At 64.0% G+C, this 54,220-nt stretch carries 46 protein-coding genes, 3 tRNA genes, 2 rRNA genes and 3 riboswitches; of the genes, 30 read left to right on the top strand and 21 right to left on the bottom strand.

What is annotated here, in order from left to right; all coding sequences use genetic code 11:
- Positions 1 to 111 (top strand): 5S ribosomal RNA (gene rrf, locus RF641_RS16600); the annotation flags it as partial.
- 722 nt (positions 112 to 833) lie between these two features.
- Positions 834 to 950, top strand: a 5S ribosomal RNA gene (gene rrf, locus RF641_RS16595).
- Positions 951 to 1,112: 162 nt separating this feature from the next.
- Here the strand turns inward: rrf (RF641_RS16595) and RF641_RS16590 are convergent.
- The 3 genes from RF641_RS16590 to RF641_RS16580 form a co-directional block, all read right to left on the bottom strand.
- Positions 1,113 to 2,174, bottom strand: coding sequence for an ABC transporter ATP-binding protein (locus RF641_RS16590; protein WP_120990185.1), 1,062 nt, complete (start codon positions 2,172 to 2,174; stop codon positions 1,113 to 1,115).
- A gap of 66 nt (positions 2,175 to 2,240) precedes the next feature.
- The gene (otsB, locus tag RF641_RS16585) at positions 2,241 to 3,020 is read right to left on the bottom strand and encodes a trehalose-phosphatase (protein ID WP_424573654.1); all 780 of its coding nucleotides are present in this window, start codon (positions 3,018 to 3,020) and stop codon (positions 2,241 to 2,243) included.
- Positions 3,021 to 3,069: 49 nt separating this feature from the next.
- Positions 3,070 to 4,515 carry an alpha,alpha-trehalose-phosphate synthase (UDP-forming) gene (locus RF641_RS16580; protein WP_047118268.1) on the bottom strand — a complete coding sequence of 482 codons (1,446 nt, stop codon included), beginning with the start codon at positions 4,513 to 4,515 and terminating at the stop codon, positions 3,070 to 3,072.
- A 420-nt stretch (positions 4,516 to 4,935) separates the two neighbouring features.
- Between RF641_RS16580 and RF641_RS16575 the strand changes: the two genes are divergently transcribed.
- The 5 genes from RF641_RS16575 to RF641_RS16555 all read left to right on the top strand — a co-directional run bounded on the left by RF641_RS16575 (position 4,936) and on the right by RF641_RS16555 (position 9,918).
- Positions 4,936 to 5,805 (top strand): DsbA family protein, encoded by an 870-nt coding sequence (locus tag RF641_RS16575; RefSeq protein ID WP_047118269.1) that lies wholly within the window; start codon positions 4,936 to 4,938, stop codon positions 5,803 to 5,805.
- Between the two features lie 171 nt (positions 5,806 to 5,976).
- Positions 5,977 to 6,050 (top strand) — tRNA-Thr (locus RF641_RS16570).
- Between the two features lie 234 nt (positions 6,051 to 6,284).
- Entirely contained in the window at positions 6,285 to 7,235 is a 951-nt protein-coding gene (locus tag RF641_RS16565) for a DUF808 domain-containing protein (protein ID WP_424573653.1), read from the top strand.
- A gap of 101 nt (positions 7,236 to 7,336) precedes the next feature.
- Complete coding sequence (locus RF641_RS16560; protein WP_424573652.1) at positions 7,337 to 8,989, top strand: HsdM family class I SAM-dependent methyltransferase; 1,653 nt, start codon at positions 7,337 to 7,339, stop codon at positions 8,987 to 8,989.
- Positions 8,990 to 8,991: 2 nt separating this feature from the next.
- Positions 8,992 to 9,918: a hypothetical protein gene (locus RF641_RS16555; RefSeq protein ID WP_052772240.1), complete on the top strand. Its 927-nt coding sequence runs from the start codon at positions 8,992 to 8,994 to the stop codon at positions 9,916 to 9,918.
- Here the strand turns inward: RF641_RS16555 and RF641_RS16550 are convergent.
- Positions 9,915 to 10,610, bottom strand: coding sequence for a GNAT family N-acetyltransferase (locus RF641_RS16550; RefSeq protein WP_424573651.1), 696 nt, complete (start codon positions 10,608 to 10,610; stop codon positions 9,915 to 9,917). The genes RF641_RS16555 and RF641_RS16550 overlap by 4 nt on opposite strands.
- 471 nt (positions 10,611 to 11,081) lie before the next feature.
- Here RF641_RS16550 and RF641_RS16545 point away from each other — a divergent pair.
- Positions 11,082 to 11,155 (top strand) — tRNA-Val (locus RF641_RS16545).
- A 55-nt stretch (positions 11,156 to 11,210) separates the two neighbouring features.
- Here RF641_RS16545 and RF641_RS16540 read toward each other — a convergent pair.
- Positions 11,211 to 12,269 carry an LLM class flavin-dependent oxidoreductase gene (locus RF641_RS16540; RefSeq protein WP_047118273.1) on the bottom strand — a complete coding sequence of 353 codons (1,059 nt, stop codon included), beginning with the start codon at positions 12,267 to 12,269 and terminating at the stop codon, positions 11,211 to 11,213.
- A gap of 211 nt (positions 12,270 to 12,480) precedes the next feature.
- On the opposite strand from RF641_RS16540, the gene RF641_RS16535 reads away from it, so the two are divergent.
- Positions 12,481 to 14,151 (top strand): threonine/serine ThrE exporter family protein, encoded by a 1,671-nt coding sequence (locus RF641_RS16535; RefSeq protein ID WP_047118274.1) that lies wholly within the window; start codon positions 12,481 to 12,483, stop codon positions 14,149 to 14,151.
- A gap of 6 nt (positions 14,152 to 14,157) precedes the next feature.
- Here the strand turns inward: RF641_RS16535 and RF641_RS16530 are convergent, their stop codons facing one another.
- The gene (locus RF641_RS16530; RefSeq protein WP_306462527.1) at positions 14,158 to 14,931 is read right to left on the bottom strand and encodes a uracil-DNA glycosylase; all 774 of its coding nucleotides are present in this window, start codon (positions 14,929 to 14,931) and stop codon (positions 14,158 to 14,160) included.
- Positions 14,932 to 15,088: 157 nt separating this feature from the next.
- Between RF641_RS16530 and RF641_RS16525 the strand changes: the two genes are divergently transcribed.
- The 3 genes from RF641_RS16525 to groL all read left to right on the top strand — a co-directional run bounded on the left by RF641_RS16525 (position 15,089) and on the right by groL (position 17,969).
- Complete coding sequence (locus tag RF641_RS16525) at positions 15,089 to 15,379, top strand: DUF3263 domain-containing protein (protein ID WP_047118275.1); 291 nt, start codon at positions 15,089 to 15,091, stop codon at positions 15,377 to 15,379.
- Between the two features lie 46 nt (positions 15,380 to 15,425).
- On the top strand, positions 15,426 to 16,037 hold the full coding sequence (locus RF641_RS16520; protein ID WP_047118276.1) for a LytR C-terminal domain-containing protein: 612 nt from the start codon (positions 15,426 to 15,428) through the stop codon (positions 16,035 to 16,037).
- Between the two features lie 297 nt (positions 16,038 to 16,334).
- The gene (groL, locus tag RF641_RS16515) at positions 16,335 to 17,969 is read left to right on the top strand and encodes a chaperonin GroEL (RefSeq protein ID WP_047118277.1); all 1,635 of its coding nucleotides are present in this window, start codon (positions 16,335 to 16,337) and stop codon (positions 17,967 to 17,969) included.
- A gap of 96 nt (positions 17,970 to 18,065) precedes the next feature.
- Here groL and RF641_RS16510 read toward each other — a convergent pair whose 3' ends face one another.
- Positions 18,066 to 18,962, bottom strand: coding sequence for a DUF4031 domain-containing protein (locus RF641_RS16510; RefSeq protein WP_053797379.1), 897 nt, complete (start codon positions 18,960 to 18,962; stop codon positions 18,066 to 18,068).
- Positions 18,963 to 19,196: 234 nt separating this feature from the next.
- Here RF641_RS16510 and RF641_RS16505 point away from each other — a divergent pair, with 234 nt between their 5' ends.
- Positions 19,197 to 20,411 carry an LPXTG cell wall anchor domain-containing protein gene (locus tag RF641_RS16505; RefSeq protein WP_424573650.1) on the top strand — a complete coding sequence of 405 codons (1,215 nt, stop codon included), beginning with the start codon at positions 19,197 to 19,199 and terminating at the stop codon, positions 20,409 to 20,411.
- A 108-nt stretch (positions 20,412 to 20,519) separates the two neighbouring features.
- On the opposite strand, the gene RF641_RS16500 is transcribed toward RF641_RS16505, so the two are convergent.
- The 4 genes from RF641_RS16500 to RF641_RS16485 form a co-directional block, all read right to left on the bottom strand.
- Positions 20,520 to 20,810: a WXG100 family type VII secretion target gene (locus tag RF641_RS16500; RefSeq protein ID WP_053797380.1), complete on the bottom strand. Its 291-nt coding sequence runs from the start codon at positions 20,808 to 20,810 to the stop codon at positions 20,520 to 20,522.
- A gap of 96 nt (positions 20,811 to 20,906) precedes the next feature.
- The gene (locus RF641_RS16495) at positions 20,907 to 22,457 is read right to left on the bottom strand and encodes a sensor histidine kinase (protein WP_424573649.1); all 1,551 of its coding nucleotides are present in this window, start codon (positions 22,455 to 22,457) and stop codon (positions 20,907 to 20,909) included.
- Between the two features lie 40 nt (positions 22,458 to 22,497).
- On the bottom strand, positions 22,498 to 23,205 hold the full coding sequence (locus RF641_RS16490; protein WP_047118282.1) for a response regulator transcription factor: 708 nt from the start codon (positions 23,203 to 23,205) through the stop codon (positions 22,498 to 22,500).
- A 58-nt stretch (positions 23,206 to 23,263) separates the two neighbouring features.
- Positions 23,264 to 23,482 (bottom strand): hypothetical protein, encoded by a 219-nt coding sequence (locus RF641_RS16485; protein WP_047118283.1) that lies wholly within the window; start codon positions 23,480 to 23,482, stop codon positions 23,264 to 23,266.
- Positions 23,483 to 23,733: 251 nt separating this feature from the next.
- Between RF641_RS16485 and RF641_RS16480 the strand changes: the two genes are divergently transcribed.
- Both RF641_RS16480 and RF641_RS16475 read left to right on the top strand, forming a co-directional pair.
- Positions 23,734 to 24,117, top strand: a complete 384-nt coding sequence (locus RF641_RS16480) for a cold-shock protein (RefSeq protein WP_047118284.1) — start codon at positions 23,734 to 23,736, stop codon at positions 24,115 to 24,117.
- A 3-nt stretch (positions 24,118 to 24,120) separates the two neighbouring features.
- Positions 24,121 to 24,735 carry a DUF3027 domain-containing protein gene (locus tag RF641_RS16475; RefSeq protein WP_047118285.1) on the top strand — a complete coding sequence of 205 codons (615 nt, stop codon included), beginning with the start codon at positions 24,121 to 24,123 and terminating at the stop codon, positions 24,733 to 24,735.
- Positions 24,736 to 24,815: 80 nt separating this feature from the next.
- On the opposite strand, the gene serC is transcribed toward RF641_RS16475, so the two are convergent.
- Positions 24,816 to 25,937, bottom strand: a complete 1,122-nt coding sequence (serC, locus tag RF641_RS16470; RefSeq protein ID WP_047118286.1) for a phosphoserine transaminase — start codon at positions 25,935 to 25,937, stop codon at positions 24,816 to 24,818.
- A 255-nt stretch (positions 25,938 to 26,192) separates the two neighbouring features.
- Here serC and RF641_RS16465 point away from each other — a divergent pair, with 255 nt between their 5' ends.
- From RF641_RS16465 to RF641_RS16450, 4 genes are all read left to right on the top strand, one after another.
- The gene (locus RF641_RS16465) at positions 26,193 to 26,891 is read left to right on the top strand and encodes a metal-dependent transcriptional regulator (RefSeq protein WP_047118287.1); all 699 of its coding nucleotides are present in this window, start codon (positions 26,193 to 26,195) and stop codon (positions 26,889 to 26,891) included.
- Between the two features lie 76 nt (positions 26,892 to 26,967).
- Positions 26,968 to 27,145: riboswitch (cyclic di-AMP (ydaO/yuaA leader) on the top strand.
- A 2-nt stretch (positions 27,146 to 27,147) separates the two neighbouring features.
- Positions 27,148 to 28,173 carry a M23 family metallopeptidase gene (locus RF641_RS16460; RefSeq protein WP_424573648.1) on the top strand — a complete coding sequence of 342 codons (1,026 nt, stop codon included), beginning with the start codon at positions 27,148 to 27,150 and terminating at the stop codon, positions 28,171 to 28,173.
- Positions 28,174 to 28,303: 130 nt separating this feature from the next.
- Positions 28,304 to 28,468, top strand: a riboswitch (cyclic di-AMP (ydaO/yuaA leader).
- Positions 28,469 to 28,473: 5 nt separating this feature from the next.
- Positions 28,474 to 29,340 carry a C40 family peptidase gene (locus RF641_RS16455; RefSeq protein WP_120990170.1) on the top strand — a complete coding sequence of 289 codons (867 nt, stop codon included), beginning with the start codon at positions 28,474 to 28,476 and terminating at the stop codon, positions 29,338 to 29,340.
- A gap of 230 nt (positions 29,341 to 29,570) precedes the next feature.
- Positions 29,571 to 30,065 (top strand): HNH endonuclease, encoded by a 495-nt coding sequence (locus RF641_RS16450; protein WP_120990168.1) that lies wholly within the window; start codon positions 29,571 to 29,573, stop codon positions 30,063 to 30,065.
- A gap of 30 nt (positions 30,066 to 30,095) precedes the next feature.
- Here RF641_RS16450 and RF641_RS16445 read toward each other — a convergent pair whose 3' ends face one another.
- A complete protein-coding gene (locus tag RF641_RS16445) occupies positions 30,096 to 30,506 on the bottom strand; it encodes an NUDIX hydrolase (RefSeq protein ID WP_424573647.1) in 411 nt (136 codons plus the stop codon).
- Positions 30,507 to 30,693: 187 nt separating this feature from the next.
- Here RF641_RS16445 and RF641_RS16440 point away from each other — a divergent pair, with 187 nt between their 5' ends.
- On the top strand, positions 30,694 to 31,923 hold the full coding sequence (locus tag RF641_RS16440; RefSeq protein ID WP_424573646.1) for an ROK family transcriptional regulator: 1,230 nt from the start codon (positions 30,694 to 30,696) through the stop codon (positions 31,921 to 31,923).
- A gap of 143 nt (positions 31,924 to 32,066) precedes the next feature.
- Here the strand turns inward: RF641_RS16440 and RF641_RS16435 are convergent.
- Together RF641_RS16435 and RF641_RS16430 are read right to left on the bottom strand one after the other, a co-directional pair.
- Positions 32,067 to 32,143, bottom strand: a tRNA-Arg gene (locus tag RF641_RS16435).
- A gap of 65 nt (positions 32,144 to 32,208) precedes the next feature.
- Positions 32,209 to 32,874: a hypothetical protein gene (locus RF641_RS16430; RefSeq protein ID WP_424573645.1), complete on the bottom strand. Its 666-nt coding sequence runs from the start codon at positions 32,872 to 32,874 to the stop codon at positions 32,209 to 32,211.
- A gap of 88 nt (positions 32,875 to 32,962) precedes the next feature.
- Between RF641_RS16430 and pcrA the strand changes: the two genes are divergently transcribed.
- The 3 genes from pcrA (at position 32,963) to sucD (ending at position 37,678) form a co-directional block, all read left to right on the top strand.
- Positions 32,963 to 35,344 carry a DNA helicase PcrA gene (gene pcrA / locus RF641_RS16425; RefSeq protein ID WP_424573644.1) on the top strand — a complete coding sequence of 794 codons (2,382 nt, stop codon included), beginning with the start codon at positions 32,963 to 32,965 and terminating at the stop codon, positions 35,342 to 35,344.
- A 242-nt stretch (positions 35,345 to 35,586) separates the two neighbouring features.
- Positions 35,587 to 36,759: an ADP-forming succinate--CoA ligase subunit beta gene (gene sucC, locus RF641_RS16420; protein WP_047118294.1), complete on the top strand. Its 1,173-nt coding sequence runs from the start codon at positions 35,587 to 35,589 to the stop codon at positions 36,757 to 36,759.
- 16 nt (positions 36,760 to 36,775) lie between these two features.
- Positions 36,776 to 37,678: a succinate--CoA ligase subunit alpha gene (gene sucD, locus RF641_RS16415; RefSeq protein ID WP_047118295.1), complete on the top strand. Its 903-nt coding sequence runs from the start codon at positions 36,776 to 36,778 to the stop codon at positions 37,676 to 37,678.
- A 184-nt stretch (positions 37,679 to 37,862) separates the two neighbouring features.
- Here the strand turns inward: sucD and RF641_RS16410 are convergent, their stop codons facing one another.
- Complete coding sequence (locus RF641_RS16410) at positions 37,863 to 38,195, bottom strand: hypothetical protein (protein ID WP_047118296.1); 333 nt, start codon at positions 38,193 to 38,195, stop codon at positions 37,863 to 37,865.
- Positions 38,196 to 38,308: 113 nt separating this feature from the next.
- The gene (locus RF641_RS16405) at positions 38,309 to 41,659 is read right to left on the bottom strand and encodes a DEAD/DEAH box helicase (protein ID WP_053797387.1); all 3,351 of its coding nucleotides are present in this window, start codon (positions 41,657 to 41,659) and stop codon (positions 38,309 to 38,311) included.
- A gap of 87 nt (positions 41,660 to 41,746) precedes the next feature.
- Here RF641_RS16405 and RF641_RS16400 point away from each other — a divergent pair, with 87 nt between their 5' ends.
- Positions 41,747 to 42,925: an LOG family protein gene (locus RF641_RS16400; RefSeq protein ID WP_120990155.1), complete on the top strand. Its 1,179-nt coding sequence runs from the start codon at positions 41,747 to 41,749 to the stop codon at positions 42,923 to 42,925.
- Between the two features lie 69 nt (positions 42,926 to 42,994).
- On the opposite strand, the gene RF641_RS16395 is transcribed toward RF641_RS16400, so the two are convergent.
- The 3 genes from RF641_RS16395 to RF641_RS16385 form a co-directional block, all read right to left on the bottom strand.
- Positions 42,995 to 44,098, bottom strand: a complete 1,104-nt coding sequence (locus tag RF641_RS16395) for a VIT1/CCC1 transporter family protein (RefSeq protein ID WP_047118298.1) — start codon at positions 44,096 to 44,098, stop codon at positions 42,995 to 42,997.
- Between the two features lie 55 nt (positions 44,099 to 44,153).
- Positions 44,154 to 44,420 (bottom strand): hypothetical protein, encoded by a 267-nt coding sequence (locus RF641_RS16390; RefSeq protein WP_053797389.1) that lies wholly within the window; start codon positions 44,418 to 44,420, stop codon positions 44,154 to 44,156.
- Positions 44,421 to 44,435: 15 nt separating this feature from the next.
- A riboswitch (SAM riboswitch) is annotated at positions 44,436 to 44,549 on the bottom strand.
- Positions 44,550 to 44,623: 74 nt separating this feature from the next.
- Entirely contained in the window at positions 44,624 to 45,223 is a 600-nt protein-coding gene (locus RF641_RS16385; protein ID WP_424573643.1) for a DinB family protein, read from the bottom strand.
- 201 nt (positions 45,224 to 45,424) lie between these two features.
- Between RF641_RS16385 and RF641_RS16380 the strand changes: the two genes are divergently transcribed.
- From RF641_RS16380 to RF641_RS16370, 3 genes are all read left to right on the top strand, one after another.
- Positions 45,425 to 45,988: a helix-turn-helix domain-containing protein gene (locus RF641_RS16380; RefSeq protein ID WP_053797390.1), complete on the top strand. Its 564-nt coding sequence runs from the start codon at positions 45,425 to 45,427 to the stop codon at positions 45,986 to 45,988.
- 148 nt (positions 45,989 to 46,136) lie between these two features.
- The gene (locus tag RF641_RS16375) at positions 46,137 to 46,562 is read left to right on the top strand and encodes a hypothetical protein (protein WP_424573642.1); all 426 of its coding nucleotides are present in this window, start codon (positions 46,137 to 46,139) and stop codon (positions 46,560 to 46,562) included.
- Positions 46,563 to 46,696: 134 nt separating this feature from the next.
- Positions 46,697 to 48,226, top strand: coding sequence for an APC family permease (locus RF641_RS16370; RefSeq protein ID WP_424573641.1), 1,530 nt, complete (start codon positions 46,697 to 46,699; stop codon positions 48,224 to 48,226).
- A 66-nt stretch (positions 48,227 to 48,292) separates the two neighbouring features.
- On the opposite strand, the gene RF641_RS16365 is transcribed toward RF641_RS16370, so the two are convergent.
- On the bottom strand, positions 48,293 to 49,801 hold the full coding sequence (locus RF641_RS16365; RefSeq protein ID WP_424573640.1) for a PucR family transcriptional regulator ligand-binding domain-containing protein: 1,509 nt from the start codon (positions 49,799 to 49,801) through the stop codon (positions 48,293 to 48,295).
- Between the two features lie 81 nt (positions 49,802 to 49,882).
- Between RF641_RS16365 and RF641_RS16360 the strand changes: the two genes are divergently transcribed.
- The 3 genes from RF641_RS16360 to RF641_RS16350 all read left to right on the top strand — a co-directional run bounded on the left by RF641_RS16360 (position 49,883) and on the right by RF641_RS16350 (position 54,105).
- Positions 49,883 to 51,238 carry an aminotransferase class III-fold pyridoxal phosphate-dependent enzyme gene (locus RF641_RS16360; protein WP_047118303.1) on the top strand — a complete coding sequence of 452 codons (1,356 nt, stop codon included), beginning with the start codon at positions 49,883 to 49,885 and terminating at the stop codon, positions 51,236 to 51,238.
- A gap of 216 nt (positions 51,239 to 51,454) precedes the next feature.
- Positions 51,455 to 52,444 (top strand): agmatinase, encoded by a 990-nt coding sequence (speB, locus tag RF641_RS16355; protein ID WP_424573639.1) that lies wholly within the window; start codon positions 51,455 to 51,457, stop codon positions 52,442 to 52,444.
- Positions 52,441 to 54,105, top strand: coding sequence for a thiamine pyrophosphate-binding protein (locus RF641_RS16350; RefSeq protein WP_047118305.1), 1,665 nt, complete (start codon positions 52,441 to 52,443; stop codon positions 54,103 to 54,105). The genes speB and RF641_RS16350 overlap by 4 nt, the downstream gene beginning before the upstream one ends.
- Positions 54,106 to 54,220: the final 115 nt, after the last annotated feature.

The raw sequence follows: 54,220 nt of genomic DNA, 5'->3' as shown, positions 1-54,220 counted from the left end.
GGTCATAGCGTGGGGGAAACGCCCGGTCCCATACCGAACCCGGAAGCTAAGGCCCATTGCGCCGATGGTACTGCACTCGTGAGGGTGTGGGAGAGTAGGTCACCGCCGGACTTAACTTGAGAAGTGGAAGGCTCCAACAGTGTTGGGGCCTTCTGCTGTTTAACCGGTGGATCCACCTGGCCGGGACGGCCTGGCTGGATGGCTGGTGCGGTGGGGGAGCGGTGGCTCCCCGTTTTTCTGTTTAAGCGGGGGTTTTCGTTGGTGGCGCGGTGCCCTCTGGGCGGTCTGGGGTGCTGTCCTGCGGCCGGCCCCGTGGGGATGGCGTGGGACAAGGGAAGCGCTGCCGGGGCCGCGGCGCGGTGCGGTTGGCTGCGGAGCGGGGAAGAGCCCGGACCACAACAAAACCGCTGATTTCGAATCGCTAGTCCTTTCACGGCCTTCGTGCTTGCCGCCATTGGGATGAATGGCTCGCAGCGGCAGTGGTGGTAGCAGACTTCACCCATCCTTGCTTCACTGCGTAGTTGTGCTGGCTTTGCCGTTCCTGGGTACATGGCAAACCATCTGCGCTGCCGCTGGCGCGCACCCACGCCGCTCTCAAGCTCCAATCCAGAGCCGGACCGGCATGGATTGCCAGGCGCTGTATCGTGGCCGGAGACTGGCGTCTGAGGCCTTCTGGAAGCTTAGATCGCCAGAAAGCATCTATGGCGAAGGCCACGTTGCCGAAAGAGTTCCTCGATTGGCGCGGAGGGCGGAGATCCTGCTATAGTTATGGAGTTGTCGCAATCGCGAATGACACCGTAGTTTTCCCACGGCCAAGCTGTGTGGGTTAGAGTTACGGCGATCATAGCGTGGGGGAAACGCCCGGTCCCATACCGAACCCGGAAGCTAAGACCCACTGCGCCGATGGTACTGCACTCGGGAGGGTGTGGGAGAGTAGGTCATCGCCGGGCACAATGTGCCGAAGGCCCCGAGATATCTCGGGGCCTTCGATGTTTAACAAGTCGATAAGGGTAGTGAGGCGGCGTCAGCAGCCGCCGGAGATGCCGACGATGACCAAGGGCTCGGATCCTCATGGATCCGAGCCCTTGGTCATGCGTCAGAGTCTTTGTGGACTAGCCAAGTCGTAGACCGGTTTCCGTATCGAACAGGTGCACATGCTGCAGCTTCGGTGCGATGTTCAGCCGCTGGCCACGGGCCGGTGGGGTGCGGCCATCAACGCGGACAACGATGGTCTGCGGGCGGCCTGCCAGCTCGGCGGTTGCGTAGACATAGGCATCGGCGCCAAGCTCTTCGACGACGTCGATGGTGATCTCCACACCCTCGCCTTCGCCAACGAACTCGATGTCTTCAGGTCGGATGCCCAGCGTAGTGCCGCCTGCAGCGCCTGGCGCGCTCAGGACGGTATTGCCGAACTCTACTTGGCCATTGCTCGCTTCCAGCTGCACGAGGTTCATGGCTGGCGAACCGATGAAGCCTGCAACGAAGACGTTGCGCGGACGGTCGTACAGTTCGCGGGGAGTCCCGACCTGCTGCAATTCACCGTCCTTGAGCACCGCGACGCGGTCGCCCATGGTCAGCGCCTCGACCTGGTCGTGGGTCACGTACACGGTGGTGACACCCAGGCGGCGGGTGAGCGACGCGATCTGGGTACGGGTCTGGACCCGCAGCTTGGCATCGAGGTTCGACAGCGGTTCATCCATCAGGAAGACCTGGGGGGAGCGCACGATAGCACGGCCCATGGCCACACGCTGGCGCTGGCCACCGGAGAGGGCCTTCGGCTTGCGGTCTAGATACTGCTCCAGATCGAGAAGCTGCGCGGCTTCCTTCACACGGCGGGCTCGTTCGACCTTGTCGACGCCGGCGATTTTCAGGGCGAAGCCCATGTTCTCGGCGACGGTCATGTGCGGGTAGAGCGCGTAGTTCTGGAAGACCATGGCGATGTCGCGGTCCTTCGGCGGAACGTTGGTCACGTCCTTGTCGCCGATGAGGATGCGGCCGGAGTTGACTTCCTCAAGGCCGGCAAGCATGCGCAGGGTGGTTGACTTGCCGCAACCCGAGGGGCCGACCAGAACCAGGAATTCGCCGTCGGCGATCTCCAGGTCGATTCCGTCGACGGATGGCACAAGAGCGCCCGGGTAAATACGGGTGGCCTTATCAAAGGTCACAGTTGCCATAACGACAATCCTTTCACGGGCAGGTACGTGCCCGACGATCCTAAGTGAAAGTGAATTGGGACACCGTTAGTTTCGCATGAAAATCAAACTTTTCAAAAGGTCCGGGATATCGAACGGGGAATCAATACGCTGCGTCGCCGCCGTGTCCCCGCTGCCGACCTTGATTCCGAGGTCGTTTTCGGTCAGCACCTTGAAGCCGTTTTCATCGGTGACGTCGTCTCCGATGAAGAGCACCGACTGGACATCCAGGGTGCGGCGCAGCCAAGCCAGCGCCTCGCCCTTGTGGGCGTTGAGCACCGAGGCTTCAAGCACCGCCTTGCCCGACATCAGCTTGACGCCCTCCAGCTCCTGCAGCGATTCCAGCGCTTCGGCCATGGCCGTCTGCGCGGCCTGAGGGCTGGCCTGGCGGACATGCAGCACGGTGGCCGAGGGCTTGAATTCCAGGTTCACGTTCTCGTGCCTGTCCGCGATCGCCTGCAGCCGGCCGGTCAGGGTGCCCAGCAGCTGCGTCTGGTCGAGGCTGAGCGGCGCGTCGGACCAGCCGTTCGAGAACTGCTCGGGGACCAGCCGTTCGGCCCCGTGGGACCCGATGCGGATGGCCGGCAGCGGCTCCGGGTACACCTCGGCCAGGGACTGCAGATTGCGTCCGGAGATCACCGCGGTGTAAACGCCGGCCATTCGTCCCAGCTGCTCCACCAGCACGGCGGATTCGGGCAGCGGCCTGGCATCCTGCGGCCGGTCGACCAGCGGTGAGAGCGTTCCATCGAAATCGAGCGCGACCAGCACCCGGGGATGGCGGGCGAAATCCTGCAGCGCAGCGGAGAGCTGCGGCGAAAGAGGTGACACGTGCTTAAGCCATCCTTCGGGGGCGGTAGTTTCGGCGGTTTGCGGCAAGTTAGGTGCGGGCAACATTCTCCTTGGCCGGAACGGATTTCGAGTTGATGTCTGCCAGCTCCGACAGGAAACGATCAGACCAGCCGGCCACGTCGAATTCCTCCAGATGGTGGTTCATGCGCTTCATGCGCTTGGCCTGTTCGGCCTCGTCCATGTTGACTGCCTCCATGATCTTGACCTTCATGCCGTCAATGTCATGGGGGTTGACCAGCACCGACTGGGTCAGCTGGTCGGCGGCGCCGGTGAACTCGGAGAGCACCAGCACGCCCCGCCCGTCCTGGTGGGCTGCCACGTATTCCTTGGCGACCAGGTTCATACCGTCGCGCAAGGCAGTGACCAGCAGGACGTCTGCCGCAAGGTACAGGGAAATCATTTCGCGCAGGGGATAGGAATGGTGCAGGTAGCGCAGCGTAGTGTGGCTGAGCGTATCGTGCTGGCCGGTGATCTGGCCGACCATCAGTTCTACCTGATCGCGCAGTTCCATGTACGAACCGACGTTTTCGCGGCTGGGGCTTGCCACTTGGATCAGGCATACCTCGCCGGCGTGGAGCTGTTCGTCCGCCAGCAGCTCGCCGTAGGCCTTGAGCCGGTGGCGGATACCCTTGGTGTAGTCCAGCCTGTCCACGCCGAGCATGATGGTTTTCGGGTTTCCCAATTCATGCCGGATCTGCGCGGCTCGCGCAATGATCTGCGGATCCCGGGACAGCCGCTGGATCTGTTCATAGTCGATGGAGATCGGGTGGGCGTCGGCGCGGCAGATATTCTGCAGGTCGTTGTCCAAGGAAGGGGTCGCCTCACGTCCCTTGGTTTGGTAGTCCGTGAATCGGCGCAGGCTTCGCAGGAAGTTGGTCGCGTCGGTTTCGCGCTGGAAACCGACCAGGTCGGCACCGGCCAAACCCTGCAAAATCTGCTTGCGCCACGGCAGCTGCGCGAACAAGCTCGCGGCGGGGAAGGGAATATGCAGGAAGAAACCGATCTTGAGGTCAGGACGGGCCAAGCGCAGCAGACGCGGCACTAGTTGCAACTGGTAGTCGTGCACCCACACCGTGGCGTTGGGCGCCGCGATCCGCAGCACCGCGTCGGCAAAGCGCTGGTTGATTTTTTGGTATCTGTCCCACCAGGTGCGGTGGTACGACGGCGGAACGATGACGTCGTGGTAGAGCGGCCACAGAGTCGAGTTCGAGAAACCTTCGTAGTAGAGCTCGAGGTCGTCTTCGCTTAGCGGCACCGGCACCAGATGGATACCGTCCTTGTCGAAGCTGTCCAGCTCTTCATCAATTCCGCCGTGCCAGCCAACCCATGCTCCTTCCGAAGCGGACATGACGGGTTCCAGTGCGGTGACCAGTCCTCCGGGTGCGCGCTGGAATCCCTGGGTGCCGTCCGGGTTTGTGACCCGGTCAACCGGCAAGCGATTGGCAACAACGACGAAGTCGGATGTACTAGCCATGTGGCCATCTTGTATCGAGCTACTCACGACAAACTCCTGGCTTAACCTTCAACCTGCAAACCGGCCGTTTAGCGATCCCCGGATTGGTGCGAATCCCTGCCCTGCAAGTTCATTGACTTATGCCTTGAGCCTAGTGAAATATCAGGGTCAACGGAATTATGTTCAGGATTTACTCCGATAGTGACGTAAACAACCACATTGAACTGGTCAAGCACAGTCGTGTATCGAGGCCTGCCTGATGCAACAATTCCACCGGACGCGCTATGTGGCTTAAGTCCGGGCTTTGGCGGCAATTTGAGGAGTATATGCGCCTCCTGTGAAGGTGCGGGATTATCAATGAACTAGGTAGACCGGGTCCCGGCATTGGCTAAACTTGATTGCAGATGACAGTATTCCGCTGAGCAAGGAACCATTAAATTTATGTCTACGAATAATCCGCGGCCGTCGAAGGCTGAGCGTACGGCAAGCGCCCGCGAGAAGGCTTCGCAGATGCGCGCCGCACAGGAAGCAGCCGCCAAGCGCAAGTCGCTGTTCGTCAAGCTTGGCGTGCTGGGTGCCGTGATCCTTGTGATCGCCCTGGTAGTTACCCTGATCGTGCAGAACAACAATGCCAAGGTTGCCGATTCCGGCGCCGTTCCTGCGGGCGGCAACGCCGCTGGCGGCATTCTGGTCACTTCCCCGACCACCCTGGGTGAGCGCACCGTGGAGAATGTCGACGTGAAGTCCCTCGAAGTCCCTGCCCAGCAACCGGCAACCCCGGAACCCCGCGACCTGACCGTGGGGAAAAAGGGCGAACCGGTCAATATCACCATGTACGCCGACGTGAATTGCGTCCACTGCGCGGACTTCGAGGCCACCTATGGCCCGCAGATCAACGAGTGGCTGGCGGCCGGCGACATCACCGTGGACTACCGCAACGTCGGATACCTCGACGGCGGCTCGCCGACCAACTTCTCCTCGCGCGGTGCCAACGCGCTGGCCTGCGTTGCCAACGACAACCCGGCAGCGTACATGCCATTCGTGACCGCGATCTGGGGCCACTACCAGCAGGGTGAAATGAAGAACGCCCAGCTGGCCGAGATGGCGATCGCCGCCGGTGCCAGCGACAAGGTCACCAGCTGCATCGAAGACGGCACCTTCCGTCCGTTCGTCCAGTACACGACCGACGTGGCCAAGTACGACGGCGTAAGCGGCACCCCGACCTTGGTGGTCCAGGGCAAGGTCCTGGATCTGGCCAAGGACGATTTCCCGACCGTGGTGAACGCAGCCATCGAGGCGAACAAGAAGTAAATCCGCTCGGGTCGGCGGAGAACGGATGCGGATCGGGTAGAATTCCATATTGATCTCGCGCCAAGACCGGAGGGGAGAAAGCCAGCGACGGCTTTCTCCCCTCCGGCATTTAAAACGGCGACGGGCTCAATTCGCACAGTGGCTGGGTTCTCCGATATTCTTATGCGGTACGCCCCCTTAGCTCAGCTGGCCAGAGCGTCTGTCTTGTAAACTGAAGGTCATCGGTTCGAATCCGGTAGGGGGCTCGAACAAATCCTCGGAGTTCTGCATGAGTGCAGGTCTTCCGGGGATTTTTTGCTGACTGCGGCTTTTCCCGGCTCGCCGGTGCCGGTCCGAACTCGGCAAACGTGCCTAACCACTCGCTGGAAGTTGGATGAAATCGGGCGTGGACCACGTCGTCCTCGGTAAAATTGGACCAAAGGTATTTTCCCGTGCGCGGATCCGCGCGACCGGGGACCACAATTACAAGGAGACCAATCATGGCCGGTGGCCTAGTAGCCCTGCTGGATGATGTAGCCGCGCTGGTCAAGGTCACGGCCGCGTCGCTGGACGACATCGCGCTCGGAGCGGCCAAGGCCAGCACCAAAGCCATGGGCGTGGTGATTGACGACGCTGCGGTCACCCCGCAGTACGTCGACGGAATTTCTCCCAAGCGCGAGCTGCCGATCATCTGGAAGATCGCGGTCGGTTCCATCCGCAACAAGCTGCTGTTCATCCTGCCGGCCATCTTGCTGCTGTCCACTTTCCTTCCCTGGGCGCTCACCCCGATCCTCATGATCGGCGGCGCCTACCTGGTGTTCGAAGGCGCGGAGAAGATCCTCGAGGCCATCGGGCTGATCGGCCATCACGGCGCCGCCGAGGACGGCAAGGTCCGCGACGAAAAGGTGATCATCGGCTCGGCGACGCGCACCGACTTCGTGCTCTCGGCCGAGATCATGGTGATCTCGCTCAACGAGGTGGCCCACGAACCGTTCCTGACCCGGGCGCTGATCCTGGTCGCGGTGGCTTTCCTGATGACCGTCCTCGTGTACGGGGCCGTGGGCCTGATCGTGAAGATGGACGACATCGGCCTGGTGCTGGCCCAGAAGCAGCGCCAGTTCTCGCAGAAGCTCGGCCGCGGCCTGGTCAAGGGCATGCCGATCGTGATGTCGGTGCTGAGCAAGGTCGGCGTGGTCGCGATGCTCTGGGTCGGCGGGCACCTGTTGCTGACCGGCATGGACGAGCTGGGCTGGCACGCGCCGTACGGTTTCGTGCACCACGTCGAGATGCTGGTCCACGACGCCTCCGGTGCCGCCGGGGGCGTGCTGGGGTGGCTGGTCAACACCGCTTTCTCCTGCTTGGCCGGACTGATTATCGGCTCGTTGCTGACAGTCGTCATCCTCGGGATCAAGAAGCTGCTGGGCAAGAACAAGCCGGCCGCGGCGCACTAGCTATTGCCGCCGCGCAGCGTGCGTAGAATTATTGGATCGCCTCCGAAGGCCAAGCTCCTCGGCCCGGCCATTCTGTCCGGATGCCATGGAAAGATCGATGTGTGTTGAGTAGAGAACAGACCAAGCAGGACCCCGCAGGGCGCCACGCCCGCGGTGCGTACTTCACTCCGGAACCCGTCGCACGCTTCATGGCCCAGTGGGCGCTGGGCGAGCACGGGCACCGGGTGCTTGAGCCTTCCTGCGGCGAGGCGCAGTTCCTCGCCGCCGCGCATGACATCGTGGACGACGGCCGCGGCTCGGTGGAGCTGTTCGGCATCGAGCTGCACGAGCCCTCGGTGCAGGCAGCCCGTGCGGTGCTGGACCGGCAGGGTGCCGCCGCGCAGATCACCCACGCGAATTTCTTCCATGTCGCCGGGAGCCATGACATGGACGCGGTGATCGGCAACCCGCCCTATGTGCGCTACCAGCTGCACCGCGGCGAGGATCGGAAGCTCTCCCGTGCCGCGGCCCGCGAAGCCGGCGTCGAGCTCAACGAGCTTGCCAGCATCTGGGCGGCCTTCGTGGTGCATGCCACCAGCTTCCTGGCTCCGGGCGCGCGCATGGCCCTGGTGCTGCCGGCCGAGCTGATGTTCGTGAACTATGCGGCCCCGGTGCGCCGGATGCTGCTCGAACGCTTCGAGCGGGTGCACCTGGCGGTCTTCGAGGAACGGCTGTTCGCCGACGCGCAGGAGGAAGTGGTGCTGCTGCTGGCCGAAGGCTACGGCCAGGGCTCCAGCACCGCGCTGCGCCTGCACCAGTTCCGCAACGCCGCGGACCTCGACCGGTTGGGCGAGGGCATCGAGCACACCCCGGCCAGCACCTCGGAGCGCTGGACCGGATCGCTGGTCGGCCTCGAAGCGCAGGGCGTGCTGGAGCAGTCCCTGGCCGCGGGCCGTTTCGCGCCGCTGCAGAGCTGGGGCGAGACCTCGCTGGGCGCGGTGACCGGCAACAACAAGTGGTTCACGCTCTCCCCGGCCCAGGTGAGCGAGCTGGGCTTGGCCCCCGAGGACCTGGTGCGCATCTCGCCTCCGGGTTCCCGGCACCTGCGCGGCCTGGAACTGGACAACGAGCAGTGGGAGCGCCTCGGTGCCCATGGCAGCGCCACCTACCTGTTCCGGCCCGCCGCGCAGCCTTCTGCGGCCGGGCACCGGATGGTTGACGCCGGGCAGGTACTGGCGGTGGACAGCGCCTACAAGTGCCGGGTGCGCAGCCCCTGGTGGCGGGTGCCGCTCTTGTCGGTGCCGGACCTGTTCATGACCTACATGAACGCCGACACCCCGCGGCTGACCGCCAACGAAGCCGCGGTGCACCACATCAACTCGATCCACGGCGTCTACCTGGGCGCCGACGTGCGCGGGCTCGGGCGCGAGCTGCTGCCGCTGGCCTCGCTGAATACGCTGAGCATGCTCGGCGCTGAAATGGTGGGACGCTCCTATGGCGGCGGAATCCTGAAGCTCGAGCCGCGCGAAGCGGACCGGCTTCCGGTGCCTTCGGCCCCGGCAGTGGCGGCCCATGCCCCGGCGTTGCGCGAGATCAAGGACCAGGTGCGCGAGCATTTGGCCCACGGCCGCAAGGTCGAAGCCACCGCGCTGGTCGACGGGATTGTCCTTGAACAGCTGCTGGGCCTGGATCCCGCAGCCATCGCCGCGGTGCACCAGGCCCGCGCCGACATGTTGGATCGCCGGAAGGCACGAAGTAAGACGGTGAAAAACTAGACGTGGCAAACCCTGCGATTGAAAAGACCCTCGCCTTTGCGGAGTTCGACACCACGCTGATGTCCGCCGCCAAGGATTCGCCCTGGATCCGCAGCGGCGCGGTGACCGAGGAATTCAATCCCTCCTACGAGGTGCTCGAACGCCTGCTTAGCATCCCGGTGCGCTCCAAGGCCGCCACCCGCTCCGGGCGCTTCGCCCAGGGCGTGGACACCTGGTTGGCCCACGAACTGCGCCGCGCGGGATTCGACGCCGACCTGGTCTGGCCGCGCACCGAGGCGCCCCGTGTGCTCTCCAAGGACATCCTGGAGCTGCTGCGCCGGCTGCCCGAGCGCCTCTCCGAGGAGGTGCACGAGGCCATCATGGCGGGCAAGGCGGGAAGCACGGACGCCCGGATCCTGGGCCGCGCCTACATGAAGCAGACCGACGTGGTGATGACCCACTGGTCCACCGGGCCGGAGCTGCTGCTGAGCACCAAGGCGATGACCTCCTCATTCGGCAAGAACCTGTCAAACCGCTACGAGGAGGCCTACGGGGACGCCGCGAACCTGCGCGCCCGCTATCCGCTGGCCGCCGTCGGATTCTTCTTCGTCCAGCGCGCCACGATCCTGGAATCCGAGCCGGCGGCCTACCGCCGCACGGTGGACATGATCCGCAAGCTGCGCGATTTCGGAGACGGCTTCGGCTACACCGCCACCGGGCTGCTGCTCGTGGACTGGGACGATGAAGCAGAGAACCCACAGGTCAAGTGCGTGCACTCGCCGGTGCCCGCGGATATCGCCGCGCCGCAGTTCCTCAACGCGATGGTGGACGAGGTTCTGAAGGTCACCCCGATCGACCTGCATGAGGCAGCCCGCGCTCGCCGGGCCGGAGAAGTCGCCCCGCTGCCCGGCCACGAAGCTGTGGACGAGCAGCAGGAAGCGCTCTTCTAGAACGCCGGATCGACGCTGGTGGTTCCCAGCCAGTCGTTGTCCGGGGCCTCCATGCCGAGCCTCGGGAAATGCTGGTCGGCCTCTTCGGCCTCCGGGCCGATGTGCAACGTAGGCACCAGCGAGGGAAGCTGTCCCAGCTCCGCACCCAGCTCCATGGCCAGCGACGGCGCCGGCTGGGCCTGCACCGCCTGTTCCAGCGCCGGCTGCAGCGATACCGGTGCGAGGGAATCCTCGGCCGGCAGGGCAACCAGGACGACGTCCTGCACAGCGGGTTCAGGCTGCGGCAGCCCGGCGGCCCAGGCGCGCGCGGCGTCGGTAGCCCGGTAGATGAATTTGGTCTGCCCGTCCTGCTCGAAGCTACGCTCGCGCTCCCACAGCTCGGAACGTTCGTAGTACGCCCACGAGGCGGGGTTCGCAGAATCGATGATGGTGATCGGCGTGCCTCCGGCGTGCAGCGCGAATTCGAGGCGCATCGACGCGACATGCTGGCGGATGCCCATGCGGCGGTAGTCCGGGCGCACCGCCATGGAGCCGAGCTCGAGCGCGTCCATGGCGCTGGTCGGGGCGATGATCGAATCGTGCACCACCCCGGCGGCGACCAGGAGCTCGCCGTCGCGGACGGTTACGACCGCGCGGGCGCGGTCCATTTTCTGGTGCCAGCGGGCATCGGTCACGGCGTACAGGCCAGCCAATTCAGCACGTTCCGCCTCATTTGGAGACAGGCATGACAAGGCAAAAGTCAGGTTTTCAAACACTGGGGTACGGTCCTAAAAAGCTAAGAACGAACGAAAAAGTGGCTTTGCTTCCCGGAGAAAAATCCGTTCGGCGGTTTCGTTGGCCTTGAGGGGACCGTTGCCGGCGGCTTCCGGCAGCTTCCTTGTAGGGCCCAGTTTGAGCTCGATGAGCTAGAAAAATTATGGGGTCTGAAAGTGCACTTTGACAAGTTGAAACGAGGGCTGCGAAGTGAACTCTAAATAAACGAATTGCCACCGTTTTTCAGTGCTTGTCATCGACCATTTTGGAGATTTTTGATTCCCTCGGCGCGTGGTGTTCCTGGCGGTCGAAGCGGCCCGGGGATGGCGCCGATTCGGCACGATTTGGAACGTAGGTCGGAATACGGCTAGGATTATCTAGGTGCTGAACCGGAAACGGACAGCGCAGACGGATCTTTAGCTCAGTTGGTTAGAGCGTTCGCCTCACACGCGAAAGGTCGCTGGTTCGAGTCCAGTAAGATCCACCGGTAAAAAAGCCACCGCAGAAATGCGGTGGCTTTTTCGTATCCGGGCTGGCCGCTAGTTCTGCGAGCCTTCGGTGAGCAGCTCGTAGATCCTCGGCTTGACCTCGGTTCCCAGCATTTCAATGCTCTTCATGAGGTGCTCGTGGGGCAGCGAACCGGCGGAGTACTTGATATCGATGCGGGACAGTCCGAGCGTGCGGACCGCCTTGGCCATCTTTCGTGCCACCGTCTCGGGGCTGCCTGCCATCATGGCGCCCTGCGGACCCATGGCCGCTTGCAGCTGGATGCGGCTGGCAGGACCCCAGCCGCGTTCGGCGCCCAAACGGTTCATGGTGCGCTGGTAGTGCGGCCAGAGCAGCTCCAGCGCTTCTTCGTCGGTATCGGCCACGAGTCCGTGGAAGTGGGCCCCGACCGGCTGTTCCGGTTCGCTGAACTCCTTCAACGCCCGGTGGTACAGGTCGACCAGTGGTTCGAAGGCCGCGGGCTGCCCGCCGATGATGGCCAGGAAGAGCGGCAGGCCGTGGCGTGCGGCGCGGATGACTGACTGTGGGCTGCCGCCCACTCCGACCCAGGTCGTCAACGGCTTGCCTTCGAGCAGCGGGTAGACCTGCTGGCCGCGCAGGGCCGCTCGGTGGCTGCCGGACCACGACACCGGATCGCCGTGGCGCAACTTGGCCATCAACGCGAGCTTCTCCTCGAAGAGCTCCTCGTAGTCTTCGAGGTCGAGACCGAACAGCGGGAAGGACTCGATGAACGAGCCGCGCCCGGCGATGATTTCCGCGCGGCCGTTGGACAGCGCATCCAGGGTGGCGAAGCGTTCGTACACGCGGACCGGATCGTCGCTGGACAGCACGGTGACTGCGGTGCCGAGCTTGATGTTCTGCGTGGTCGCCGCCAGCGCCGCAAGCACCGTCTCGGGTGAGGAGATCGAGAAGTCATCGCGATGGTGTTCCCCGATCCCGAAGAAGTCGAGTCCGACTTCTTCGGCCTTCTGGCCCTCGGCCAGCACGTTGCGGATCACTTGGGCGTGGGACAGCGGGGTTCCATTGGCGTCCTCGGTGATATCGCCGAAGGTCTCGGCTCCAACCTGCGGAAGTTTCACGGTGGTGTTCATGGGTTCGGCCTCTCGCTATATTGCATGCATATACATCTAATTTCCCACTGGGCGTAACTTGCCCCGCCCCGGAACTATTCCCCCCGGGGGGCGTGCCACGCCCGAATGTGTTCGGCGATACGCCGTGATTTGGAGGATTCCCCAGCAACTTCCAGAAGTCGGGTTGTATCGTGATTTACATGCAACATCGAACGTTTCGGGAAGGTGATCCGTGGCGCAGTTGAACAACGACCAGTTCTCCGGAAATCCACGTGGTGCGGGGGACGACCCGGATCCGGCCGTCGGCGCATTGCCGCGGATCAGCACCAGCGAAATCAAGATGGGGCAGCTTGCCGAACCCGAGCATCATGAGGAGCCCACGGCCTCGGAACTGCCGCTGAACACTGCGGTCAGCGCCAGCGTCGCCGCGGCCCCTGCTTCGGACCCCGAATCGCGCACCGGCCGCGTTCACACCACGGACGAAGGCATCACCCTGGTGCCCACGCGGGCGAACCCGGTGGCCCGCAGCCTGCTGGCCAAGATGTGGATTTCCACCTCGCCGCCCACCCAGGCGCTGGACATCGTGGATCGCCTGCAGGGCACCCCCTACGCGAACCCCACGGTCAACAAGGACCAGGACGCGTCGGCCCGCCGCACCCTGGAGTTCGCGCTGGACCTGGGCGAGACACTGATCCGCTACGGCGCCGGCGCGCTGGAAGTGGAAACCAGCATCATCGCGGTGACCGCGGCGCTGGGCCTGAGCTACCTAGACGTGGACATCACCAACCAGTCGCTGCACCTGAACTACAGCCCGCCGGACGCCGAAAGCTACTCGATCCTGCGTGTGGTGCGTTCCTCCACGGCGAACTACGCGGGCCTGGTGCTGGTGCACCAGCTGGTCTCCGACATCATCGCCGGCGGCGTCTCGCGCAGCGAGTCCGCCAAGCGGCTCAAGGCGATCATGCGCAAGCCCAAGCCGTTCCCGCGCTGGATCGTTGCCAGCGGCAACGCGGTGTTCGCGGCGGCCTTCGTGCTGTTCATCGGCGGGTCGTGGCTCGGCGCGCTGGTGGCCATGGGCTCGTCCTCGATCGTCTCGCAGATCGGGCGCTACGGCGCCCGGTGGCGCGTGCCGGCTTTCTTCACCATTGCGGCCTCCACGTTTGTGGTCACGGGCATCGCGCTGGTGAGCTACGAGCTGCATGCGCCCATCGACCCGGCGCTGGTGGTGTCCGGCGGCATCCTGCTGCTGCTTCCTTCCGGGCGGTTCGTCTCCGCCCTGCAGGATGCGATCAACGGGTTCCCGGTGACCTCCGTGGGCCGCCTGTTCTCCGCGGGACTGACCTATACGGCCATCGTCTCCGGCATCTCCACCGCGCTGGTGATCTCCTCGGTGCTGGGCTGGGACAGCGTGGACGTGCACCAGATCGACAAGATCGCCTACCCGGCCTGGCTGCTGGTGATCCTGGTGGCGGTGGCGATCATCGCCGGCGCCGTCACGGAACAGAGCTCGGTGAAGCTGCTGCTGCCCACCGCCGGGATCGCCGTGGGCGGCTACCTGATCCAGCTGTTGTGCGAGTACATCGGGCTGGGCGTCCGGGCCACTCCGGCGGTGGTGGCCACGGTCATCGGCTTCGCGGCGCGCTTCGCGGCGGACAAGCTGCATTCCCCGCAGCTGGTCATCGCGGCTCCAGCGGTCATGTTCCTGCTGCCGGGCCTGATGATCTTCCGCGCCATGTACTCCATCGTGTTCGACTCCAGCGACATGTCCAGCGGCCTGGTGGAGATGTTCAACGCCTTCGCGATCATGCTCTCCATCGCCGGCGGCGTGGTCTTCGGCGACACCCTGTGCCGGCCGCTGACCTCCAGCGCGCGGCGCGAACGGCGGCTGATCCGCCGCCGCTGAGTGCGGCTACAGCGCAGGCAACGACCAGTCGATCGGCGGCTGTCCGGATTCGGACAGCCGCCGATTGATTTCGGAGAAGGGCCGCGAGCCGAAGAACCCGCGCGAGGCGGACAGCGGCGAGGGGTGGGCGCTGGCCAGCTGCGGCATCCGGTCCATCAGCCCCGCCAGCTTCTGCGCATGCCTGCCCCAGAGCAGCGCCACCGGAGGGTTCTCGCGCTGGTTCAGCGCGCTGATGGCCGCTTCGACGACCGCGGACCAGCCCAGGCGCTGGTGCGCCCCGGCATGACCCGCCTGGACCGACAGCGACTGGTTCAGCAGCAGAACTCCCTGCTCATGCCAGGCGCTGAGATCCGGGTGGGCTGCCGGGGCAATGCCCAGATCGTCGTTCAGCTCCTTGTAGATATTGGACAGCGACCGGGGCAGCGGACGCACCGAAGCCTGGGCGGCGAAGGCCAAGCCGTTGGCATGGCCCGGGGTCGGATACGGATCCTGTCCGATGAGCACGACGCGCACCTGCGAGCGCGGAATGCGAAGTGCGCGCAACATCACGTGCGGTTCCGGGAGGATCTGCTCTCCGGCGGCGCTGCGTCGTGCCAGTTCAGCGGCGATCTTCCGGAGCTTGCCATCGAGTGGCAGCAGCACCGGGACCCAGTCCTGGGCGATGAATCCGCGCTCCGCCATGGATCTGGCGCCGTGGTGGAAGGGGAAATCCTCCGGCTCGTAGCGGGGGACCGGTACCGGCTCCGGGTCGCCGAACAGGGAGGGCTGCAGGTTGTCCATGGCATCCATTCTGCCGGTATTATGGCGTGGCTGTGCCCGCGGGCGCGGCGCAGCACAGGCGAGTTGGTTAGAATATCGGTGGTATGTCCGCTACTGGCGGAGCAGAACGCAGGGCCGAGACCGGACTTTGCCGGGTGAAGGAAAGAGGTGTGGACGCATGGCTGAGGGTGAAGTGCTGGTGGATTTCGTAATGAATCCCGACTCGGAACTCGATGAGCGTTCCCAGCAGATCCTGAACATGGAAAAGTTGTGGTGGAAGTATGCCGGCGCCAAGGAACAGGCCATTACCAAACAGTTCTCCATGTCGCCGACGAATTACTACCAGCTGCTGAACCAGCTGATTGAGACGGACGCGGCGTTGGCTTACGACCCAATGCTGGTCAAACGCCTGCGTAGGCTTAGGTCTACCAGACGTCGTGTGAGCGGTACCGTCGGCTCCGGACGCTAGTTTCCGGAACCGGCCGCGACCAGTCAGACCTCGAGCAAGGACAAGAATGACCAACTACCCACGTGACGAATTCGATCGCGTTCCGGAGTTCAACACCCGTGTGGGTTCGCACCACGCCAACGGGTGGGCGCAGTCTGCCGCCTCCACGACGTCCGGTGGAAAACTTCGTTGGGTAGTTATTGCAGCCGTGCTTGTCGTGCTGGTGGGCGCATTCGCCTACTTCTTCGGCCCCGGCGGCCTGAAGCCGATTGTCGGCTCCGCCCCGAACCCCACCGAAACCACCTCGGCAGCCCCGAGCGAGGACGCCACCTCCAGCCCGAGCGAAACCGAAAGCGCCACCCCCTCCGCCTCCAGCACCATCGATGATGACGACGTGCTCTTCGGGCAGCTGATCGGCGTCTACAACGGCGCCAGCATCGCAGGCATCGCCTCGGCCGGCGAAGACGCCCTGTCCGAGGCCGGATTCACGAATATCACCGCCAGCAACTGGACCCGCCCGGCCGAGACCTCCACCGTGTACTACACCTCGGAGGCCTATCGCACCACTGCCGAAAAGGCCGCTGAAGTGCTGAATATCGATGAGGTTCTGCAGACCCAGAACATTCCGAACCGGGTGACCGTGGTGATGGGCTCGGACGACACCCTCGAAGTACGCTAACCCCGCAGTATCCAATTGCTTCGCTGTGAGCCGATCAGCTTGCACTCGCAGGGCGAGAGTGCCAATATTTGTATTAGCACTCATGCGTTGCGACTGCTAACGCCGATCGGCTTTTCGCGTTTTAACCGCAGCCGGTCCGGCCTCAGACGCCGCTTCGCAGGGAGCGTGAAGAATACCTCAGATAGCGAGAGCTGACGCGGCTGCAGGCCCGATGCCCAGCCGTTGCACTCGTCCGTCGCGGGCGCTGTCTGTCGGTTGCATTTTCGCAAAATCGTCCCGAAAGGACCGAAAGCCACTATGGCCAAGATGATTGCATTTGACGAGGAAGCACGCCGCGGACTTGAGCGCGGCCTGAACACCCTTGCAGACGCCGTAAAGGTGACCCTGGGCCCACGCGGCCGCAACGTTGTTCTGGAAAAGAAGTGGGGTGCCCCGACGATCACCAACGATGGCGTGTCCATCGCCAAGGAGATCGAGCTCGAGGATCCCTACGAGAAGATCGGCGCAGAGCTGGTCAAGGAAGTTGCCAAGAAGACTGACGACGTCGCAGGCGACGGCACCACCACCGCAACCGTTCTCGCCCAGGCACTGGTCAAGGAAGGCCTGCGCAACGTTGCCGCCGGCGCCGACCCGATCGCGCTGCGCCGCGGCATCGACAAGGCCGTAGAGGCCGTCACTGCCGAGCTGTTCGCCGCCGCCAAGAAGATCGAGTCCAAGGAGCAGATCGCTGCTACCGCCTCGATCTCCGCAGGCGACCCTGAGATCGGCGGCCTGATCGCCGAGGCTCTCGACAAGGTCGGCGAGCAGGGCGTCATCACTGTTGAGGAGTCCAACACCTTCGGCCTCGAGCTGGAGCTGGCCGAGGGCATGCGCTTCGACAAGGGCTACATCTCCGCATACTTCGTCACCGACGCAGAGCGCCAGGAGACCGTGCTGGAGGACCCATACATCCTCATCGTGAACTCCAAGATCTCCTCGGTCAAGGACATGGTCACCCTGCTGGAAAAGGTCATGCAGTCGAACAAGTCGCTGCTGATCATCGCCGAAGACGTCGAGGGCGAAGCCCTGGCCACCCTGATCCTGAACAAGATCCGCGGCCTGTTCAAGTCCGTTGCCGTCAAGGCTCCGGGCTTCGGCGACCGCCGCAAGGCCATGCTGACCGACATCGCCATCCTGACCGGCGGCCAGGTTGTCTCCGAGGAGATCGGCCTGTCCCTGGACAACGTGGGCCTGGAAGTTCTGGGTACCGCCCGCAAGGTCGTTATCACCAAGGACGAGACCACCATCGTTGAAGGCGGCGGCGAAGCCGACGCCATCGAAGGCCGCAAGGCCCAGATCGCAGCCGAGATCAAGAACACCGACTCGGACTACGACCGCGAGAAGCTGCAGGAGCGCCACGCAAAGCTCTCCGGCGGCGTCGCCGTGCTGAAGGCCGGCGCAGCCACCGAGGTGGAGCTCAAGGAGCGCAAGCACCGCATCGAAGATGCCGTGCGCAACGCCAAGGCAGCAGTGGAAGAGGGCATCGTCGCCGGCGGCGGCGTAGCCCTGATCCAGGCCGGCGCAGCAGCCTTCGAGAAGCTGTCGCTGGAAGGCGACGAGGCAACCGGTGCGAACATCGTGCGCGTCGGCATCGAAGCTCCGCTGAAGCAGATCGCCCTGAACGCCGGCATGGAGCCAGGCGTTGTCGCCGACAAGGTCAAGGGCCTGGCTGCCGGCCACGGCCTGAACGCCGCCACCGGCCAGTACGTCGACCTGCTGGAAGCCGGCGTGAACGATCCTGTGAAGGTGACCCGTTCGGCCTTGCAGAACGCCGCATCGATCGCAGGCCTGTTCCTGACCACCGAAGCCGTTGTCGCGGACAAGCCAGCTCCTGCCGGCGCCGCACCAGCCGGTGACGACATGGGTGGCATGGGCGGCATGGGCGGCTTCTAAGCTTCCCCGCCCGGCTCGGCACCCCGCCGAGACTACCTGGTGCCTGTGGCCCGTTTCCCCAGGGGAAACGGGCCACAGGCCGTTAAAAGCCGGAAGCTATTCGCCGAGCCAGCCGCGCAGCACTGAGATCTCCGCGCCGACGTTGCTGCGGGCCGCGTTTTCCCAGCGGTCGATGCCACGCACGGTGCTGTAGATGTTGTCCTTCTCCAGCAGCGAGCCCAGCACCTTGATCCGTCCGGCAGCCAGGGCCGGGCGCGGGAAATGCGCGTACTCCTGGTAGATCGCCTGGGCATAGCGCTGGTAGGCCGGCTGCGGGCGGGCCAGCACCTCAAGATCCGCATCGCACAGGATCCGGCCCAGGCGGTCGTGGTCGCCGGGGGAGTGCCCTGCGGTGAGCAGGATCAGTTCGCTGACCCTGGACACCGCCCCGGGGCTCAGCAGCCCGTAGAGGCGCTCGCGGGCAAGGATCGCGGACTTGGCCTCGTCGTCCGAGGCTCCGTGGTACACCGCGTCGTGGAACCAGGCGGCCAGCTGCAGCAGCATGCGCTCCTCGCCGTCGGCCTGGTCCTTCGCCAGCCAATCCAAGGCCTCCAGCACGGACAGCAGGTGGACCCTGTCGTGGTATCTGCGATGCGACTGCGACCAGCGTTCCAGCAGCTCGCGGCCCAGCTGAGGTTCGGTGGGCAGAGTTCGGGCCCAACGGCGGGACAGCACCGGTCCCAGCTTTTCCGGGCGGTACTTGGCCGGGATGCGCAGCCCGGAGGCGATCAGCGCCCGAGCCAGGTCGCCGGCCGAAACCTCGTGCGCGCCGTCCCGCACCAGCTCGGCATAGCGGGACTGCGGCACGTCGTAGTGGTCCCTGTCGAACGCGCGCTCGGGTAGCTGGTGCGCACGGGCAAAGGCATGCAGTTCATCGAGCGTCGCATCGGAAACCAGATGCGAAAAGAGCGTTCCATGGGCAGGCCATGACGGTGGGTCGATCAGGATGCTCATAGGCTCTAGCCTACGTGTTGGTAACGGTTTTGAAGTCCCGTTCGGGGGCCCTGGGCACGGGTGGGCAAAGTCCCGTTGTAAGAGACGTGGAATTACTTGGTGGCGGTGCATTCTTCGGATAGGTTGTACTTTAATCATTCAGCACTTTCACAGGCCATAAATCTGTCATCACTGAAGCGGAACGCCTCGGCGTCCCGCAACTGCTTGTGACTTCTTTTGGGGAATCGAGACACCATGTCGCCTAAGATCAATACCACCCTGCTTTCGGCAGCGGTTATTTCTGGACTTCTCGTCTCTGCCGCTCCGGCACAGGCTACCGAAACCACGGACGATGCCCTCCAGAGCATCACCGTTGCACAGCAGGAAACGCAGACCGAGCCGGCAGCGGCGGCGGCCACTGAGGCCCCCGTGCAGCAGCCTGCCGTCGAAACCCCTGTCGTGCCTGCGCCGCCAGTCGCCGAAGTGCCCACCGACAACGTGGAAGACATTGCAGTGGAAGCCCCGGCAGAGCAGACCGTCGTGCAGGAGTCGCAGGCTCCAGTCGAGGACAGCGTCGAGGAAACGGCTCCGGCTGCACCGGTGGAGGAGAATGCTTCAGTTGAGGATTCGGCTCCCGCGCAGGACCCAGCTGCTGGCACCGAGACCGGCGCGACCCAGCCAGCGGACGAGACCAGCTCCGCAACCGATGAGACGGTCGACTTCGGCGCGATTGAAGAATCCGACCAGAATGCCGAAAACGACAGCACGGACACCGAACTCCAAGGTACTAGTTTCATGTTCGACGAGGAACCGGAGTTCTCAGAAGAACTAAACGACGTGCTGGACTCCATTGCGCCTGAACTAGACAAGCTCGATGAGGACTTCCTCAACGAGCTTGATGAGCGACTGCTCGAAGGCCGCGAAGACTGGACTGACGCCCAGTGGGAAGCATTTTATGAGACGGAAGAATTCCAGCAGCTGCTGGATTCGATTCAGCTCGAACTTGTGAATAAATACACTGAAAAAATATTCACCCTGATTTTAGATAACCTGACCAGCGAAGCACAGTTGGATGAGTTCCTGAGCTTCTTGGAAGAACTCATGGAAGCCTACCCCGAAGACTCCGAGTGGCTTGCAGAATTCCTGGCTTCTTACTTCGGCGAAGAAGGTACCGAGCCTGAGAACGAGAATCCGGACGCGAAGCCCGAAGTGAAGCCAGAAGCCAAGCCTGAAGCAAAGCCGGAGGCAAAGCCATCCGAGAAGCCGGTAGAAATCAAGCCGGCAGGATCCATCGACAAGAAGCCGGAGAACACCGGCTCCGAATCGGCCAAGGGCGACGCGAAGCCGCAGGCCGCGGAGAACGAACTGGCTGATACCGGTTTCAACGGTGCGCTGCTGGCGGCTGCGGGCGCGGGTCTGCTGCTGATGCTGGCCGGAGCCGCCATGGTTCTGCGCCGCCGCAAGGCCTGAGCCTCGTAGCCAACGCATGGATGCTGGCCGCTGGATCATCTTCCCTGAAGCTGATCCAGCGGCCAGTTCTTTGTGGTTTTGGCGCTGTTTTCGCTGGGGATGCGCCGTTTAGTAGCGGAACAGCGAGGTATTGACCTGCTCGACTTCCTCGTACTGCGCCGAGGCATGATGCAACGCCGTGGCGATGTTGCCCAAGGCTTCTTCGATGCGCAGGTGGGTGCTTCGCCATTCGGCCACGATGGCCTGGAACGATGCGGCCGCCGAGCCATGCCATGTGCCCTGCAACTGGTCCAGATTCATCTGCATCGTGGCGACTTCTGAACGCAGGCGGTCGATGGTGCCCATAACCGCTTGGGACTTGGCCTGCATTTCGCCGGTGTTGGTGGAGAACGTGCTCATGATTCCTGCTCGCCTTTCATCGGATCGTGATGACCTAACGATAGGAGCTATGGCACCGAAGCAGAGTAAGCCGCAGGCCGGTTGTGGACAATGAGGCTACGACTCGTCGTGCTCCGGATGGAAGTCGAAGTCGTCGTCGCGCGGCTCGGGCATCGGAACGTAGGGCAGCGAGATGGCCATGGTGGCGCCGCCGCTTTCGGTTTCGCTCAGCGACACGGATCCGCCGTGCTGTTGGACAATGGCTGCGACAATTGCCAGCCCCAGGCCGGAACCGCCGGTTTCGCGTTGGCGCGAGGCATCCGAGCGGTAGAAGCGCTCGAAGATTCGCTTGGCGTCCTCTTCGGGAATGCCGTGGCCGTGGTCGCGGACCTCGAGTACTGCGTCGAGGGCACCGGCCACCAGCGAACGCACACCCACCGCGATCTCGATCGGGGACCCTTCGGGGGTGTAGCGCAGGGCATTGGTCAGCAGGTTGGCGATGACCTGGCGGATGCGGGCGTCGTCTCCGACAGTGCTGGCGGGGCTGGGCTGGTTGCTGGACAGGCCCACCAAGGTGACCTTGCGGTCGGGCGCCCGCACCCGGGTGTCCTCCACGATGTCCTGTCCGAGCACCAGCAGGTCGACAGCCTGCTTCTCCATCGGGCGCTGCTCGTCCAGGCGCGCCAGCATCAGCAGGTCCTCAACGAGCTGCGCCATGCGCTTGGATTCGCTCTCAATGCGCCCCATCGCCGAATCGAGGGCTTCGGGGCTCGCCAGTCCGCCGTGGCGGTAGAACTCCGAGTAGCCCTGGATGGTGACCAGCGGGGTGCGCAGCTCGTGGGAGGCATCCTGAATGAAGCGCCGCATCTTCTGTTCGGAAGCTTCGCGGTCCTTGAAAGCCTTCTCGATCTGCGCCAGCATCGAATTCAGCGAGCGTGAGAGCCTGCCGACTTCCGTCTCCGCAGGATAGTCCGTCACGCGCTGGGTGAGGTCGCCGGCGGCGATCATGGACGCGGTGCGCTCGACCTTCGTCAGCGGTTTCAGCGACCGGGTGGTGAGGGCATAGGCGATCATGGACATGACCAGCGCGGCGAGCAAGCCGGTGGAGAGCACCAGCACCGCCGCCTGCTGCGCGGTGTTGTTGACGGTGCTCAGCGGGATCGCCAGGAACAGGTTCAGGCTGCTGCTCTTCAGCGGAATCACCATGGTCCGCCACCCGGCGGAGTTCGCCTGGATGCCCGGGATGGTCACCGGCTTGTTCGGCGTTTCCAGCAGCTTATCGATATTGGCCGGATTCAACAGCGGCGAATCCAAGGCCGTGCTCGGCGAAACCCGCGAGCGCGGCATGATGTAGACGATTTTCCCGTCTTTATCACGGATGTCGGCGTAGGAGCTGTTCAGCCCGAGCAGCGTCGGGTCGAAGTCCTTGAAGCCGTCGGGGTCCCCGGGGTTGTCCACCGAATACAGGTAGGCCTTGTTCAGACCAAGCCCCATCGTCGGTCCGGCGGCGACCAGCTGGTCATCGATCTGGTTGGTCATCGAGATCCGCAGCGTGTGGGCCGAGCCCACGGCTGTGGCTACGATGGCCAGGATCATCAGCCCGAACATCACTGTCACCAGTTTGGTGCGCAGCGTGGTGCGCCGCCAGAGGGAACGAATCGACTTCATAGGATGACTTTACAAGTCCCTTGCTCGTGGACGGACGCGGCTAGCGGCGGTCCGGGGTGCGCATCAGGTAGCCGACGCCGCGTTTGGTCTGGATCAGCGCAGGCCATTCGGGGCGGTCGACCTTGCGGCGCAGGTACGAGATATAGGACTCGACGATCGACGCGTCGCCGTTGAAGTCGTACTCCCACACGTGGTCCAGGATCTGCGACTTGGACAGCACGCGGTTCGGGTTCATCATCAGGTAGCGCAGGAGCTTGAACTCGGTGGGGGAGAGGTCGATGATCTCGCCGGCGCGGCGGACCTCGTGCGCGTCGTCGTCCAGCTCGAGGTCGGCGACCACGATGGTGGCGTTCTCTTCCTCGCCCGAAGACGTGCGGCGCAGGACTGCGCGGATGCGTGCGACGACCTCGTCCAGGCTGAACGGCTTGGTGACATAGTCGTCGCCGCCCACGGTCAGGCCGGTGACCTTGTCCGAGGTGTCGTCACGTGCGGTGAGGAACAGGACCGGGAAATGGCGCCCCGCGGCGCGCAGCTTGCGGGTGATGGTGAATCCATCCATGTCCGGAAGCATCACGTCGAGCACTGCCAAGTCAGGTTCCTCGGCCTCAACCGCTGCCAGGGCGTCCCGGCCGTTGGCTGCGGAGACAACTTCGAAACCTGCGAAGCGCAGGGAAGTGGACAGCAACTCGCGGATATTCGGCTCGTCATCGACAACGAGAAGTTTTGCCTCTGGGGTTTTTGCACTCATGAAACCCAGTGTGCCTAAGAAGTCTGGGAGATTCCTGTATGAATGCTGGGGTAGAAAATTAGTTGTTGCGACGCCGGATGACGTTGCCGATAACGACTGCAACGCCCAGCAGGAAGGCGACCGGAAGGCCCCAGACGCCCAGAATCATCAGGAAGGGCGGGATGCTGATTTCCTGGAAATAGAGCACCAGCGTCGCAGCCAATGCCAGGGTGGAAACTACGGCAACGCCGATGGCTAGACGCGAAACAACGGACAGGGTGACGGATAAGGTGCTCACCGTTCCTACTTTACCGTTGCCGTCCCGGAGGAGGGAGTCCCGAGTCAAAGAGCGCCCAAGGTGATTTTGTGTCCGGATGAATGACATAATCAAAGGTAAACGACTTGGTTCGACTCCGTGCGTCGAGCACCCGGGAAAAGAATTCGAAAAGCCCGGTGAAAGCTCCGCGGAAGCGAACACCTGAATATGCATGGTGCTGAGCAGGCCTCGGCCATGCAGCTACGCACGAGAAACGAACGAGGTATTACAGCATGCCTACCGGCAAGGTTAAGTGGTACGAGAAGTCCAAGGGCTTTGGATTCATTACCGCAGAAGACGGCAAAGAGATCTACGTCAACGCAGCGGCCCTGCCCGACGGCATGCATGAGCTGCGCCCGGGAACGCGCCTTGAGTTCGGTGTGGCCGAGGGCCGTCGCGGACCGCAGGCCTTGAGCCTCCGGGTGCTCGAAGCGGCCCCGTCGGTGGCTCGCGCCAAGCGCAAGAAGCCCGAAGCCGAGGCCGTCGTCATCGAGGACCTAATCAAATTGCTGGACAGCGTTTCGAATACCTTGCGCAATGGGCGCTATCCTGAACATGCATACGGCAAAAAGGTAGCTACCGTGCTGCGCGCGGTAGCCGACGATCTGGACGCATAAACAATGGCCCGTAAACCCAAGCTGGACACCCTCCTCGCTGAAGCGGTCGATACCGCGCGGCTATCCCTGGCTGAAATCGCCGGGGAATCCGAAATCGGCGAACACCTCGGCGTCACGGCCGAGGGTGAGCGACTTGTCACCCATAGATTTATCTCCCATAAAAAGGGATACCAAGGTTGGACATGGTTCGCGACACTCGCGCGGGTGCCACGGGCCAAGGCCAAAGATCTGACAGTGTGCGAGGTCGGGATCATTGCCGGCGAGGATTCACTGCTGGCTCCTGCCTGGGTGCCGTGGGCGGATCGTCTGGCCAAGGAGGAGATCGAAGCCGCAGAGGCCGAGCACAGCGCCGTTGAAGGCGAGCAGCCTACAGAGGCTGAGACCTCGGCGGCCGCGCAGGATGAGCAGGGTTCGGAGCAGCCGCAGGCAATTCCTGAGGGAGAAGCTGACGCCGTTCCTGCACAGGACGAGCTCGCGACCGACGAGGTTGCGGACGAGGAAGAGCTGCAGTCGGTCAAGTCACCGGCTCGACGCCAGGTCCGCCGTCGGCGCACTGCCCAGCGAACCGCCGCACGTCGCCGCGCCGCGCAACGCAACCGCGCACGCAAGGACGGCTAGCGCCGAAACAGGCATACAGCGAAGGGCTCGGACCATGTGGTCCGAGCCCTTCGCTGTTGTGGTGTCGTGCGTCGTGGGGACTAGAGCTGTTCGATCACGTAGTCGATGCAGTTCAGCAGTGCCTGGACGTCGCTCGGATCGATCGCGACGAAGGTTGCGATACGCAGCTGGTTGCGGCCGAGCTTGCGGTAAGGCTCCACATCGACCACGCCGTTGGCGCGAAGCGCCTTGGCGATGGCGGTGGCGTCGATCTTGTCGTCGAAGTCGACGGTGGAAATGACGTTGGAGCGGTGTTCCGGATTCGCCACGTACATCGCAGCGATGTCGGAGGCCTCGGCCCAGGCCTGGACCTTGGCCGCGGATTCGGCGGTGCGCTCAGCGGCCCAGGCGAGTCCGCCGTTGGCGTTGATCCATTTGATCTGGGAATCCAGCATGACCAGCGTGGTCAGTGCAGGGGTGTTGTAGGTCTGGTTCTTCAACGAGTTGTCCAGAGCGGTCTTCAGGTTCAGGAAGTCCGGGATCCACCGGTCGGTGGCGGCGATTTCCTCGATGCGCGCAATGGCCGCCGGGGAAACGAACGCGATCCACAGGCCGCCGTCGGCTGCGAAGTTCTTCTGCGGCGCGAAGTAGTAGACGTCGGTTTCGGCCAAGTCCACGGCCAATCCGCCGGCGCCGCTGGTGGCGTCGATGACCATCAGTGCGTCATCGTTGGCGCCAGCTACGCGCTTGACCGGGGCTGCAGCGCCGGTGGAGGTCTCGTTGTGAGGCCATGCATAGACATCGACGTCGGCTTCGGCGGCGGGAACAGGAACGCTGCCCGGCTCGCTGGTGATGATGGTCGAGGCAGCCAGGAACGGGGCCTTGTCCGTGGCTTTGGCGAATTTGGAGCCGAACTCGCCGAACGACAGGTGCTGCGCCTTGTTGCGCACCAGGGAGAAGGCGGCCGAATCCCAGAACGCGGTAGCGCCGCCGACACCCAGCAGAACTTCATAGCCCTCTGGCGCGTTGAACATTTCCTTCAGTCCGTTCTGGACCGATGCCACAAGGTTCTTGACCGGAGCCTGACGGTGCGAGGTGCCCAGGAGGGAATCCGCTGCCTCAACAATCGCCTGGACTTGCTCTGCGCGAACCTTGGACGGACCGGCGCCGAAACGACCGTCGGCTGGCAAAAGATTCTGTGGAATGGTGATGTCCGTGCTCATCGTGCTCCTCGATATAGCTATAGATTGAAGGGCTGAAAACCCGCTGTTCCGCGGCGCGGAATAAGGCGGGTGGGTTCAGGCGTTTCAGTACTATCTTCGCAAACCGTGAGCGTTTCAGAGAAAAACCGGACGGAGGGTTACGACATCCTCGGTGGCCGGCCCCGTAACGAATATGTCCAGCGCACCCAGTAGAGTGTGTAGTGACGTCTCATTATTTTTACGAACTTATTGTTGTGACTTCCAGGAGCGGCTGCCGTGTCTGACCTTATCGATACAACCGAGATGTACCTGCGTACCATTCTTGAACTGCAAGAAGAGGAAATCGTGGCCTTGCGCGCCCGAATCGCAGAGCGTCTGGGCCACTCAGGCCCGACTGTGTCGCAGACCGTAGCCCGGATGGAACGAGACGGCCTCGTCGTGGTTTCCACCGACCGCCATCTTGCCTTGACCCAGAAAGGTCACGAACTGGCAACGAGCGTCATGCGCAAGCACCGCCTTGCTGAACGACTGCTGGCAGACATGATCGGGCTCGACTGGGAGTACGTCCACGAAGAAGCCTGCCGCTGGGAGCACGTCATGAGCGAGCGCGTCGAGCGCCGGCTCTACGACTTGCTGGGGAAGCCGACGGTCTCCCCGTACGGCAACCCAATTCCGGGTTTAGAGGTCCTTGGCGGGCCAAAAGTGAGCGAAATCTCATCGGAAGTTCAGAACCTTGACCAGGCTCTTTTGGATGGAGTGGAAGGACCGCTGGCAATCGAGCGCCTCGCGGAACCTATCCAGACTGACCCGATCCTGCTGGGACAGCTGAATGAAGGCGGAATCCGCCCTGGGGCGATTGTCACCCTTGAGCGTGCTGAAGACTACATCGTCGTACGCGTGCAGGGTGTAGAGGGCGCTTTGGAGCTTCCGGTAGAGGTCAGCAGCCATGTATTCGTCAAGTCCCACAAAAGATAACGAAATTGTAACTTTCCCTTTTGACGGGTAACGTTAGTACACGGTGCACGGGGTTAGACCCGCACCAGCCCATACATTGCGCGAACGCCTAGTATTGCCCTGCGCGCGGATGGGAAGTCAGTTTATGGGGCAATAGCGGGGGACCCACTTTCCGACGTTTACGTCTAGGGGTGAAGTCCTGCCAAAAGCAGGCCGGCTCATTCTCAGGAGCCGAATCCGACAGCTAACTTCGTAGGCGCTACATGAGAGGAATGTTTTGGTAGAAACCAAGACGACCGGCCGCCGCGCCGCCGTTGTTGAGCTGGATGTGATTGGCGAAATCGCAGCTGCCGCTACCGAGCGTGCGGGTGGACGCCGCGCATCGCGGGTGAGCGAATCGGCTGTTGCCATCGAGCCTGCAGCACCGGTGCATGCCAACTACGTAGGTCGCCGTTTCGAGGAACGCGCACGCTACGGCATCGCCCCTACCCGCCAGATGCTGGTGCTGGAAGATGCAGACAGCAATGTCATTGCTCTGCCGGGCGCAGTCGCTGCCCAGCCTGAATCCGCAGAGATCTCGAGCAATGTCGAGTTCATCTCGCAGCTGGACGCTGATACCAAAAAACCATCGCGACTTGGCTTTAGCCACAAAGTCGCTGCAGTTGCCGCAGTTTCGGGCCTGGCCCTTGCCGCTATCGCGCCACAGTTCTCGGGTTCGTCCAGCGACGACGTGGCCGTTGCCGCCGAACGCACCGCAACTTCCGCAGTCGTGGACGTCACCGCGCCAGGATCGGCTGGACTGGAAGTTGAACGCGCAGCGCTGACTTCCGAACTGAACCCTAATGTTGCGGGAGAAGAGAAGCTCTCCGAGGTTATGGCAGCCTCTGGCGGCAACGTCACTGCCATCAAGTCGACGTCCGGGTTGCTTGACCGCCCGGTGAAGTCGAACCGCATTACCTCGCCTTTTGGGCACCGCAATAACCCGACCGGCGCTGGCACCATGATCCATGGTGGTACAGATTACGGTGTGGCCTGCGGCACTGAGGTTTACGCCTCCGCTTCGGGTACCGTAACCGTCGCAGGCTGGGCCGGGCACTCCGGCAACCGGGTAATGGTGGACCATGGCGATGGACTGGAAACCGGTTACAGCCATAACACGAAGGTTCTGGTCAACGTGGGCGACAAGGTCAAGCGGGGAGATCTGATCGCGCTGAGCGGCACCACCGGCAACTCGACCGGTTGCCACGTGCACTTCGACGTCATAATCGACGGGCAGTTCAAAGACCCAGCCGGCTGGTTGTAACGTTCTTCGTCACCATTCCGTGACCTAAACGTGACATTTGGAAAATCATCCTATAGGCTTATATGCGTGCCAGGGGGATCTCCCTGAGCAACATTGCGTGAGAACCGAGCACTGCCAACACGCAATGTGCAGTTATAAACAACTCGTACGGCAGTGGCGGGGGAACCAATATCGGGTCGTTAGTTTGAACTAACAACCCTAGGGGTGAAGTGGAAGAGAAGGAAACTTCGAATCCACCGAGGTAACTCCACTTCGAACCCGACAGCTTACCTCGTAGGTATCAAGGAGAGGCTTTAAAAAGTGACCAAGCGTCAAACTCATGGACGTCGCCGCGCCGATGTGCCACGTACCAATTCTCTGGAAGCGATCTCGCAGGCTGTTGCATCGAACGCTGGCTCTGTAGGTCGTCAGGCAGCAGTCGTAGCTGCAGCTTCCGGTCTGATCATCACCTTGGGCGTGCCTGGCCAGGCAACTGCTCCACGCGACGTTTCCGCGGCTCCGGTTGACACCATCAACCCAGAGCGCGTGGCAGTCAAGGCTGTCAGCGTTGCCGCAGACAAGAAGTCTTCGGTTGATATCGAGCGCGCCAGCTTCACCGCCGACGAGAAGCCGGAGCCGGTTGTTATCGCAGTGGCCAACGAGGTCACCTCGACTTCGTCGAACGCCACGGCGCCGACCACCCGTTCCAACCAGTCGTCCTCCAGCAGCTCCTCGGACGACTTCGCTCCGGTGACCCGCCAGAACGTCAACAGCCAGTCGAACTCTACCCAGTCGACCAGCACCAAGAAGAAGGCCAAGAGCAGCTCTTCGGTCAACACTTCGAACCTCTCAGGTATCGCGGCTACCGCTGCCAAGTACGTCGGCGTTCCATACGTATGGGGCGGCAACGGCCCATCGGGTTGGGACTGCTCGGGCTTCGTGAAGTACGTTTACGCACAGCACGGCATCAACATCGCCCGCGGCACCTCGGCAATCCTGGGTTCCGGCCAGTTCAAGCGCACCAGCAACCCTAAGCCGGGCGACTTGGTATTCCAGAACGGTGGCGGCCACGTAGGCATCTACCTGGGCGGCGGTCAGATGATCGGGGCACAGAACCCAACCGTGGACACCATGATCCACTCGGTGAGCCGTAACCCGCTGTACGGTTACTACACCCTGGCTCGCTAAGCCTAAAAACTTTCCATAAGCCGCCGAACGTGAAAGACGTTCGGCGGCTTATGCCTTTAACCAGGATGAACATCTGGGTCTTCGCAGATGAACTTCGCAGAATATCTTTCTTGAACCCTCACATAGCAGAGGGCTGATCCTTTAGGCTTGCGATAGAGCCTCTCCGTAGGGAACGCGAGCCCCACCAATGCCAGATGGCGGCTATCGGTTCGAGAAGGAAGTACTGCAAGATGCGAACACTGGTTTTGAATGCCGGCTACGAGCCCCTGGCCGTGGTGACCTTCCGTCGAGCCCTTTTGCTGGTGATGGCGGAGAAAGCCACTATCGTCCTGCAAGATGACTCGTCGCCCGTGCGCAGCGCTCACGGCGAGTTACCGCGGCCAACGGTAATCGTCTTAAAGCGCTATGTACGACGCCCCTACAGGGACATGAATCATGTCACCCGTAGGGGCGTTCTCCGTAGGGACAGGTTTACCTGCGCCTACTGCGGCAAGTCCGCCAATACCATCGACCATGTCATTCCCCGTAGCAGGGGCGGTCAGAATACCTGGGAGAACCTGGTAGCGGCCTGTCTGGCCTGCAACAGCCGTAAGGCCGACAAGATGCTCGCACAGCTCGGCTGGCAGCTCCGCGTCACCCCGCACCGCCCGCGCTATGGCGGGCATCTGGTCTCGGGGCTCAACCAGATCGACGATTCGTGGGATGTCTACCTCCAGGCGGGCTGACACCGCGCAACTGCAGGCGGGAGACCTCGACTAGGCCTTGGCGCGTTCAATTACCGACGGGAGCACGTGCTCGCGCAGCAGCGGCGCGAGATCGTCACGCAGCAGCGCCTGCTTTGGATCGATCCAGAGCAGCTCTTCAAGCTCGGCCAACGGTTCGAGCTCGCCGCTGAAACGCCCCGAAAAAAGATGCGCGTGAATCGAGGTCGAAGCCTCGTTGGCGGCAGGGCCATGCCACTCGCCGCGGTACTCGAGCTCGTCCGGTGCGAACTCGACACCGAGCTCCTCTTTAATTTCTCTAATGACAGTTTGTAAAGGTGACTCGCCTTTCTCGGGTTTGCCGCCAGGCTGCATGAATTTGCTCGTCCCGCGTTTGCGGACCAGCAATATTTCTCCTTGGTTGTTGATTAAACAAGCGGCTGATATAGTCAATTTTTTCTTCATGAATTCACAATATCGCGTGTGCGAAGCCGTCGCAGGTGGTAACGTGCATAAGTGGATCTCCAACGTTTTTAGTTGTTGTTCGCCGTGGTCTTATTACTCGCAATTTTTTGACCGAGTGGGTGGTGACAGGTGAAAGCCGAGGAACGGAAAGATCGATCCATCAAATTTATAGATCTATGGAGCATTAATGCGACGGGGTACCAACCTAGGGCGCTTGGGAGACTTCAACCAAGCCGTAATTCTTGAATCCATCCGCAGGGCACCGGATGGAATCAGCCGCGTCGAACTGGCAAGTTCGACGGGTCTGTCACCACAGACCATTTCAAATGTTGTGCGTCGTCTTCTTGACGACGGCATCGTGCGTGAAGACCGCACCATCGTTTCCGGCCCGGGCAAGCCACGCACCGTGCTCGAGCTGGAAGGAAACCGTCTGGTTTCGATCGGTATCCATCTGGACCCCAGCATTCTGACCTTCGTGGCCATGAACCTGCGCGGCGAAGTCCTGCGCGAGCGCAGCATCGAAGTCCCGAACCTCGAAGTGGCTTCCGAAACCGTGCAGCTGATGGCGACCACCGTCAAGGAACTGATCGCAGAGATCCGTGTTCCGAAGAAGCATATTGTCGGAGTGGGCATTGCCGTGCCGGGTCCGGTGAACGTCGAGGAAGGCGTGGTTCTGAACCCGCCGCTGCTTGACGGCTGGGCCGACGTCGAACTCGTCAACCCGCTGCGCAAGCTCCTGCGCCTGCAGGTCATCATCGAAAAGGACACGATTGCCTCCGCAGTTGGGGAACTGTGGCAGTCGAAGGAAGAAAAGACCGACGACTTCGTCTTCGTGTACTGCGGCCACGGCTTCGGCGCCGGCATCGTCATCGATGGCGAAGTCCACCACGGTTCGAGCAACAACGCCGGCGAGATCGGGCATTACTCCACGGGCCACAAGTCCGTGTTCTGCGAAGAGTGCGGTGCAGATGACTGCCTGGCTTCCGGCACCTCCTACGAATTCATCGCGTCAAAGGCCAAGGAACGCGGCCTGGAACTACCGGCCTACGAAATCCTCGGCCCAGAACAGCGCGCAGAAGGCATGAACCGCCTCACCGAGCTGGCGCTGGAAGGCAATGCCGTGGCCAAGGAACTGGTCATCGAGACCATGGTCATGGCTGGCGAAGTCGCAGGCCAGCTGGCCAACGCGCTGGATGTCCGCGAGGTTGTCTTCGGCGGTCCGCAGTGGGACAAGGTCAGCGAGCTCGTCGGCGCAGACGTCGACGCCGCGGTCAAGCGCCGCTTCGGCTTGCGTACGGTGCACGACATCGACACCCGCACCTCCGCGCTGGGCGCCAATGTCGGCGCCGTCGGCGGCGCCTGCGTTGTCATGGACGCCTCGCTGTCGCCAAAGGCCACCGCTTTGCTGCTGCGCTAAGCGTTCATCGCAGCTAGGCCGCCAAAGGGCGCGTTCCCCGTGGAACGCGCCCTTTGGCGCGTCCGGGAGCTGACGCCCGGACGCGGCAGACGAGAAAGGCGCTTCCGCACGGTGAATATCGCGGGGAAGCGCCTTTCTCGTATTGGTGCCCCTGGCCGGAATCGAACCGACGGCCTACCCTTTAGGAGAGGGTCGCTCTATCCTACTGAGCTACAGAGGCTGGGCGTGAAAACACCAACAAGACTATCCTACTAGGTACTTGCTGTCGTGAACCACGCTGCCACGCTAGGAGCTCTGGTCGCGGACCTCGGCCATCTTGCGCTTCAACGACCGGTTGGCCCGGGAAAGGCCGAGCCCGATGATCAACCCAGCGGTGATGATCAGCAACGCCCAACGAATCGTGGTGAGGATCGATGCGAACATGACCGCTCCGGCAGTCACCTCGTTGGCGGTGAACAGGGTATCGATAGCGAAGTTCTCCACGATATCCGCCACGGCGAACCCCAAGGGGGCGCACCACGCCAGCAACCGGGTCCGGCGGTTCGGAATCCAGCGGATGAACAGCAGCATGCTCATGGCGGCGGTGAACAGCGGGAAGAGTATGCCGGCGGTCTTGTGAACGTAGTTCAGCTGCCCCCGGGCGTCCTCGTCCATGGCGCTGCGCAGCGCTTCAATATCCTCCACCGTGTAGCCGAAGACCCGCTGGTCCGGCATGGACAGGTTGTTGCTGAGATCGGTCATCTGGCTCAACGCCATCCCATGGAGATAGATAAACAGAAAAAGACTGATGGCCAATCCAGCGGAGATCAGCAGCATGGGATTGGATTTGTTCTCGTGGGAAGTGCTTTGAACGTTGTATTTGTTCAGCTTCCGGTCCAGAGCCTCACCCTGCTGTTCGACGAACTGGGAGGGTTTGCGGTATTCCTTGGACTTCCTGACCTTCTTTGCCATACCTTCCATTATGCCCGGTAGGCTGTGTCCCGGTTCGCTCGGCCGGCATCACGATACTGTCCAATGCGGCACGTAGACTGGCTACACCATGGATTTCCTTTTTGATGACTTCGCTCCTGAACCCTCACCTCGGGCTTTGCCGACCGCGGACGAACTGCTGGTAGGCATGAACCCGCAGCAGGAAGAGGCCGTGCGCTATGCAGGGGGCCCGCTGCTGATCATCGCCGGCGCCGGCTCGGGCAAGACGCGTGTGCTGACCCATCGAATTGCGTACCTGCTGGCAACGGGGCGTTCGCGCCCGCATGAAATCCTGGCCATCACCTTTACCAACAAGGCCGCCGCCGAAATGCGCGAACGCGCCGCCGAGCTCATCGGCGAGGACCAGGCGAAGAAGATGTGGATCTCCACGTTCCACTCGTCGTGCGTGCGCATCCTGCGCCGCGAAGCTGCCACCATCGGCTTGAAGTCGAACTTCTCGATCTACGACTCGGCGGATTCGCTGCGACTGATCACCCTGGTTTCCAAGGGGTTGGAGATCGACCCGAAGCGCTTCACGCCCAAGGCGATCGCGCACAAGATCTCCTCGTTGAAGAACGAGCTGATCGACGACGAGGACTACGCGGCCACCATCAACACGAACGACCCCTTCTCCCGGGCCGTCTCCGAGGTCTACCGCGGCTACACCCAGCGCTTGCGGGCGGCGAACGCGTTGGACTTCGACGACTTGATCGGCCAGGTCGTCTACATGTTCCGCGCGTTCCCGGCCGTGGCGGACAACTACCGCCGCCGCTTCCGCCATGTGCTGATCGACGAATACCAGGATACGAACCACGCCCAGTATTCGCTGGTTCGCGAACTCACCGGGCCCGACGGGAAGACCCCTCCGGGCGAACTGACAGTGGTGGGCGATTCGGACCAGTCCATCTACGCCTTCCGCGGCGCCGACATCCGGAACATCATCGAGTTCGAGAAGGACTACCCGAACGCGGCGACGATCAAGCTGGAGCAGAACTACCGTTCCACGCAGAACATCCTGACCGCTGCCAACGAGGTCATCAAGCTCAACCCGGACCGCAACGACAAGCGCCTGTGGACCGCCAGCGGCGACGGCGAGCAAATCGTCGGCTACGTGGGGGAGTCCGAGTCGGACGAAGCCCGCTGGATCGCCGAGGAGATCCTGCGGCTGAACGACGACGAAGACGTACGCCCCGGCGACATCGCCATCTTCTATCGCACCAATGCCCAGTCGCGCGCGCTTGAAGAGCAGCTGATGCGCGTCGATCTGAAATACCGGGTGGTCGGCGGAACCCGCTTCTACGACCGCAAGGAGATCAAGGATGCGTTGGCATACCTGCGCGCCCTGGTGAACCCGGAAGACGACATCAACGTCCGGCGCATCCTCAACGAGCCGAAACGCGGCATCGGCGACCGCGCCGAAGGCGCCGTCGCCGCGCTGGCGGAGCGCGAGCGCATCTCCTTCATGGAAGCGCTGCGCCGCTCGGACGAGGCTCCGGGCCTGGGCACCCGGGGCATTAAGATGACCGCGGCTTTCGTGGCGCTCATGGACGACCTGCAGATCGTGGCCGAAGGCTCGGGCCCGGCCGAAGCGCTGGAAGCAGTGCTTGAGCAGACCGGATACCTCGAAACCCTGCGTTCCTCCAGCGACCCGCAAGACGAGTCCCGGGTTGAGAACCTCGCGGAACTGGTCGCCGTCGTACGCGACTACGTCAACGACGAACCGGAGGGCGGCCTGGCAGGATTCCTTGAACGGGTCGCGCTGGTGGCTGACGCAGACCAGATCCCGGAAGCCCCGAGCGATGACGAGGGCGCAGCCATGGCGGCACGCGAGGGCATGGTGACCTTGATGACCCTGCATACGGCCAAGGGCCTTGAATTCCCGGTCGTGTTCCTGACCGGCATGGAGCACGGCGTCTTCCCGCACCAGCGCTCCATGACCGATGAAAAGGAACTGGCCGAAGAGCGCCGCCTGGCCTACGTGGGGCTGACCCGCGCCCGCGAGCGCCTCTACCTGACGCGCGCCGAGCAGCGAAGCCTCTGGGGACAGGCGCAGTACAACCCCGCCAGCCAGTTCCTGGAAGAAGTGCCCTCCCAGCTGATCGACTGGAAACGCGAGGGATCGTCCTTCGGCCCGGGCTTGTCCTTCGGTTCCAGCTCGGTGAATTTCGCCACGAGCCGCTACGAGCGCGGAAGCCATTGGGGAGCAGGTTCGTCGGTGGCGAACAATACTGTCCGCGGGCACAACGCCGCTCCGGTGTCGAAGCAGCGTGTGGTGCAGAACAAGGAGATCGTGATCCCTAAGGTCGGGCAGTCGGTCAAGCATACGGCCTTTGGCTTGGGCACAGTCGTCGCCCTGGAAGGCGCTGGCGACAAAACCGTGGCCAAGGTCCAATTTCCGGATTCTGAGAAACGACTCCTGCTTCGGTACGCGCCCCTCGAAATTGTCGAGTAGTCAACCCCATTGCGATATTGGCTTGGTCACAGCGATAGCCAATCGGAGAAATGCGCGGAATCTCTACAACTTGTAAAAGTGGGAAGATCGCGAAAGTAAGGATAGTCTGAGAAATGCGCACGGGCTAAGACGCCGTTTCGGCGTCTGTTTGGTTGCGGTGCGCTCTCTTTGGGTACGGCGCGGACACTGGTCCGTGACTGTGCCGCGAGTCAGCATGAACTTCGAACGAAGGACACAAACCCGTGGACCTGTATGAGTACCAGGCGCGCGATCTATTCGAGGCACACGGCGTACCCGTGCTTGCCGGTATCGTCGCTTACACCCCTGAAGAAGCCAAGGCAGCAGCTGAGAAGATCGGCGGCGTCGTAGTCGTTAAGGCTCAGGTCAAGGTTGGCGGCCGCGGCAAGGCTGGCGGCGTTAAGGTTGCCAAGACCGCAGACGAGGCTTTCGAGCACGCATCGAACATTCTCGGTATGGACATCAAGGGCCACACCGTGAACAAGGTCATGATCGCACAGGGTGCGGACATCGCCGAGGAATTCTACTTCTCCGTGCTGCTGGACCGCGCAAACCGCAACTACCTGGCCATGTGCTCCGTCGAGGGCGGCATGGAGATCGAGCAGCTGGCAGAGGAGCGCCCGGAGGCGCTGGCTCGCGTTGCAGTGGATCCGCTGGTCGGCATCGACGCCGAAAAGGCCGCCGAGATCGTCGCAGCTGCCGGTTTCGCCGAGGAACTGCGCGCCAAGGTCGAAGAGACCCTGCAGAAGCTGTGGACCGTCTTCAAGGAAGAGGATGCAACCCTCGTTGAGGTCAACCCACTGGTGAAGACCGGTGCAGGCGACATCGTCGCACTGGACGGCAAGGTCTCCCTGGATGACAACGCTTCCGAGGTCCGCCACCCGGCTCACGAAGAGCTCGAGGACAAGGGCGCAGCCGATCCGCTGGAGGCCAAGGCCAAGGCTGCAGGCCTGAACTACGTCAAGCTGGACGGCGAAGTGGGCATCATCGGCAACGGTGCAGGCCTGGTCATGTCGACCCTGGACGTCGTCGCCTACGCTGGCGAGAACCACGGTGACGTGAAGCCGGCGAACTTCCTGGACATCGGCGGCGGCGCCTCGGCTGAGGTCATGGCCAACGGCTTGGACGTCATCCTGAACGACCCGCAGGTCAAGTCCGTGTTCGTCAACGTCTTCGGCGGCATCACCGCTTGCGACGCAGTGGCCAACGGCATCGTCGGCGCGCTGAACACCCTGGGTGACGCAGCGAACAAGCCGCTGGTTGTCCGCCTGGACGGCAACAACGTTGAAGAAGGCCGCGCCATCCTGGCCGAAGCCAACCACCCACTGGTGACCCTGGCAGCAACCATGGACGAGGGCGCCGACAAGGCCGCCGAGCTCGCCAACGCAGCGAAGTAAGAGGGATAAGCGAACAATGAGCATTTACCTGAACAAGGACTCCAAGGTCATCGTCCAGGGCATCACCGGCGGCGAAGGCACCAAGCACACCGCCCTGATGCTCAAGGCCGGCACCAACATCGTCGGCGGCGTGAACGCACGCAAGGCCGGCACCACCGTGACCCACGGCGAGCAGGAGATCAAGGTCTACGGCACCGTGGCAGAGGCCAAGGCCGAGACCGGCGCTGACGTGTCGATCGTCTTCGTTCCGCCGAAGTTCACCAAGGATGCAGTGGTCGAGGCCATCGAGGCCGAGGTCGGCCTCGTTGTGGTCATCACCGAAGGCGTGCCGGTGCAGGACTCGGCTGAGTTCTGGGCCCTGGCCCAGTCCAAGGTCGACGCCGACGGCAACCAGATCACCCGCATCATCGGCCCTAACTGCCCAGGCATCATCACCCCGGGCGAGGCGCTGGTCGGCATCACCCCGAACAACATCACCGGCAAGGGCCCGATCGGCTTGGTCTCCAAGTCCGGCACCCTGACCTACCAGATGATGTACGAACTGCGCGACCTGGGCTTCTCCACCGCCATCGGCATCGGCGGCGACCCGGTCATCGGCACCACCCACATCGACGCCCTGGCTGCGTTCGAGGCGGATCCGGAAACCAAGGCCATCGTGATGATCGGCGAAATCGGCGGCGACGCCGAGGAGCGCGCAGCCGAATACATCAAGGCCAACGTCACCAAGCCGGTTGTCGGCTACGTGGCAGGCTTCACCGCCCCTGAGGGCAAGACCATGGGCCACGCAGGCGCCATCGTTTCCGGCTCGGCTGGCACTGCCCAGGCCAAGAAGGAAGCACTGGAAGCTGCCGGCGTGAAGGTGGGCAAGACTCCTTCGGAGACCGCACGCCTGCTGCGCGAAGTTTTCGCAGCCCTCTAAGCGAGGCTTCGAAGCCCGGATAACCCGGGTGAGAGCGTAATGGCCGCCTGTGCCACGGGATTACCGTGGCGCAGGCGGCCATTTTCCGTCTCCACGGCGTTGTGGCGACGGATCAAAGATTTGGGAAACAGCCCCAAGCCGGGTCTGGGATGCCGGCCCGGGGGTAATGCGGTGCGCGGGGAGCTTAGCCCCGCAGGCCGGTCGCGGCCTCGGTGTCCACCCTCAGGAATGAGGATCCAATGACCGCGAAGGCGCCCGGAATCAACAGCATCCGGTGCTTCGGGTTGTAGAAAATCTCATCCAGCGGAGAAGCTAGGACCTTCCGGATTTTTTCCAGAAGCCGGTCGTTCTCCAGGAGCAGGCGCTCCTGCTCGGTTTCAATCACCACACGATCTGCTTCCGTCGTCACCGAAGCGTTCATCCAGTCGTCGCTCGGTGTACTCAGAGTCTCCGATTTGATCAGGGACACGGTTATAACCGCCTTCATCTTGCGCTGCCCCCTGAAGAAGACCTCCATGGGGGTGCCCTACTTGTGCGTCCGGTGTGGCGTAACGCACATGAGGTGGCATATTGAATATATCGCGTCTTGCTGGTAAGCGCCTGCTAAACCACGAAGAGTTAATCAACCTGTTACTCGAGCAGGCCCCGGATGTCCTGCGCGGTCAGTGCCTTGGAGAAGCCATCGGCCTCGTCCATGACGGTGTTGATCAGCTTCCGCTTGGAATCCTGCAGGGCCACGACCTTCTCCTCGATGGTCCCCTTGGAGATCATGCGGTAGACCATCACCTGGCGCGTCTGGCCGATGCGGTGGGTACGGTCGATCGCCTGGGCCTCCACGGCGGGGTTCCACCACGGGTCAAGCAGGAAGCAGTAGTCGGCCTCGGTCAGGTTCAGCCCGAAACCGCCGGCCTTCAGCGAAATCAGGAACAGCGGAGCTTCGCCCTCCTTGAACTGCTCGATCACCTCGGCGCGGTTGCGGGTGCTGCCGTCCAGGTAGACGAACTTGATCCCGCGTGCGGTCAGCTTCCCGGCCAGCACCTTCAGGTAGGAGGTGAACTGGCTGAACACCAGGGCGCGGTGGCCCTCGTTCAGCACGTCGTCGAGCTGGTCGAATAGCGCCTCGAGCTTGGATCCGGGCACCTCGGCCAGCTCCGGGTCCACCAGCGAGGGCTCCAGCGCGAGCATGCGCAGGTGCGTGAGCGACTGGAAGATGGTGAAGCGGTTCTTGTCCAGGTCCTCGACCAGGTGCAGGATCTTCTGGCGTTCGCGGTTCAGGTGGGTGTCGTAGATGTGCTGGTGCTCGTCGGACAAGCGCACCAGCACCTGCTGCTCCTGCTTGGCCGGCAGGTCCAGCACCACGGATTCCTTGGTGCGGCGCAGCATGAACGGCTTCACGCGGCGCTGCAGCAGGGCCAGGGTGTCCTTGTCGCCCAGCACCTCGATGGGGCGGGCGAACTGCCGGTTGAAGCGGCTGACGTTCATGAACAGCGACGGGGAGGTCAGCGACAGCAGCGCGCCGAGCTCGGAGAGGTTGTTCTCCATGGGGGTGCCGGTCACCGCCAGCTTGAAGCTGGTCTGCAGGTTCACCGCGGTGCGGTGGGCCTTGGTCGAGCGGTTCTTCACGAACTGGGCCTCGTCCAGGATCAGCCCGGCGAAGCGCTGGGACTCGTAGATCTCGTCGTTCAGGCGCAGCAGCGTGTAGGTCGTGAGCACCACGTCGTAGCCTTCGGCCAGCTCGCGCAGCTGACGGGCGTCGCCCAGCGTGGAATCGATGCTGATAACGCGCAGGCTCGGCGCGAAGCGGCGGACCTCCATCTCCCAGTTAGAGACCACGGAGCTCGGGGCGACCACCAAAAACGGTGCGCGCACCCGCTGGGCCGGCGGCAGCTCGGCGCAGGCCTCGGGGTCCTCCCACAGCTGGTGGGCGTGCAGGACCAGGGCAATGGTCTGCAGGGTCTTGCCCAGGCCCATGTCATCGGCCAGGATGCCGCCGAAGCCGCCCTGGTAGAGGCGAGCCAGCCAGCGGAAGCCGTCGACCTGGTAGGGGCGCAGGGTGGCCTGCAGGGTGTCCGGCACGGAGGCCTGGCCGCCTTCGGCGACGCGCAGCAGCGAACGCATGCGCCCGATGAACAGGTCGGCCCCGTCGATTCCCTCGGCCAGCTCGTCCAGTTCCTCGAACAAAGAGATCTGGAAGACCGAGAGCTTCAGATCGGCGTCCTTCGGCTTGTCGTTCAGCGCCTGGGCCTCGTCCACCAGCGCCTTGAGCTTGGCGAAGATCGGCTGGTCCAGGGAGAACCACGAGTTGTCCGGCAGCTTCAGCTTCATGGCGCCATTGGTCATCGCCTTCACGATGTCCGCGAAGGGCACCTCATGGGAGCCGACGGAGATCAGCAGGCCCAGATCCAGCCAGTCGTTGCGTTCGTGGTCCACGGCGTTGATCTTCAGCTTGGGCAGCTCGCGCAGCTGGCGGTAGACCGGGCGCGGCCCGGTTTCCTCCAGCTTGACGGTCTTCAGCGCGCCCAGGGCGGGAACCAGGTCGGAGACGAAGGCGATCATCTGCTCGCCGGAGTAGAACTTGGGGGACAAGTCGGGGTTGCCGACACCCATGACCTGCTCGAAGACCTCGTTGACCGCTGCGCGCAGGAAACCCTCCGCCTCCGCGTCGTGGGGCTTGTGCTCGTCGTCCACCCCCGGGTAGCTGATGGAGAAGTCCAGGGTGGCCGATTCCTTGGAGCCTTCCTCGGTCTGCTCCACCTTGTAGTCGACCTTGGCGCGGACGAACGGGGGCTTCAGCTCAGGGAAAACCAGGGCCTCGGAGATGCTGCGCACGCCGAAAGTGCGGGCCATGCGCGGATACTCCGTATCGAAGAACAGCTGGTGGTCGGCCGCCGGAATCTGGAGCCGCTGGTGCGAGTCGTACCAGTTCAGCTGCTTGTCGGAGAGGCGGTCCAGGCTCGGGGCGATCAGGATCTGCTCAGGGTCCTCAAGCTGGACGTAGAAGCCGTGGTCGCCGATGGTGCCGGCGGGGCTGTAGTCCTCCAGCGTCAGGTCGTGGCCGGCGGCATGCAGGATGCCGTGCACCTGCAGGTTGTCCTCGTCATCGAGGTCCGCGACCATTTCGGTCCAGGATTGCCCGCCGACCAGGACCGACAGGTCGTTGCGGGTGCCGATCAGCTCGATGCCCAGTTCATGGGCTTCATCGAGCAGCGGCCAGAGCAGGTTCGAGGAGTACTCGTCCAGGAACAGCCAGTCCTCGTCGGTCTTGAAGTTGGTCTGGGTGTTGCTGCGGGCCATCGCCGCGAACCTGCAGAACCAGTGGTGCTGCGCGCGCAGCAGGTTCCAGCCGAAGGTCTTGAAGCCAATGGTGGTCCAGCGCAGCTGGCCGCGCACCCAACGGCCCTCGGAGTTGCGAACCATGGGGCGCACGCCCAGGCGGAAGCGGCGGTTGCGGTGGGTGGCGTGCGGCAGCTTGCCGGTCGGCATCCATTGCTGCTGCTGGGTGGTGTTCTTGGCGTCGAAAAGCAGGAACTGCAGCGCCATCGGCACCACCGGGTCGTTGGGGGAGCCGACCAGCCCGTCGCTGGGGCGCGGCTCGCGTTCGGCGTACCAGGTGTCTGCCTGCTTGGACCAGGTGGTGACGACCTTCTCCTCCATCTTGGTGGCCACCTTGGCCAGCCCGGAGAGCTTGTTGGAGGTCAGCACCAGGGCCGCGATGTGCGGGCAGATGCCGGGGGTGTCGCAGCTGCATTCGCCGGAGTCGATTTCCCAGCCGGCGGCGCCGCGGCGCAGCTGGACCATGGGCGAAAAGTCCTCGCCGCCGGCAAACACGGTGCCTTCGATCTGCCCCGATGACTCATCGAATTCAACATCGACCACGGCATTGGCTTCGTCGGCGAGTTTCTTGCCGTGGAAGAAGGGAACATTGCCCAAGAACGCCAGCAGGTGCCTTGCGTCGATGGTCGGTGGAACAGCATTAGTCATCCGCTAATCGTTTCACGTTCTGGCCCGTCGTGAAAGTTGAGAGCCCCCTACTGTGAATAATCCCTAACTGTCACGTAGCGTGGAGCCATGTCCCAAGTCTGGCCGTATCTTCCGGCGCGCGCCGTCAACATCACCTCACTGGCGGAATTCGACCGCTTGGCGGCCGAAGCGCTGGGTTTCCAGCGCTCCCGCGGCCGCAGCTGGCGGGTGCACCGGGTGGATCTGCGCGGGCGCGATACGGTGCTCGCCGCGCTGGACCTGGCCGAGGCGCTGTTCATCGACTGCCAGTTCAGTGAAGCCGGCCGCGCCCTGGTCCAGGGCACCGGCGGGTTGTGCATGGACTCGGGGGAGCAGCTGCCCTTCCGCACCAGCGACCGCGGGCTGTACACCCCCGAGGAACTGTACGAGGGAATCAGCACGCAGACCTATGAGCATGTGCCGGACGCGCGGATCTACACCTACTCGCAGCAGCACGGTCCGCGCCAGCTGCTGAGCGACGACCAGGCGATGGCAGCGACGCTGCACGACCACCACGTGGGGCAGGCGCTGATCTCCGAGGTCTACGACGGCGCCTTCAAGGACACCCCGATCATCGGAGTCATGGGCGGGCACGCCCTGAGCCGAGGCACCGAGCAGTACGCGCAGGCGCTGGACCTCGGGGCGCGGCTGACCCGCGCCGGATACGCCGTGGCCACCGGCGGGGGACCGGGAGCCATGGAAGCGGCGAACGCCGGTGCCTGGCTGGCCGACCGCGGGCGGGAGGAGATCTCCACGGCCCTGCAGATGCTGGCGGCGGAACCGGACGCGATCCACCGGCGCACCGGCTGGGCGCGCACCGCGCTCGCCGTGAAGGCCCGCTTTCCCTCGGAACGCACCTCGCTGGGGGTTCCGACCTGGTTCTTCGGGCACGAACCGCCGAACCTGTTCGCCACGCACATCGCCAAGTTCTTCGCCAACGCGACCCGCGAGGCGCTGCTGCTGGAGCAATCCAACGGCGGGATCGTGGTGCTGCCCGGTTCCGCCGGCACGGTGCAGGAAATCTTCCAGGACGCCTGCGAGAACTACTACGCCACCGGGGCCAGGGTGGTGCCACTGGTGTTGGTCGGCCGCGAGCATTGGACCCGCACACTGCCGGCTTGGCAGCTGCTCAAGGCGCTGGCCGCCGAGCAGATCATGGAGGACAAGATCGCCCTGGTCGATTCGGTGGCCGAAGCGGTGGAATTCATCGGCGGCATGCAGTCGCTGCGCCGGCGCACCAGATTCTGAGAACGGCAACGGCCGCCGCCTGGTGAAGCAGGCGGCGGCCGTGGGAATGGCTCATCGAGCCGGCGGGGCTCAGGCCACGTTGGTGCCGAACAGCAAGCCGAGGCAGTAGGTGACTGCGGCGGCGCCCCAGCCGATGGCCAGCTGGCGCAGGCCGCGCTTCATCGGCGAGGCCCCGGACAGCAGCCCGACAATGCCGCCGGTGATCATCAGCGCGGCGCCGACCAGCAGCACCGAGGTGATGATCGCAGCCAGGCCTGACATGCCGAAGATGTAGGGAAGGATCGGGATGACCGCTCCGGAGGCGAACAGGCAGAAGGAGGTCGCCGCGGCGCCGGTGGCCGAGCCCAGTTCCTCGTGCTCGTTCGCCAGCTCTTCGGCCCGGGCTTCCGGGTTCAGCGAGAAGGACGGGTTGCAGTCGCAGGTGAACAGGCCCATGCGTTCTGCAGCGCGGTGCTCGGCATCCTCGTCGGTCATGCCGCGGGCCTTGTAGATGAGCACCAGTTCATTGGCGTCCAAATCCAGGTCAGGGGCGGCGGTCAGCGTCACCTGAGTGGGACGCGAAGCCGTGAGCAGCTCGCGCTGCGAACGCACGGAGACGTATTCGCCGGCGGCCATGGACAGCGCGCCGGCCAGCAGGCCGGCGATGCCGGAGAACAGCACCAGTCCGGAGGAAACACCGGTCGCCCCGATGCCCATGACCAGGGCCAGGTTGGAGACCAGGCCGTCGTTGGCGCCGAAGACCGCGGCACGGAAGTTGCCCGACAGCTGCGCGCGGCCCGCGGTGGCCAGGGCGCGGACGACTTCCTCGTGGACCTGCTCGTCGGCGGCCATCTGCGGCGACGCGTCGGCATCGGTCGCGTAGGGGGTGCTGCTTTCGGCCCGCTGCGCCAGCGCGAGCACGAACACCGAGCCGAAGCTCAGGGCGAGGAAACGCAGGAAGCTGCGACGCAGCGAGGGACGCACCGGGCGGGCATGCGCCCCGAGCTTGGTGCGCCAGTATTCCTCATGGCGTTCTTCCGCCGCGGCCAGTCCCAGCAGGATCTGCTTTTCCTGTCCGGTCTTCTTCTGGGCCAGCGCGCGGTAGATGGCGCCTTCGGCGACCTCGTCCGCAACGTACTTGCGCCAGCGGCGGATCTGGGCGGGGGTGGGCTCAGTCGTGGGGCTGTGTGACATCACGAGGATGACTCTCCTACGGCTTGGGATTTCTCAACGAAACCCGGGATTCTGTTCAGCCTCTCAGTTTAGCCAGCGAGATGGTGCCGGGGAATTTGGCAAGCCTAAAAGCAAGGCTGCGCCCATCGGGCTGCCCGGCGGACGCCACGAACACCACCAGCTCGCCGGCCGCGGGATCGAAGACCGGGCGCCGGGAGGAACGGGTGATCAGCCGCTCAAGGTGCGCCGGGTCTGAAATGTAGCGGGTGTACCAGCGGTCCTGCACGGTGAACTGCACCTGTCCGGTCTGCAGATCGATGATGGGGAGGACGGAAAATGCCATGACACGACAACTCTCGCTGAGCTCTTGCCCGCGCATCGGTCGATGCCCGGACCGCTTCTTCATCCGAACCACCCATGAACCTGGGGTTGGTGCGCGGCCAGTCGGAGCTTGGCGCCGCGTCTCGTGAAGCAACAGTGTCGATGCTACCGCCGCAATATTAAGTCGTGAAGTTTCATTCCGTAATATGAACTCCGCGCGAAGCCCTAGTCGGAGCCTCGCTTGGACTGCGCGGTCTGCTGCAGCCGGTCGCGCTGCTCCTGCCATTGCCGGGGCGTGTAGTCCGGCAGGTTCGGCGCTTCCGCGCGCAGCCCGACCTGCCCGTCCAGCAGCTCGCGGACGATGTCCAGATGGCCTGCATGGCGCGAGGTCTCTGCGATCATGTGCACCATGAGATGTTCCAGGGTGGTGTGCCGGTGGCGGACCCACCAGGGGACTTCGGCCGGGGAGGCGAGCTCCAGCTGGTCGAACCCGGCCTCGGCGAAGGCGATGGCCCGCTGGTAGAGCTCGATGACCTGCTGCGCGCTGGCATCGGCTGGCGGAATGAAATCCGCCTGCGGGTCGTCGATGTCCAGCAGCTGCTGGACGTAGGAGTCGTTGACCGGCCGATTGAGGCACGCACCGAAGTAGCCGTACTCGGTGATCGCCAGGTGGTGCACGACGCCCAGCACGTGCGTGCCGGTGGGGGTCATGGGTTGGCGGGCCAGCTCCTCGCCGAGCTGCCGGCTTTTGAAGATGACTGCCTGCCGCGCGTCGTTCAGGTATTCGCGCAGCCTGGCCACGGTGCTGTTCGGGGTGTCGTCCATGGACCGAGTGTAGATGCAGGCCACGGTTCGGGGAACCAGCTTCAGGAAATGGGAAGCCACCGAAGCCAAGGTGTCATATTCTCCCGTTCCGGTTGGCCGGAAGTTGCGTATTGGTAAACTGGGGACGCAGAGCGGCCGGCAGAAGTACACTCCCGCGGTCGCTGCCTATCCTTCGAGTGAACAGGTCCAGGTGCCCCACGGATGAAAGCTCTGCCCGTCGAACCCTCAGGCTCGTCAATCAACATCGGAGCACGGCTGCGCGGCGTCCGCCAGCAGCAGCACATGACGATCGACCAGGTCGCCGAGCTTTCCGGGTTGACCAAGGGGTTTCTTTCCCGCGTCGAACGCGACTTGACCAGTCCGTCGGTCTCCACGCTGCTCAAGCTCTGCGAGGTGCTGGGGATCGAGGTCGGGACCCTGTTCGAAGTACCGGACACGACTTTGGTGCGACTGGGGGATGCGCCGCGCATCTCGCTGGGAGGCTCGGGCATCACCGAGAAGCTGGTCACCCCGCGCGGCGAAAAGCGCGTCCAGGTCATTCGCGCCGAAGTGGAACCCCGGGGCAAGGGGGAGAACGAACTGTATTCGGTGGATTGCGAGCTCGAAGTGCTGCACGTGGCCTCCGGGGTGTTCACGCTGGTGCTGCCCGAACGGGTGGTCGAGCTCGCTGCGGGGGACACCATGACCTTTCCGGGGCGGGAACCGCACAGCTGGGAAAACCCCGGCGATGAACCTGCCGTGGTGCTCTGGACCCTGATTCTCTGAGTCTGTGCAGTGGCTCCCGGTGTGGTGTGACTCCCCGGACAGAGCCTGCCGCGAAGAGGCGCCGCGTTCACGGCTGACCACTGCACCGCGTATTCTTGGAATAGTGCCCGCCGACGCAGGCAGGCTAGTGAAGACAGGAAGGAGTGCAATGGCGACTGGTAAATCCACCGGAAGCGCGGAGTCCAAACCGCACGAATTGCGCTCCATCAGCTGGTGGGCTTCGGCCCTGGTCGGCATCCTGGTCGGATCGACCCTTGCGTGGCTGCGGACCCAGCGCAACTTCTTTTTCCTCGGCGCCGCCATTCTCGCGGTCGTCATCATCGTGCTGGGTGTGCGCACGATCCGCCGCCGGGCGCGGCATCCGGAAATGATGGAGGCCCGGACGTCCTGGGCCTACAGCATTTGGGCTCTGGTCCTGATCGTCCTAGCCGGACCGGTGCAGCTGGTCTATGTTCCCGACGACATCAGCGAGCTGACCATCAAGTCGATCATCCTTTCGGTCGGATTCTGCCTGGGAATCCACGAAGTCGACCGCGCGATGGTCAAGGGTGCCATCTCGGCGAAAAAAGCCTGATCATCGGCCGGAAGGGCGCTATCCCGCGCCGCGTTCTTTGGAACTTTTGACTTTCCCTTTGGTTTATTCGTCCAAGGATTTCTCCCCGCCTCTTTCGTAATGTGATCCACATCATTATTTTGAAAGGGGTTGCCATGACGCAAGCAGCGGCGAACCAGCAGGGCGCTGAGCCAGGACTCAAAAAGGTTCTCGGCAAGTGGGACGCACTGGCCATCGGCGTCGGAGCCATGATCGGCTTCGGCTGGGTGGTGCTCACCGGTGACTGGATCACCACCGCCGGCCCGATCGGCGCTTCGCTGGCCATGCTGGTCGGCGGCGGCATCATGGCGGTCGTCGGCCTGACCTACGCCGAGCTCGTCGCGGCCATGCCCAAGGCCGGCGGAGAGCACAACTACCTGCTGCGCGCCATGGGTGCCCGCTGGTCCTTCGCCGGGTCCTGGGCCATCGTCGGCGGCTACATCACCATCGTCGCCTTCGAAGCGGTCGCGCTGCCCAAGTCGGTGCAGTACATCTTCCCCAACCTCTCGCAGATCAAGCTCTGGGACATCGCCGGCTCCGAGGTCTACCTGACCTGGGCCCTGGTGGGCGTGCTGGGCGCCGTGGTGATCACCTGGATCAATATCCGCGGCATCAAGACCGCCGGCTTGGTGCAGACCTTCGTGGTGCTCTTCCTGTTCATCATCGGCGCGATGCTGCTCACCGGCTCCTTCGCCAGCGGCGAATCGGCCAATATGGAACCGTTCTTCGACAACGGGCTGGCCGGGTTCTTCGGGGTCATGATCGTAGTTCCGTTCATGTTCGTCGGCTTCGACGTCATCCCGCAGTCCGCCGAGGAATGCGACATCCCGCCGCGCAAGATCGGCAAGTACGTGGTGATCTCCGTGCTGATCGCCACCGCCTGGTACGTGATGGTGGTGCTGGCCACCTCCTCGGGCCTGGGCCCGGCGGCGATCGCCGGTTCCGAGATGGCCACCGCGGACGCCATGGGCGCGCTGTTCAACTCCGAGATCATGGCCAAGATCCTGATTGCCGGCGGCATCGCGGGCATCCTGACCTCCTGGAACTCGCTGCTCATGGGCGCCTCGCGCCTGATGTACGCCATGGCCACCTCCGGCATGCTGCCGCGCTGGTTCGCCGTGCTGCACCCGAAGTACCGCACCCCCCACCACGCGCTGCTGTTCATCGGCGGTCTGTCCGTGCTGGCTCCGTTCTTCGGCACCGCGATGCTCGGCTGGCTGGTCGATTCCGGTTCACCGTCCATCGTCGTGGCCTACCTGCTGGTGGGCGTGGCCTTCCTGATCCTGCGCCGCCGCGAACCGCAGATGGACCGCCCGCTGCGCATCGGCGGCAAGGGCAACTTCGGCCAGGTGATCGGCGTGATGTCGGTGCTCTTCTGCGCCGGCCTGATCTCCCTGTACCTGCCGGGCATGCCGGCGGCCATCACCTGGCAGCCGTGGGCCCTGTTCGCCGCATGGTGGGTGTTGGGAACGTTCTTCCTGTTCCGGGTCCCGCGTGGCGTCCAGCCCGGCGAGAATGCCGAAGAGGAACTGCTGCACCTGCTGAGCATCCGCCAGCAGTCCAAGCTGGGCGCGATCGGACCCGACGGCGCGGCCGCCACCTCCCGCAGGGGGCGACGCCGGCAGGCAACCAACGCGAAACGCTAAAACCGACGGGAAAGCCCCGACCGGAAGGTCGGGGCTTTGCCGCGCCGCAGGGCTTGCCGGTCCGGCTCAGCCTTGGTTGCGGCGCAGCGCCAGCCAGAGCGACGCCGAGATATCCGGGTCATCCAGATCGATGCCCAGCAGGTCCCCGGCCACGGTGATGCGGTGGCGCAGCGAATTGCGGTGGATGCCCAGCGCGCGCGAGGCGTCCTCCCAATGCCCGCGGTGGCGCAGGTACTGGGTGACGGCCGACAGCAGGTCGGCACGGGTGTAGGCGGCCAGCGCCTCCACCCACGTCTGCGCGCTGGCGTCGAAGTCCGCCCCGGCGTCGCTCAGCTCCCCGGCCGGGGCGCCGGACAGCGCCTGGCGCAGCGCCGGAAGATTCGCCGGCAGCTCGGCCAGCGTGAGCGGGGCGGAGAGTACCGCACGCAGGCTCCGCGCGATCTCCCTGGCCCCGGCCTCCGGTTCCTGCGCCGGGGCGGCAGGGGCCTTGCCCAGCTGGGCTTCGTCCAGCAGCAGGTAGAGCACCGCATCATCCGTGAAGCGCAGCTGGCAGCGTGCCGCGGCGTCCGCCACCGGAGGCAGCGCGGCGCTCGCCGGCAGCGCGCCGAGGGACTGGATTGCGGAGCGGGCCTCGGCCTCGTCGCCCACGGACAGCGCCAGGACCCTGACCCGGGAGGGCAACTCGTCCATGCCAGCCTCCTGGGCAACCAGCCGGGCGGATTCAGGCTGCCCGTGCAGCAGCAGCTTGGCGGTGGCTCCGCCCAGGGCCGCATTCGTGCTGACCATCAGCTCACGCTGGCGGGCGCGCAGCGAGAGCAGCATGCACACGGTCATGATGATCTGCCGGTCGGCCTTGGTCAGCGTGCGTCCCGAGCCCACCCCCAGGAAGCCGTGGATCCTGGTCCCGGCCAGGATCGGATACAGCACCACGGCCTGGCCGTTGATGCCGAAGGTGGACGCCGAGGGCATGCCGGTGCGCGGGAAACGCTGCGACTCCTGACGCAGCAGGGGCACGAAGCCCTGCGCGGAAGCGGGGTAAACGGTGGCCGGCTGCGGGTCGTCAGGGAGGAACGCGGCCCAGCCGCCCAGCGCCTGCGCCAGCCCGCGCACCACCGCGTTGATGGCATCGGAACGGATCGCGGCCCGCGCCAGCGCGGTCTGGGTGCCCAAGGAGCTCATCAGGTTCACCGTGTCGTCCCTGGCCGAGAGCCGCCAATAGGCACGCGAAACGCTCTGGAAGGGCGCGCCGTCCGGAACGATGCCCAGTTCCACTCCGGTCTGCCGGCAGGCGTCGATCACGTGCTGCGGAACCGTGTCCAGCCACGGGCCGAGACCCAGGCCCAACGCCTTGACGTCCTTGTCCTTCAGCCGCTGCATGTAGGCCAGCGAGGCGGTGGCCGAATGGCCGAAGGGCATGCCGGTGGTCAGCAGCAGTTCGCCACCCTCCAGATAGGTGGTGGGATCCTCCAGCTCGGAAATGTGCACGCCGGTGACCGGGGCGGCGCTGAAGGTGGTCGAATCGGCGGGGAAAAACTCGTTTCCGAGCTCTGACCCCAGCTGCAGCAAGGTAATCATGGGTAAATTATCCAATCATTTACCGCTCGTTGGACATAAAAGCTAATGACGCGTGTCACATGGATTTCTATCGTTGGATGCATGACCGAAACTCTTGCGGCGCGCGACGCCGAAACGCTGACCCAGACCCGCTACCTGGCCACCGCCATTCCGGGACCGCGCTCCACCCAGCTCCACGAGGAACGTGTGCAGCAGGTCAGCAGCGGCCTGGGCATCACCCTGCCGGTCTTCGTCTCCCGCGCCGACGGCGGCATCATCGAGGACGTCGACGGCAACCGCCTGATCGACTTCGCCTCAGGCATCGCCGTGACCTCGCTGGGCGCCTCCAACCGGCGCGTGGCGCAGCGCGTGGCCAAGCAGCTGGAAGCCTTCACCCACACCTGCTTCATGGTCACCGAATACGAGTCCTTCACCCAGGTCTGCGACTGGCTGAACCGCAACACCCCGGGCGACTTCGACAAGCGCACCGCACTGTTCTCCACCGGCGCCGAAGCCGTGGAAAACGCTGTCAAGATCGCCCGCGCCGCCACCGGCCGCGCCAACGTCCTGGTCTTCGACGAGGCCTACCATGGCCGCTCGCTGCTGACCATGGGCATGACCGCCAAGGTCAACCCGTACAAGCTGAACTTCGGCCCGATGCCGGAGCATGTCATCCGCGCCGCGTCGGCCAACCCGCTGCGCCCCGCTGTCGAGGGCGGCGTCGAAGCGGCGCTGGCCTCCGTGGAGGCAACGCTCATCGAGAACGACCCGGGCAGCTTCGCCGCCATGGTGATCGAGCCGATCCAGGGCGAGGGCGGCTTCATCGTCCCGATGGCCGGCTTCATCCCGGGCCTGCGCCAGCTGGCCGACAAGTACGGCATCGTGCTGGTCATCGACGAGATCCAGGCTGGCATGGGCCGCACCGGCACGCTGTTCGCCTCCGAGCACGAAGGTGTGGCCGGCGACCTGATCCTCACCGCCAAGGCACTGGCCAACGGCGTCCCGCTGTCCGCGGTCACCGGGCGCACCGAGCTGCTCAATGCCCCGCACGCCGGCGGCCTGGGCGGCACCTACGCCGGCAACCCGCTGGCCTGCGAAGCCGCGCTGGCGGTCTTCGAGCAGTTCGAGGACGGCGGCCTGCTGGAAAACGCCCAACTGATCGAGCGCGTGGCCCGCGAAGTGCTGGAGCCGCTGCTTGAATCCACCGCTGTGGTGGCCCAGGTCCGCGGCCGCGGCGCCATGCTGGCGGTCGAGTTCGCCGACCGCGGCACCTTGGCCCCGCGTCCGGAGCTCGCCGCCGCCGTGTCCAAGGCCTGCCACGCCCAGGGTGTGCTGACCCTGACCTGCGGCACCCACGGCAACGTGCTGCGCCTGCTGCCGCCGCTGGTCATCGGCGAAGCGCTGCTGCGCGACGGACTTGAGGTGCTTGCGCAGAACATCGTCGAGCTGGCCGGCTAACCGCCCGCCGCTGGCCTGCGGACCGGCTCCGCCGCCCCTGACCGGGACGGCGGAGCCGGTCCCTTTTGTTGCGTCGGGAAGTTTCGGGGACTCCGGAGTTTCGCGGCGGCCAGCGCCTTGACGTGGCGCAGATCGCAAAATAGCATAATAGGAAACTGAAGTTTCATATTAGACAACTAGTTGCGGACTGGTCCGGGTTGTCGGAAGGATGCTCCCATGAAGGAAATCAGGATTGAAGAGAACGGCAACCTGGGTCCCATCAACGCGGCCCAGATTCCGCGTTATGCGGGTGCCGGCACCTACGCCCGCCTGCCCCGCCTGGACCAGGTGCAGCAGGCCGACATCAAGATCGTCGGCATCCCCTTCGACACCGGGGTCTCCTACCGTCCAGGGGCCCGCTTCGGCGCCAACCACGTGCGCGAATCCGCGCGCCTGATCCGCCCCTACAACCCGGCCACCGACACCTCGCCGTTCGCGCAGAGCCAGGTCGCCGACGCGGGGGACATGGCGGTGAACCCGTTCAACATCCACGAGGCCATCGAGACCATCGAGCACGAGGCGCTGGAACTGACCGCCGACGGCTCCACCTTGGTGACCCTGGGCGGCGACCACACCATCGCGCTGCCGCTGCTGCGCGCGGCCGCCCAGCGCGCCGGCGCCCCGGTGGCGATGCTGCATTTCGACGCGCACCTTGACACCTGGGATACCTACTTCGGCGCCGAATACACCCACGGCACCCCGTTCCGCCGCGCGGTGGAGGAAGGCATCCTGGACACCGAGGCCATCTGCCACGTCGGCACCCGCGGCCCGCTCTACGGCAAGAAGGACCTGGAGGACGACAAGCGCTTCGGCTTCGGCATCGTGACCAGCTCGGATGTCTACTACCAGGGCGTGCGCGAGATCGTTGACAAGCTGCGGGTGCGCATCGGCAACCGCCCGCTGTACATCTCGGTGGACATCGATGTGCTGGATCCTGCCCACGCCCCGGGCACCGGCACCCCGGAAGCCGGCGGCATCACCAGCCGCGAGCTGCTGGAGATCCTGCGCGGGCTGCGCGGGCTGAACATCGTCGGCGCGGACATCGTGGAGGTCTGCCCGGCCTACGACCATGCCGAGATGACCGGCGTGGCCGCCAGCCATGTCACCTACGACTTGATCTCCCTGATCAGCGACTTCCGCAGCCGTGGCGGGGTGAACGCCCGATGACCGCCGTACAGGACACCGTACAAGGCACCGCGCAGCGCAACGGCGGCGACCTGGTCATCGAGACGCTCACCGCGCTGGGCGCGAAAACCGTGTTCGGCATCCCCGGGCAGCACGCGCTGGGGCTTTTCGACGCGCTCTCGCGCTCCGAGCTGCACTTCGTCTCCTCGCGCGTGGAGAACAACTCCGCCTTCGCGGCCGACGGCTATTCGCGGGCCACCGACGAGGTCGGGGTGCTGTTCCTGTCCACCGGTCCCGGCGCGCTGACCTCGCTGGCCGGGTTGCAGGAGGCCTATGCCACCGGCGTGCCGATGGTCGTGATCGCCAGCCAGATCCCGCTGGACGGACTGGGCGCGCGCCGCAAGGGCATGCTGCACCAGCTCGACGATCAGAAGGCCTCGGCCGCGAACGTCACCAAGTTCCAGCAGACGGTGCACCACGCCTCCGGCATCCCCTCGGCCATCCAGGACGCCTGGGCCAGGGCTATCACGGTGCCCATGGGCCCGGTCTGGGTGGAGGTGCCGCAGGACGTATTGCTGGCCCCGGTCATGGTGCCTCCGGTGCGCGACGCCCTGGCCGAGGCCTACGAGCATCCGCCGCGCGTGGAACTCATCGAGGAGGCGGTGCGCTGGCTGTCCGAGGCCAAGCGCCCAGTGATCGTGGCAGGCGGCGGCGTGCGCCGCGCCAAGGCCCGGGCCCAGCTGCTCGAAGCGGCCCAGACGCTGCAGGCTCCGGTGCTGTGCACCCCCGGCGGCAACGGCGCCTTCCCCTGGGAGCACGAGCTTTCGCTGCAGTCCTGGGTGGAGGACCGATACGTCTCCGAGGTCCTGGAGGACGCGGACGTGCTGGTGGTCATCGGCTCCTCGCTGGGCGAGGTGTCAAGCAACTACTTCACCCTGGCCCCGCGCGGCCGGCTGATCCAGATCGACGCGGAACCGCGGGTGCTGGAGTCGAACACCCCGGCCCTGGGCATCCGCGCGGACGCCGGGGCGGCGCTGGACTTCCTGAACGCGCAGCTGCGCCGGGAAGGCTTCGCCGCCCGCGCCGAGTGGCGCGGGCGCAGCCCGCAAGAGGTCGTAGCCGACACCCTGGCCAAGGTCGAAGCCCGGCTGGATGCCCAGGACCTGGGCCTGGAGCGCCGTTTCATGGCGGACATCCGCGAGGCGGTTCCGGCGGATATGCAGACCTTCTGGGACATGACGATTTCCGCCTACTGGGGCTGGAGCTGCTGGGATTCGCGGCAGGGGCAGTTCCATTCAGCGCAGGGCGCCGGCGGCCTGGGCTTCGGCTTCCCGGCGGGCATCGGCGGGGCGATCGGCCTGGGCGAGCGGGTGCTGGCGGTCAGCGGCGACGGCTCGGCCATGTACTCCATCGCGGAGCTGGCCACCGCCAAGCAGCATGAGGCGCCGGTGACCTGGCTGATCGTGGACGACGGCGGCTACGGCATCCTGCGCGAATACATGGAAGGGGCTTTCGGCAAGGCCACCGCCACGGAACTGGCCCGCCCCGACTTCGTCGCGCTGGCGAAGTCCTTCGGCGTCCCAGCCCGCGAGGTGCAGCCGCAGGATGTCGGGCAGGCGCTGCGCGAATCCTTCGCGGCGCAGGGCCCGAACGTCGTGGTGGTCAAGACGCTGCTGAAGATGTTCGCGCCGACCCACCTCTAGCGCCGAAATGCGGCCAGGGGCGGCACCCGTACGGGTGCCTGTCTCTTTTACACATCTCCCAGCCCACGAGACGCACACCAATCTGGTTATGCCCGATGAGAGTTCAAAACACAGG

This window comes from Arthrobacter sp. 'calajunan' (assembly GCF_046940185.1).
GTDB classification, from domain to species: Bacteria; Actinomycetota; Actinomycetes; order Actinomycetales; family Micrococcaceae; genus Glutamicibacter; species Glutamicibacter soli.
This window is presented reverse-complemented; position numbering and strand designations above follow the sequence as displayed.

Coding starts and splice junctions, on each gene's coding strand:
- RF641_RS16590 (WP_120990185.1), bottom strand. CDS start 2,174: ATGGCAACTGTGACCTTTGATAAGGCCACCCGTATTTACCCGGGCGCT.
- RF641_RS16580 (WP_047118268.1), bottom strand. CDS start 4,515: ATGGCTAGTACATCCGACTTCGTCGTTGTTGCCAATCGCTTGCCGGTT.
- RF641_RS16575 (WP_047118269.1), top strand. CDS start 4,936: ATGTCTACGAATAATCCGCGGCCGTCGAAGGCTGAGCGTACGGCAAGC.
- RF641_RS16565 (WP_424573653.1), top strand. CDS start 6,285: ATGGCCGGTGGCCTAGTAGCCCTGCTGGATGATGTAGCCGCGCTGGTC.
- RF641_RS16540 (WP_047118273.1), bottom strand. CDS start 12,269: ATGAACACCACCGTGAAACTTCCGCAGGTTGGAGCCGAGACCTTCGGC.
- RF641_RS16530 (WP_306462527.1), bottom strand. CDS start 14,931: ATGGACAACCTGCAGCCCTCCCTGTTCGGCGACCCGGAGCCGGTACCG.
- RF641_RS16525 (WP_047118275.1), top strand. CDS start 15,089: ATGGCTGAGGGTGAAGTGCTGGTGGATTTCGTAATGAATCCCGACTCG.
- RF641_RS16520 (WP_047118276.1), top strand. CDS start 15,426: ATGACCAACTACCCACGTGACGAATTCGATCGCGTTCCGGAGTTCAAC.
- groL (WP_047118277.1), top strand. CDS start 16,335: ATGGCCAAGATGATTGCATTTGACGAGGAAGCACGCCGCGGACTTGAG.
- RF641_RS16510 (WP_053797379.1), bottom strand. CDS start 18,962: ATGAGCATCCTGATCGACCCACCGTCATGGCCTGCCCATGGAACGCTC.
- RF641_RS16505 (WP_424573650.1), top strand. CDS start 19,197: ATGTCGCCTAAGATCAATACCACCCTGCTTTCGGCAGCGGTTATTTCT.
- RF641_RS16500 (WP_053797380.1), bottom strand. CDS start 20,810: ATGAGCACGTTCTCCACCAACACCGGCGAAATGCAGGCCAAGTCCCAA.
- RF641_RS16495 (WP_424573649.1), bottom strand. CDS start 22,457: ATGAAGTCGATTCGTTCCCTCTGGCGGCGCACCACGCTGCGCACCAAA.
- RF641_RS16490 (WP_047118282.1), bottom strand. CDS start 23,205: ATGAGTGCAAAAACCCCAGAGGCAAAACTTCTCGTTGTCGATGACGAG.
- RF641_RS16480 (WP_047118284.1), top strand. CDS start 23,734: ATGCCTACCGGCAAGGTTAAGTGGTACGAGAAGTCCAAGGGCTTTGGA.
- RF641_RS16475 (WP_047118285.1), top strand. CDS start 24,121: ATGGCCCGTAAACCCAAGCTGGACACCCTCCTCGCTGAAGCGGTCGAT.
- serC (WP_047118286.1), bottom strand. CDS start 25,937: ATGAGCACGGACATCACCATTCCACAGAATCTTTTGCCAGCCGACGGT.
- RF641_RS16450 (WP_120990168.1), top strand. CDS start 29,571: ATGCGAACACTGGTTTTGAATGCCGGCTACGAGCCCCTGGCCGTGGTG.
- RF641_RS16445 (WP_424573647.1), bottom strand. CDS start 30,506: ATGAAGAAAAAATTGACTATATCAGCCGCTTGTTTAATCAACAACCAA.
- RF641_RS16440 (WP_424573646.1), top strand. CDS start 30,694: ATGCGACGGGGTACCAACCTAGGGCGCTTGGGAGACTTCAACCAAGCC.
- RF641_RS16430 (WP_424573645.1), bottom strand. CDS start 32,874: ATGGCAAAGAAGGTCAGGAAGTCCAAGGAATACCGCAAACCCTCCCAG.
- pcrA (WP_424573644.1), top strand. CDS start 32,963: ATGGATTTCCTTTTTGATGACTTCGCTCCTGAACCCTCACCTCGGGCT.
- sucD (WP_047118295.1), top strand. CDS start 36,776: ATGAGCATTTACCTGAACAAGGACTCCAAGGTCATCGTCCAGGGCATC.
- RF641_RS16410 (WP_047118296.1), bottom strand. CDS start 38,195: ATGGAGGTCTTCTTCAGGGGGCAGCGCAAGATGAAGGCGGTTATAACC.
- RF641_RS16405 (WP_053797387.1), bottom strand. CDS start 41,659: ATGACTAATGCTGTTCCACCGACCATCGACGCAAGGCACCTGCTGGCG.
- RF641_RS16400 (WP_120990155.1), top strand. CDS start 41,747: ATGTCCCAAGTCTGGCCGTATCTTCCGGCGCGCGCCGTCAACATCACC.
- RF641_RS16395 (WP_047118298.1), bottom strand. CDS start 44,098: ATGTCACACAGCCCCACGACTGAGCCCACCCCCGCCCAGATCCGCCGC.
- RF641_RS16390 (WP_053797389.1), bottom strand. CDS start 44,420: ATGGCATTTTCCGTCCTCCCCATCATCGATCTGCAGACCGGACAGGTG.
- RF641_RS16385 (WP_424573643.1), bottom strand. CDS start 45,223: ATGGACGACACCCCGAACAGCACCGTGGCCAGGCTGCGCGAATACCTG.
- RF641_RS16380 (WP_053797390.1), top strand. CDS start 45,425: ATGAAAGCTCTGCCCGTCGAACCCTCAGGCTCGTCAATCAACATCGGA.
- RF641_RS16375 (WP_424573642.1), top strand. CDS start 46,137: ATGGCGACTGGTAAATCCACCGGAAGCGCGGAGTCCAAACCGCACGAA.
- RF641_RS16370 (WP_424573641.1), top strand. CDS start 46,697: ATGACGCAAGCAGCGGCGAACCAGCAGGGCGCTGAGCCAGGACTCAAA.
- RF641_RS16365 (WP_424573640.1), bottom strand. CDS start 49,801: ATGATTACCTTGCTGCAGCTGGGGTCAGAGCTCGGAAACGAGTTTTTC.
- RF641_RS16360 (WP_047118303.1), top strand. CDS start 49,883: ATGACCGAAACTCTTGCGGCGCGCGACGCCGAAACGCTGACCCAGACC.
- speB (WP_424573639.1), top strand. CDS start 51,455: ATGAAGGAAATCAGGATTGAAGAGAACGGCAACCTGGGTCCCATCAAC.
- RF641_RS16350 (WP_047118305.1), top strand. CDS start 52,441: ATGACCGCCGTACAGGACACCGTACAAGGCACCGCGCAGCGCAACGGC.